This window comes from Mesomycoplasma ovipneumoniae (genome assembly GCF_030012565.1).
Lineage (GTDB): Bacteria > Bacillota_I > Bacilli_A > Mycoplasmatales > Metamycoplasmataceae > Mesomycoplasma > Mesomycoplasma ovipneumoniae_D.
Genome location: NZ_CP124621.1, coordinates 634,384 through 692,054, shown reverse-complemented (window position 1 = coordinate 692,054; position 57,671 = coordinate 634,384). Strand labels below are relative to the sequence as shown.

The window sequence follows — 57,671 nt, the reverse complement described above, 5'->3', positions numbered from 1 at the left end:
CCGGACACTTTTTTAAGATTATCTCATCAAACTGGGAAACTCGGGAAAATAAGAAACCTTCTCCCGAGTTTCCCAGTTTCATAAGGTAATTTTAAAAAAGCATCTGGTTTTAGGCAGTTTTTTAAATTTTTTGTTAAAAGTTAATTACAATTTTTTTTACCTATTTATTAAGATATTAAAGTAAAAATCGTACCTATTTCAAATATTCGGATCACTAGGGACACCATCGCGATTTTTAAATATCATTTGCTGATCTAAAGTGTTAAATTCAACCCTTTGTCTCAATTTTTGTAACATCGTTACTAAACCAACCTCAGTTAATTGATTGTTTTCAAATAACTTGTTATCGCTGATATGTTTGTTGATTTTAAAGATTATAGTTTTTAAAATAACTAGCGAGATAAAACACAAAAGTGTATGAGCTAGGATATGCTCGTCAATTCTTAAAAATACGGGCCGAATATTCAACAAACCTTTTAGACTTCTAAAATTAGCTTCAATATTCCACTGTTTTTGGTATTTTTCAACTATGTCTAAGACGTTCAAATTTAGCATATTTGTTTCATAAACATAGTAACCATCAAACTGTTTGTCTTTGTCAATTTTACTTTGATCTAATTCAAATTTCATGTTTGAAATTTCCTTAAAATATTTAGGTTTTTTACCAAACAATTTGTTTACCTCGATAAAACCGTCTTTATTTTGTTTTTTGATAAAACTTTGGATTTGCTCTTCGCGAGCTTTTCTGTCTTTTATCGCTCTTTTTGTACTGTAAGTAATAATTCTTCTTCTAATATTTTCGGTGTATCTTTTATTCTTATAAGATGAATAAAATTCTTCTTTTTTATACTTAAAATCCGCACTTACATTAACATAATCGCTAGGATCTAGTAAATAATTTTTAAATTTTTGAGTTCCTACCTTTGCACGATAAGAAATAATGAAATTATAGTTTCTTGATTCAAGAAATCGAATATTTGCAGCAGTTGACATGCCGCGATCAGCGATTATTGTCATATTTTTGATATTATATTTGGATTCAACATCTAATACAAAAGGGATTAATGTACTAGAATCGGCTGTATTTCCTTTAAAAACTTTAATATGAAAAGGAATACCATTTTTATCACACGCTAAGCCAATGACAATTTGGTCTTCTTTGAATTTAGCATCTTTAGAATAACCAGGAATTCTTAATCCATTTCTTTCAAATGTCTCAAAATAGACTGTTGATGAGTCAAAATAAAATTCATTGTCCCTTTTTCCAAGTTCACTTGTTACCATTTTGTTGACACTATTTAAAAGTTGATTTTGTGACTCAAAGACAAGATCTAAGAGTCTATAAAAGCTATTTTTGGAAGTATTTATTTGATTTGAGTAGTCATCTTTTTTATCAAAAGCATTAATAATGCTGCCAGGATCAGTGATCCGTTTTGAAATTAAGTAGTTAAAAATTTCTTTCATATTTTTATGTCTACTTTTAGGAAGTGATTCAAAAATATTGTGCTTTTCAATAAGTTTTTCAATTAATTCCCCACCAACAAAAACCGAACCTTCGATTATGGTGGAATTTTTAATAGAATCAAGCAAAGCAATCTTGACTTTATTCATGTCATCTAAATTTGAAAACAATTTCAACTTTTCTTTGATAATTTGAATAGCATTTGGATTAATTTTTTCCAAATTTTGCACATTTCCTAAACTAAATCACCGTTTTGGAGCTTTACCGTAACCTTGTGTTCAGCCAACATATTTATATAGTTTATCTTTCGAGTTTCCTCAAACATTAAATAAAACCAAATTTTGTTTTTTCATAATTTATAATTATACCATAAAAATTAATTTAAAAATGTAATTAAACGGAATTAATAAAAAATAAGGTTTTACGATAAAAAAATACCGATTTACCGGTATTTTTTTATATTTGTATTCACTAAAAAGTGAATTTTTGCCTTCAAACTGGGAAACTCAGGATAAGAAACCTTCTAAATTTGTCAAGAGCCAATCACAAGTTTAATAAAAAATAATTAAAATCTCTAATGATTTAGGAATTTTAAGTATTATAAATCTGAACTAAAAATAATAAAAAAAGGCTAATTTATCGCCTTGTTTTTAGAATCATTAACTCATACTTTTAAAAATGGCATCATAGCCCAAAGGTTTTATAGAATATACAATTATAAAAAAAGCAAGTTGAACAATATGGGGAAAAGCAGTAAACAATAAAAATCTATTGAATTGAAGATCAACTATTATAGTTGCTCTAAAAAATTCAACGGTTAATCAAAATATGAATAAAAGTAAACCATAATCAATAACAAAGTATATAAAATGGATAAAAAGGAAAACTTTTCAGTATTTTTCATCAATTTTTAATGTTTGATGTTGACTATTAAATAAAAAAACTTGCAAAACTATTTGGGCATAATATCTAGAAAAAATTCTACCAGGAATAAATATGTTAACTCTACTTTCAAATGTTGCGAGAATATTTTTTATAATTTTGTTAGGATCATTTTTATCAGTTTTACTTACCCCAGATCTAAAGTAAGTTACACGCCCTACAGCAAAATTATAATATTTATTATAATCAAAGTCAGTTAAAAAATCAAATTTATTATGCGGGCTTAGCCTGCCTAATTTTTGTTTTACTTTTTTTGCTAAATAAAAATGGAATACTTTTTGCAAAAATCCACAAAAATACGTGTATGGAATATAAAAAATTAAATAAGTACTTATTTCAAAAGCCAGTGTAATCAAATAATTATTAAAAGTTTTAAGATATGGCACCCTTAAAAAATCAATATTAGGACTTAAAATTAATGCTAAAACAACTACAAAAAAAGGTAGCGAAAAACTTATCAAGTAAAGTAATGCAAGTAAAAAATAATGCTTTTTTTGCTTATTAGGATTAAATTTAAAAACTAAAAAAGAAAAAAGTCTAAAATACAAAGCATTAGTCAAAAACGGAATTTTTGAAAATTTTTTTGGTATTTTAAGATTTAGAAATTTTTCAACTGTTGATCAAAAATGCATTTTAAATTTCCTTGAATAAAGTAGTGCTAATTTTTATAAAAAGTCTAAAACTATATTGATTTACTTATAATTTGCCTTTTTTAAGTTGCTTAAAACTCAATTAAAGTAATTTTTAACTTTCAAATAGTCAATATGTTACTCACGTCTTTGGATGATAAAAAAGTCTAGGAATAAAACTATAACCTATCGCAGGAAACATCAATGGTATAATAAAAATAGCATTACTTTCAAAAAGTCCTTTATAAAGATCCTCAGTATTTGACTTGCTTCAAAGAGCATGCCCAAAAAACGCTCATATAGAGGCTCATGAAAATATGAAATGTAGTGCTGTAAAAATAAAATAGATTATTAAAAAATATTTTCATTTTTTTTGATTGATTTTTAATTCTGAATTTTCAGAATTAAACAAAAAAATTTGCAAGATTATATGAGAATAATATCTGGCTACATAGCCTTGAAATCAATCATGAGTGTGTATTGACTTAATAATATTTTCAACATTTTGATCAGGTTTATATCAATTTATCTGTTCAAAATAAGGTGAATAAAGTTTTCTTTGACATGCAAATTTATAATATTTATCATAATCAAAGTTAGTTAAAAAATCAAATTTATTTTCCGGATTTAGTTGGCCTAATTTTTGTTTTACTTTTTTTATTAAATAAAAACGGAATATTTTTTGTAAAAAACTACAAACATATGAATATGGGAAATAAAAAATTAAGTAAGTAATTATTTCAAACAAATGCGCTAAAAAATACGTGTTGAAAATTTTCAAATAAAAAAATCTTAAAAAATCAACATTATGAGTTACACTCAGCGCTAAAACAAGCGCAAAAAATGGAAACGGGTAAGTTATTAGGCAAAGCAAAACAAGAAAAAAATAATGTCTTTTTTGCTTGTTAGGGTTCAACCGAAAAACTAAATAATAAAAAAGCCAAGAATACACAAGATTAGATAAAAACGGGATTATTGAAAATTTTTTTGGTATTTTAAGATTTAGAAATTTTTCAACTGTTGATCAAAAATGCATTTTAAATTCTCTTGAATAAAGTAGCGCTAATTTATATAAAAGTCTAAAAACTATATTGATTTACTTATAATTTGCCTTTTTTAAGTTGCTTAAAACTTAATTACAGTAATTTTTAGCTTTCAAATAGTCAATATGTTACTCACGTTTTTGGATAATAAAAAAGTCTAGGAATAAAAACATAACCCATCCCAAGAAACATTAATGGCATAACAAAAACAACAGTACTTTCAAAAAGTTCTTTATAAAAATCCTCAGTATTTGTCTCTCTTCAAGTAACATATCCAAAAAACAGTCATATAGAGTATCATGAAAATATGAAATGTAGTGTTGTAAAAATAAAATAGATTATTAAAAAATATTTTCAGTTTTTTTGATTGATTTTTAATTCTGAATTTTCAGAATTAAACAAAAAAATTTGCAAGATTATATGAGAATAATATCTGGCTACATAGCCTTCGCGGTATCATCTATAATTATTTATTGACTTAATAATATTTTCAACAATTTGATCATATTTATGTCAATTATTTGTTTCAAAATAACGTGAATAAAGCTCTCTTTTACATGCAAATTTATAATATTTATCATAATCAAAATTAGTTAAAAAATTGAATTTATTTTCTGGATTTAGTCGACCTAATTTTTGTTTCACTTTTTTTGTTAAATAAAAATGGAATATTTTTTGTAAAAAACTACAAACATATGAATATGGGAAATAAAAAATTAAGTAAGTAATTATTTCAAACAAATGTACTAAAAAATACTTGTTAAAAATTTTCAAATAAAAAAATCTTAAAAAATCACCATCATCAGTTACACTCAGTACTGAAACAAGCACAAAAAAAGGAAAGGGGTAGCTTATTAAGTAAAGTAAAATAAGAAAAAAATAATGCCTTTTTTGCTTGTTGGGGTTAAACTGAAAAACTAAATAATAAAAAAGTCAAAAATACACAAGATTAGATAAAAACGGAATTATTGAAAATTTTTTTGGTATTTTAAGATTTAGAAATTTTTCTGTTCTTGACCAAAAGTTCATTTTATTAATTAACCTAATGAAATAACTGTTTGTAAAAATCTATTGCAGATAAGGCATTTTTTTTACCATCAGGTTTGTTTTTCTTATTAAATTGTTAGTTAAAATTATTTTTTCAAGTCTAAAAAACTAATTTTTTATTAGAATTTTTCAAAATTCAAAAAAAACAACAGTGGTAAATTAATATGCTAATTAAAAAAATTAGGCAATAATTTTTTTAATTTTTTCAACAAGATCTTTGCTTCGAAATCCAATTTCATCAAGAATGTCTTCTGCTGGGGCTGACATTCCAAAGGTATCATGACCAAAATTATATTTTGCATGTGCTTTTCAACCAAAAGTAGAAGCTAATTCAAGTGAAATTGCAAAATTTGGATCTCAAATTGGTGTGTTTTGTCAATTTGATAAGGATATTAAATTTAGGTCTAATTCTTGAGCGACTTCTTTTGCCAGCCCTAACTCACTACCGGTAGCAATAATTGCTCATTTGGATTCACTTTTTTGTGCTAAGTAGGCTCCGAGTTTGAAATTATCTTTTGATTCAGCGAATGATTTGATATTTTGACGAGTTAAAATTATTGCACAAGGTTTATCTTTGTTTTCAAGAACAAGTTCATAAGCTCCTTTTAGCTCATTTTCATCACCAGGACGATAGACAGCAAAATTAGGAACTGATCTAAGCATTGCAAGTTGTTCAATTGGCTGGTGAGTTGGTCCATCTTCGCCAACCATTAGTGAGTCGTGAGTAAAAATGTAAGTTACTGGCAATTTCATTAATGAGGAGAGTCTTAAAGCGGGCTTTAAATAGTCAGCAAAGACAAAAAATGTTGAAACAAAAGGACGTAAAACTGAATGAAGTGCAATTCCGTTTGCAATTGCGCTCATTGCAAATTCGCGAACACCAAACATTAAGTTTCGACCTTGATAATTTTGGTCACTAAAATAACCATCTGAACCTTTTGCTTTTGTTGAAACTGATAAATCAGCCGATCCACCGATTCAATAAGGAACTTTTTTGGAAATATAGTCAAGAATTAAAGACGATGTTGCCCGGGTTGCCTGGTTTTTAGGAAGGTCTAAATCAATTTCTAAATTAATATTTTGACCTTTTTGTAAAAATTCTTCAAGTTCTGGCGAAATTTTAAAAGTTTCTTTTTTAGCACGGGTTCTTTTTACAAGTGTTTTTTGCCAATGTTTGCTAATTTCTGGGTCAAGATAAAAATCTTCTTCGTGTTCTCATTTAAGATTTTTCTTTAAATTAACAATGTCGCCTCCTAGAGGAGCGCCGTGAACTTCGGTAGTGTTTTGTTTAGTTGAACCTTGACCAATAACAGTTTTGATTTCAATAAAACTTGGTCTTCGGGAAGCTTTTGCCTTAGAAATTGCTTGTGAGATCAATTTTACATCATCTTTTGGCACCAATTGGTAAAATAAACCTTGAGATTCAATTCGTTGTTTCATATTTTCGCTAAAAACAACGCTTACTGGTGAGTCAAGTTGAATATCATTTGAGTCATACAAAACAATGAAATTTTTAAGTTTTAAATGTCCTGCTAGCGAAAGTGACTCATAGGAAATTCCCTCCTGAAGATCACCATCCCCGCAAATTACATAAGTGTAGTGGTTAATTTCTTTGAATTTTGCATTTAAATGTGACTGAGCAAGAGCCATTCCAACGGCCATTGCAATTCCTTGACCAAGTGGACCGGTTGTTGCTTCAATTCCAACAGTGTGACCGTATTCTGGATGTCCTGGTGTTTTTGAATTTTTTTGGCGAAAATTCTCAAGATCTTCTTTTTTTAATAAACCTAAACTATATAAAAGTGAATAATAAAGCGAAGATGCATGACCGGCAGATAAAACAAAACGGTCGCGATTAATTCAGTTTGGATCACTGAGGTCAAAATTTATATGATCACGAAAAAGTGCATAAATCATTTTTGAAGCACTAATTGCAACACCAGGGTGACCAGAATTTGCCTTATTTATTGCTTCGTTACTGTGAATTCTTAAGGAATTTACACTTAATTCTTCAAGATATTTAAACTTTTTTTTGAATTTATCAACTTTTTCTTTAGATTCCAATTCTGCTGCATTAGTTATTTTAGTGTCGTTATTCATTTTATTGTCCTCCTCTTGAAACGTATTTTCCTTCTTCAGTTGAGACTACTATAATTTCGTCTTCTTTAATAAATAAAGGAACATCAATTTCAAAACCAGTTTCTAATGTTGCTCTTTTTGTTGGATTTGTTGTTGTATTACCTTTTACGGCATCAAATGTTGAGGCAACTTTTAATTCAATTTTCGGCGGAAGTTCAATATCTAAAATTTCATCATTAAATTTACGCAATTTTACCTTAACACCTTCGGATAAAAAATTGAGTTCTCAGGCTATTTTTTCATTATCAATACTAATTTGCTCATAAGTTGAATCATCCATCAAAACACTATTTTGACCTTCATTATAAAGAAAAACCATTGTAATTTTGTCAATACGAGCTTTTTGAACTCTTTCACCACCTGAAAATGTTTTGATAGTGGTTGCTCCTGAGCGAAGATTTTTAACTTTTGCTTTTACGTTCGCTTGTCCGCGACCTTGTTTTGAATGTTGTGCTGAAATTACGACAAAAATTTCACCTTCAAATTCAAAGGTGATTCCAGGTCGAAATTCATTAACATTAATCATCTTACCGCCTCCTAAACTTGAAATAATAGCTATTATACCATAAAATTTCATTTTAAAAAGCGATTAAATTTAAAAATATAAAGTATATTAAATTTAAAACAGCAAAAAACACTATAAAAACAAGTTTAGTAATTTATATGCTTTTTAAGTGTGTTCCTGAGCTTTACAGTTTGATGGCAAAAATTCACTTTTTAGTCAATTAAATTCACAAAGATACCCGTAAATCCGTTTTTTTACACTAAAATATTAAGTTTTATTATTTTAAAATTAACATTTTGAAAAAAAAAAAAAAAATGTTTGGTCTAAAATAAAATTATGTTATAATGAACATCACTTAAGAATAATTAATAAATTTGGATATTGAATTAGGGGGGAATTAATTATGTTTTTTGTCTAAAAAAAATCAGAAAATGAGAATTTTCCGTCATATTTTTAAATATGATGCAATGCCTTAAATTTAACCGTTTAGAAATCTATAAATTTAGGGCTTTTGGTTATTGCTCTTTCAAAACTTCATATGTTTTTTTAGGCTCAATTTAAATAAAATGAGTTTTCTATTTGCATTGAGTTTAAATAGTAGTTGTATTTTTTTATGTTTTTGTCAGTGTTTTAACTAAAAAAGGTAGTTTAAATATTTCATATTTTGGTTTTTAAGTTAAAAACGCCGTAAAACCGGACACTTTTTTAAGATTATCTCATCAAACTGGGAAACTCGGTACAAACACTATAAAAACAAGTTTAGCAATTTATATGCTTTTTAGTTATTTTTTTTAAAAAATTTGGTTGAATATAAACCTAACTACAAAGTGAAAAAAAATTTGTCTGTTTAGTATTTTTAATTGATTTTTAATGATATTTTAACTTAAAAATCAATTAAAAAAGTTGAAAAATGTTATAAATTACAAGCTTTTTTAAAAATATTATGTTTTTAACTACTCCAAATACAAAGTAACGTAAATAAGACACAAAAGATAATACAAACTGTAAGTGTCAAGCAAAAAATCGTTGAAAATGTGATTAATAAAGTCATCAGGGGTTTTTATTGATGTTGGAAAATCAACATACATAAAATTTCAGTCGCATTTGTATGTAAAATAGATCGCATTTCCTGAAGACTCAATGGTAACATTCAAAACTTTAACGCCATCGCGGTCAGAATATCTTTTTAGTGAAAGTTCCATTGCAAGCGGTGTATACATTTTTCGGATTTTCAATCTGTCACTGGAGTGTGGATTAAAAACCTTGTTAAATTCTTCGTTTTCAAGTTTGATTTTGTCTTTTTGAGAAAGTCAGCCACTTGGTTTTAAAAGCTTAAAATCAAATGCCTTTTCACCTAAAATTGAAGTATCAATTTTTAAAATTCCAGTAAAACTTTGCTTTGTTATAGTTTCTTTTTTTCTTCTTTCTTCTCATTGTCAGTGGACATTTGTAAAACTAACATGGAATTTTTCATCAATCAATAATTCTTTCAGAGGTCTAACTTCACTAATTCAAGCCTTTGATGAACCAATGATTTGAACAGGAGTAAGATTGCTAATTTCATTTTTTGAAATTAGAATGTTGTTGCTAGGTTGGTCATTAAAACCTAAATAATCCATTCCTTTATCTAAAATTGAAAAGGCAGTTTTGTAAGCATCTTCTGGTCTAAAATTATCTATGACATCTTTTGAAACTTCATTGGTGATTTTCCTAATTTCCCTTTTTTTGATTCCTAAGTAAAAAGTAGAAGCAATTGCAATTATTCCGGAAATAACTGCAAAAATGATGCCACCAATCACTAGCTTGTATTTGATAGCAACATAAATACCAGCCGAAGTTAAAATGTATGAAATTAACGAGACAATATCAAGTTTTTTCGCCACTCTTTGTATTCCAGCAAGTTTTTCAAGAGTCTTTAAATGTTTTTTCTTGATAATTTCGTCTAATTTAGGTCGAAATTCCTCTTTTGCCTTGTTTTTATAGTCTTCAAATTTAAAATAATCATTTATTATTTTCATTTTTACTCCTTGATTCAATTTTAAAAGGAATTATTATAAAAATACTCTTTTTTTCCCACTTTTTAGTTATTTTTCAATAAAAAATAACTAAAAAGTGCTATAAATTACAGGGTTTTTTGAAAATATTATGTTTTTAACTAATCTAAATACAAAGTAGTGTAAATAAGAGATAAAAGATAATACAAACTGTAAGTGTCAGTCAAAAAATCGTTGAAAATTCGACTAATAAAATGATCAGCGCTTTTTATTGACCTAGGAAAATTAAAATACATAAAATTTCAGTTGCAGCTGTAAGTAAAATAGATTGCATTTTGAAATGATTGAATGGAAATATCGGAAACGTTAACGCCATTACGGTCAAAATATCTTTTTAGCGAAAGTTGCATTGCAAGCGGTGTATACATTTTTCTGATTTTCAATTTATCATTTGATACTGGTCTAAAAACTTTGTTAAATAATTGGTTTTCAAGTTTGATTTTGTTTCTTTGAAAAGGTCAACCGCTTGCTTTTAAAAGTTTAAAATTAAATGCTTTTTCGCCCAAAATTGAAGTATCAATTTTTAAAAATCCAGTATAACTATGCCTTATCACAGTTTTAACTTTTCCATCTTCGTCTTCTATTTTTTCTTCTCATTCTCAGTGGATATTTGTAAATGCAACATGGAATTTTTTATCAATTAATAATTGTTTGACAGGTCTAACTTCGCTAATTCAAGCATCTGCTGAGCCAATAGTTCCTGCAGGAGTAAAATTTCTAACTTCATTTCCTGAAATTAGAAAATTGTTGTTTAGTTGGTCATAAAAACCTAAATAATCCATTCCTTTGTCTAAAATTGAAAAGGCTGTTTTATAAGCATCTTCTGGTTTAAAATTAACTATGACGTCTTTTGAAATTTCATTTGTGATTGACCAAATTTCCTTCTTTTTCATTCAAAAGTAAAAAGCAGAGAAAAAAGCAATTATTCCCGGAATAATTGCAAAAATTAAGGTAATATATGCAACTTCGGCCAAGGAAATACTAAGAACAATAATAAAAGTTAAAAATAATGAAATTGAAAAAATAATGATAAGTTTTTTTGAATCTTTTTGTAATACAGCAATTTTTTGAAGTGAGCTTGAATTTTTTTTCTTGACAATTTCACCTAATTTGGGAAGAAATTCCTCTTTTGCCTTGTTTTTATAGTCTTCAAATTTAAAATAATCACTTATTATTTTCATTTTTACTCCTTGGGCGATTTTAAAAGGAATTATCATAAAAATACTCTTTTTTAGTCCGGTTTTTTAGTTATTTTTAAATAAAAACAGCTAAAAAATGCTATAAATTACAAGTAAATTAATATAAAAAAATAAGACAAATAATCTCAAAAAATCTGAAGAACTAATTTAAGCAAATATTTCTTAGATTTAAAAGGACATTATTTGTCTAAAAGTGTGTTTTTTAAATTTTATATTGTTTGAATTATAAATTTATTGAGAAATTATGTCTGTTTTTAGGATGCTTTTTTGCTGTGAGTATTTTTTAATAAGAAATTAAAAATCTTTGAATGATACATCTTGGCGATTTTGGTTGCTTGCGCTAAACATTGGGTAGGTTGTTAAATTCATCGAAGATGCAACAATTGAAGAAGGAAAGACAAAAATTTCGGTGTTAAAAGAATTAACATTGCTATTATAAAGTCGTCTTGCAGCCGCCAATTCTCTTTCTAAATAGGACGTTTGCTCAATTAATTCTTGATAAATTTTTGATGCTTGCAATTCTGGGTAATTTTCACTTACTGCAATAAGTCTACCAAATAATGAGTTGTTTAAATTCTCAATTTCTTGAGCATTTTCTATGTTTGATTTTAAACTTCGTAATCTTGTAATATCGCTTAAAATTGATTTTTCATATTCACGATATGAACGAACTTGGTCAGCTAATTTCAATAAAGTTGCACTACGTTGCTCAAGTTGAACCTCGATTGTACCTGCTGATTCATTGATTAAATTCTGTTGACGCATAAAATTATTTTTTTGCGAAATGTAATAAATTGGACCAATAAATAAAAATAAAGTCCCCAGAGTTCAAAATGCAACTTTAGCCGCTGTTGAAACAGTCGGTTTTTTGGAGTCATTATCAATTCGAGGTTCAAATCCTTCAATATTTCCAGCATTTTTAGGGTTGTATAAATTTGACATTTTTTTCCTTTAAATATTAATTAAATTACAAATTATACCATATTTTTTTCAAAAAGATCATATTTTTAACTAATCCAAATACAAAGTAACGTAAATAAGACACAAAAGATAATACAAACTGTAAGTGTCAAGTAAAAAATCGTTGAAAATGTGATTAATAAAATCATCAGCGGTTTTTATATGTGTTGGAAAATCAACATACATAAAATTTCAGTCACATCTGTAAGTAAAATAGATCGCATTTCCTGAAGATTCAATGGTAACATCCCTAACCTTAACACCTTCACGGTCAAAATATCTTTTTAGCGAAAGTTCCATTGCAAGCGGTGTATACATTTTTCTGATTTTAAATCTGTCATTTGATTCTAGATTAAAAACCTCGTTAAATTCCTCGTTTTCAAGTTTGATTTTGTCATTTTGAGAAAATCAGCCCCTTGGTTTTAAAAGTTTAAAATCAAATGCCTTTTCACCTAAAATTGAAGTATCAATTTTTAAAATTCCAGTAAAACTTTCCCTTATCACAGTTTCTTTGTTTCTTCATTCTTTTCATTGTCAGCGGACATTTGTAAAACTAACATGGAATTTTTCATCAATCAATAATTCTTTCAGAGGTCTAACTTCACTAATTCAAGCCTTTGATGAGCCAATTATTTCAACAGGAGTAAGTCTGCTAATTTCATTTTTTGAAATTAGAATGTTGCTAGCTTGGTGATTAAAACCTAAATAATCCATTCCTTTATCTAAAATTGAAAAGGCAGCTTTGTAAGCAACTTCTGGCTTAAAACTTTCTAGGACGTCTTTTGAAACTTCATCGGTGATTTTCCTAATTTCCCTTTTTTTGACTCCTAAGTAAAAAGTAGAAGCAATTGCAACTATTCCCGGAATAACTGCTAAAATGATACCACCAATCCCTAGCACGTAATTGACAGCAACAAACATAGCAATCACAGTTAAAACGAATGAAATTGACGAGACAATATTAAGTGTTTTTGCCACACTTTGTATTCCAGCAAGTTTTTCAAGAGTCTTTGAATGCTTTTTCTTGATAATGTCGTCTAATTTAGGCCGAAATTCCTCTTTTGCCTTGTTTTTATAGTCTTCAAATTTAAAATAATCATTTATTATTTTCATTTTTACTCCTTGGTTCAATTTTAAAAGGAATTATTGTAAAACATTCTTTTTTAATCCACTTTTTAGCTATTTTTCAATAAAAATAACTAAAAAGTGACTAATTTAGTGAAAAATTTCGGCAGCTAGTTTTTTTATATATGGTTTTGATTTTACCACTTTTATCAATTTTTTCTACTATTTTATTAGTAATTATTGCACTTTTTCCTTTAATTTTACAATAAAATATACCATGTAAATTTTTAAAATCCAAAATTTTAAAATTTTTTTGCACTTTTGCATTAATAATTTAAAAATTAATAGTATAATATTGTAATTTCAAATTTAAATTAAGGCGTCTGTAAAATCTTATTGCTTTATTTAAATTCTTTGTTTTTCAAAGCAAAAAAATAAAAAACAGACCAAGAAAGGAAAAAAATGTTCAAAAATATAAAAAAAATTGCAAAATTAAGGCTTCTTCCAATAGCTTCTGTACTGCCAGTTTTTATTGTCTTATCATGCCAACATACAAATCAAACAGCTCCTGAAACTAAAAAAGGTTCCCAATCTAGCCAAGAAGACAAAACTAAACCAGTAAAAATGGACACTCAAAAAGAAACAACAACAGCTAGAAAAACTAACCAAACAATCGATTTTCATTCTGCTCCATTTAATATTCCAAAAAAAGATAATGTCAAAACTCGAACCTTATTATTTCCAGCCGCAAGAAGTGAAAATAGGCTAAATAGTCAAGGTGTTTTCCGTTTCCAATTGCATCACTCACCGGTAAAAGGAGTTACAGGAAAATGAAGTGCCTATGCTAGCGAGGTAAAATCATTAAATGACAATACTTTAGTTGATCCTTTGAAAGTTAAGGTCGCTCGTACAACCGCAATTGAAGGTGATAATATTGAATTTCCGTTAGTTTTTAATTGAGATCAGCAAGATCAAAAACTAGAAAAAGGTAAATTTTACACATTTATTTTCTGAAAAGATGATGGTTCAGAAAAAATTGTTTTTAAACCAGAACATGTTGAAAATAGTAGAGATACTTTTCAAGCAATTGAGTAAAATTTCAAAGTTTTTAAAGATAAAAGCCGCATTTAGCGGTTTTTATTTTGCAAAAAACAAGGGAAATTAAATATTGAGTTTGACAGTTTGATGACAAAAATTCACTTTTTATTGAATACAAATATGCAAAAATACACGTAAAACCGTGTTTTTTGACGGTAAAACCTTAATTTTTATTATTTTAAAATTAATCTTTTGAAAAAAATGCTTGGCTAAAAATAAAATTATGTTATAATTATTCTCAATTAAGAATAAATTAATAAATTTGATATTGAATTAAGGGGGAATTAGTTATGTTTTTTGGCATGAAAAAAATTATATAGTGCGAATTTTCCGTTATGTTTTTAAATATAATGGAATGCCTTAAATTTGACCGTTTAGAAATCTACAAATTTATGGCTTTTAATTGTTGTTCTTTCAAAACTTCATATGTTTTTTTAGGCTCAATTTAAATAAAAATGAGTTTTCTATTTACATTGAGTTTAAATAGTAGTTGTATTTTTTATGGTTTTTGCTGTTTTATCATAAATTGATTTTTGCCAGTGTTTTAAAATTGTAATTAACTTTTGTCAAAAAAGTTAAAAAAGTGCCCAAAAACAGGACACTTTTTAAGATTATCTTATCAAACTGGGAAACTCGGGTAAAACAAGAAAAGTTAAATTATTTTGTTTATTAAAATTAGTGCATTTTCTGCTTGGAATTCAATTGGTTTTTCAATTTGTCCTGATATTAATATGGCATCAAATGGCTTAAAAGGAGCATCATTAATTTTTCCATGACCAGAAATTATAATAATTTCGTACCAAAAAACATCATTTTGGGGGAAAAGTAAAAATTTTTGGTTAATTTTTACTTTTTCAAGGTTAAAAAATTTATTTTTAACTAGTGATTGTTGACTTTTTTTGTTGTCATGAATAATTTTTGGGATTAATTTTGGATTTATCGCTACCTTTGCAAGTTCAAAATGAAGCTCTCTTTTTTGTCCGTTAGTGTCAAGTCGGTCAAAGTCAAAAATTCGAAAAGTTAAGTCTGAATTTTGCTGAATTTCATAAACAAGGGCACCTTGTGGAATAGAATGAATCAGTCCGGCGCTAATATATGCGAAATCATTTTTTTCAAGATCACAAAAATTACAGTGTTTGTCGATATTTTCGTTGTTAATTTCTGTAATTTTATCAGCAAAATCATTTGATTTTGCACCAATTATAAAAGGATCATCGCCTTTGTTTAGCACAAGTCAAGCCTCATCTTTGCCAAAAGAATTCAATTTTTTTGCTAATTTATTATCAGGATGAACTTGGAGACTCAGTTTTTGGCCAGCATCAATAATTTTATGAAGATTTGGGTAAGTTTTATGTGGATAAAAGCCAAAAAATTTGCGGTTTTGGGCAAAAAATTCGTCTAAATTTTGCCCACTAACACGCGAAAGCCCGTGTTTTTGTGCTGAAATTAGTCAGAGTTCACCAATTTTTTGGCTAGATTTTAGCTGATTTTGTAAATTTTGACCTGCTCATAAAGTATTTTTTTGGTATGGTTCAACAAAAACAAAATAATCTTTCATTTAGTTAGACTGACCTAATTTTTTGTTAAAAACATCATTTCCGATAAATGCTGATAAAATAAGTCCTAAAATTCCCATAACTAGTAAAAATACGCCATAAACAAAACCTTGACTCGGTACCGCTTCTTTTTTGGCAATTGTTGCGTTAATAAATTCTTGGTGTGCAGTAATATTTAAACTAATAAGGATAATTCCAAAAATAAGGACAGCTAAGGCCAAAAAAATCACAATATAAAAGAGTTTTTTATTATCTATTTTCTTAATTTTCATTATTTAGCTCCTTTTTTGTGATTTTTTCGTGCTAAATTGCTAAAAATATTAAAGTTACGATCCTTTCAAAGCCCATAAATTAGTGCAGTAGTAAAACTTCCGACAATAACTGACAAGAAGAAAAAGGCAATTCCAAGACCAATTCCGTGTTTTATTGAACCGACAGCACCAAGAATTGCAACAATTGGTCCGCCATGTCCGGCTTGATTTGTAACAGCAAGAAGTCCAGCAAGTCCACCAGCAACTGCTGAACCGATAACATTAGCACTAATTACCCGTTTTGGATCAGCGATTGCAAAAGGAATAGCACCTTCAGAAATTCCAATAAATCCCATTATTATCGCTGAAAGTCCGAGTGATTTTTCTTCTTTTGTAAATTTTCTACGTCAAATTAAGGTTGTAATTCCCATTCCAATTGGCGCAACCGGTATTGCAGCTGCCATCATTCCCATTGGTTCATAAACTTGAGTTGAAACAAGTGCTGTTGAAGTTAAAAAAGCAACCTTATTTACTGGACCACCCATGTCAAATCCGGCCATTCCGCCAAGTAAAAGACCTAGAAGAAATGCAACTCCAAGACCAATTCCGTCTTTGTTTTCAAAAACATGCTTTAATCCAGCGATTAATTTGTCAAGCACTCAACCAATAGGAGCGCCAATTAAGAAAATTACAACTAAAGATCAAAATAGACTGACTCCAATTGGAATTACAAAAATTGGTAAAATTGCACTTAAAGATTTTTGGATTTTTAGTGAATTAATGAATTTAACACTGTAACCAACAAGAATTCCAAAAATTACTGCGCCAATAAATCCCATCGGTGTTTGAACAGAAATTCCGCCAATTCCATAAAATAAATCGTTCGTATTACCGACAGTTGCAACAATAAATCCTGGTGCAAGTGCGGCCCGTCCGGCAATCGAGTAGGCAATGTAGCCACCTAAAACACCGATCATTAATTTAAAGGAAATTACCCCAATTTCGAGCATTCATCAGAGAAAATCACCTTTTGGCGCTGCTTCAGCATTTCCATAAATCGCTTTTCCAATTCCTAGCGAAAGGGCGATCATAATTCCCCCAAAGACAACATAAGGAATCATGTAGGAAATTCCGGTAATAATATGTTTAACAATGCTAGTGCGGCTTTCCTGATTTTGGGTTTGTTTTTTTTGTTTATTATGTAAAATTGGTGCTTTTTTTGCTTTTTGAATTACATCTTCAGTTTCGTGAATTGCGGCTTTAGTGCTTGTAAAATAGACCTTTTTTTGGTCAAAAATTGAGCTGTCAATTTCAAGATCGCTGGCAACTATGACAAATTCGGCTTCTTCAATATCTTCTTTTGTTAAAACATTTTTAGGTCCAACCGACCCTCGAGTTTCAATTTTAGGAATATAGCCATTTTGTTTTAGTCCCATTTCTAATTTTTCAGCTGCTAAATAAGTGTGAGCAATTCCAACAGTACAAGATGTGATTCCAACAACTTTTTTTGCATTTATGGGAATTTTTTGGGAATTTGTCTCGTGATTTTCCACTTGGTCTTTTTCAAAAATAAACTTTGAAATGTTATCAAAAATAACATCTTCATCTTTTGATAAAATTATTTCTTTAATTTCGGGATTAAGAATAATTCGTGCAACTTTTGCCAAAATTTCGACTTGATTTTGTTCAAAACCAGACTTTGGTAGCAAAATACAAAAAATAAATTTTGCCTTAGAGTCATCAAAATTTTGCCAATCAAGCCCAGATTTTAGACTTAAAAACAGCAGAGCTGGCTTTTCAATAGCGCTACTTTGAGCATGTGGGATTGCAAAATTTGACTCAAGTCCGGTAGAAATTTCATTTTCACGAGCCAAAAGATCGTCAAAGATTTTATTTTTTTCAGTTCCAATTCCAAGACTAACTGCTTTTTGAGCAATAAATTCAAAAACTTCTTCTTTTGAATTAAGATCTTGATCTAAAAAAATAAAATCTTTTGAAAAAATACTCATAAAAACCTTCCTTTCTTTTAATTTTATATACTTAAATAATCCATTATTTAGTTAAAAACAAAAGAAAAATAAAAATATTTTTACAAATTTGAAGTTTTTTATGAATGTTTTTCAATTACTCGTTTCATTCTTTAAGAATTTCAAGGTTTTTCTTGTAATTTTCTTCGTATTGCTCAGAAATTAAATTAGCAACACTAAAAAAAATAACATCAGAAATAAATTGTTGGTTAATTTTCGATGAGATCGAAATAAAACGGTTTTTTTGTTCGAGTGTTTGGTAAAAAATTAAATTTCTTTTAGGAATATCGATTTGTTTTTTTGCTGTTATTACAATAAAATTGTCGTTATTTTCAATAAACTTTTTAATAACAAAATTAATTTCTTTTGTTTTACATGATTTTGAAAACAAAATTTTTAGCGCTTGAGATTGAACGCTAACTAATAAAAAATTATGAAAATCACGAAAACTAACTGAATTTAGTCCTAATTTTTGCAAATTAATCGCTAGTTCGCTGGCCCCAATTGAAGAAGAACCAGCCCCATAAATAAAAATTTTTTTGCTCTCGATAATTTTTTGAGCAAAATCTTGGATTTTTTCAAGATCAACAAGCTCTAATGTTTGAACTAGTGAATTATGATAATATTTATAAAGTTGTTCGATAATTAGCTTGTTTTTATCGGTTTTTTGCTGATTTTTTACTTTATTTGAAATTTGTGCTGAATTAAGGAATAAATAATAAACATGAAACTGCATTTCTTTAAAGCTAGAAAAGCTTAACTTTTTTGCTAAATTTGAAATGAGCGTTATTGAAGATTGGGTTTTATTTGCTAATGATTTTAGATTAGACTGATAGAAAAATTGTGGATTTTCCTCCGCCAATTTAATAATAATTTTTTCAGTTTTAGTTAGGGATTCAACAATTTTTTCATCAAAGAAAACACTTTTCATAAAAATTAGTCTACTTTACTTATAAAATAAAAAATGAACAAGTCCTGCTTTTTTGACTTTAAAAAACAGGACTTGTTAAGTGAGAAAATTAAAAAAATGCTATAAATTCTTAGGCTTTTTCCTGAATTGGACCTAGACCGATTAGATCACCTTTTTCAATAAAACTAATTGAAGCACCACCACCAGTTGAAACATGACTAAAAGCATCGCCTAATTTTTCAGCTTCAATTGCGGCAACTGAATCACCACCACCAATTACGCTGTAGCAATTTTCAAGTTTTGAAATTACTTTTGCAATTTCACGAGTTCCGGTGGCAAAATTAGAAAACTCAGCAACACCAAGAGTCCCATTTCACAAAATAGTTTTTGCATCTTTTAAATGTGATTCAAATAATTTAATAGTCATTGGACCAATATCTAAACCTTCAAGGTGATCTGGAATTTCAAGTGGATTTTTTTCGTTATAAACTGGGGCTACATCTTCAAATTTTTCAGACAAAGCAGCATCAAGCGGTAAAATTAATTTATCATTGTACTTTTTAATCAAACTTAGTGCTAATTCAATTTTGTCTTCTTCAACAATTGATTTTCCAATTTTGTATCCAAGGGCTTTTTTGAATGTATAACCCATTCCTCCACCAATTAAAACTTTGTCAGCTTTTTCAAGTAGAGTTGAAATTATCCCGATTTTGTCAGAAATTTTTGCCCCACCAATAATTGCATAAAAAGGCTTTTGTGGTTCAAAAACAATTTTTGACAGCGCATCAAGTTCTTCTTTTACAAGATAACCAATTGCTGACTCTTTGATGTGAGTTGCAATTCCGACATTGGATGCATGAGCACGGTGAAGTGTTCCGAAGGCGTCATTTATAAAAACATCACCTAATGAAGCTCAGTATTTTCCAAGTTCTGGATTATTTTTTGATTCAGCTTTGTTTTCAAGATCTTGGAATCTTGTGTTTTCAAGCACTAAAATTTGTCCGTTTTCAAGTTGATCAATTGCTTCTTCAACTTCTTTGCCACGGTTTTGCCCAACAAATTTCACCTCTTTTTGTGAAATTTTAGCTAATTCTTCGGCAACAATTCGTAGTGACTTTTTTTTCAAATCTTCAGGGGTTTTAACCCTACCAAGGTGTGATAAAATTATAAGTTTACCACCTTCAGTAACAATTTTCTCAATGGTTTTTAAACTCGCGGTAATTCTTTTTGTTGAAGTAATTTTCCCTTCAAGAATTGGAACATTAAAATCAACACGTAAAAGAACTTTTTTATTAAAAAATTTAATTTCATCAATAAATTTTTTAGTTTTATAGGTTGGTATCATTCTTTATTATTTTCCTTTAAAAAAAATTAATGTTACGCTTAGAATTATAAACTAATAAATTAATATATCTAAAAAAACTGTAAATAAATTTTGTCTTATGAATTTATAGCTTATTGTCTTATAACGGTTTTATTTAATATCCCCGCAAAAAAAAAAAAAAAAAAATGCTTGGTTTAAGAAAAAATTCTGTTATAATTAGAAACACTTAAGAATAAATTAATAAATTTTGATATTGAATTAAAGGGGGATTAATTATGTTTTTTGTCTAAAAAATCAGAAAATGCGAATTATCCATTATGTTTTTAAATATGATGGAATGTCTTAAATTTGACCGTTTAGAAATCTTCAAATTTAGGGCTTTTAGTTATTGTTCTTTCAAAACTTCATATGTTTTTTTAGATTGGCTGCAAATAAAAACGAGTTTTCTATTTACATTGAGCTTAAATAGTAGTTGTATTTTTTTCTTTCATGAGTCTTAGATTTAAAATTCAGTGTTTTTGCTTTGATAGTTATTTTTCCTGAGTTTGCCAAAAAAGTTAAAAAAGATCCAAAACCGCACGCACTTATTTAAGATTATCTCATTAAACTGGGAAACTCGGGATAAACTAATAAATTAATATATCTAAAAAAACTGAAAATAAATTTTGTGCTATGAATTTATAGCTTTTTTGTCTTATAAGCCCTTTAATTTTTATTTTTGCAATTTTTTTTGTTAAATGAAAAAAAATGCAAAAAATAATATATAAAAAATTAAAATATGCTTTAAAATTATAGTATAATTTTCAAAAAAGGCAAAAAATCAAAACTAAAATGTAAAAACAGAAAAATTTGTGAAAATAACATTAAAATTTATTAGTTTTATGTTAAAATTGAAATAGATTTTGCGTTTGTTCAAAAGCAAAATTTATTTTTTATTAGTATAATTACAAATTTTACTCTATAATTTACATTACTTTAAATATAAAGATCAAAAAGAAGTCGCTAGAAAAATGAACAAAACCAAAACGTTAAGATTTTATCTCACAGAGATTTGTGACGAGTTTCACAATGAAAAAGACTGTTATTATAGGCTAAAATTCGCAAAGGAAACCGTTGGTCTTTTTAACTCTCTAGTTGATGTTTTTCTAAAAATTGAAAGTCTTAAAACACCAGTTCGACTTTGAGTTTTGCGTAATAAGAAATTTGGATCTGTAATTTCCTTTCCTTTAGCGATTAATTTTAGGTCACTTAGTCAAGAAAAAAAAGAACAATTTATAGCTAAAATTTTGGCTGATGACCCGAATTTCAATCTAAATGAATCAACTCAGCCAAATCAAAAAACTAGTCAACCTAAAAATTTAACTTTGGAGCAATCACAAGATTTTGATTTACAAAGTTTAAAATCTAAAATAAGCAAAGTAAAACCAAAAACCGAAATTTTAATTACTGAAAATGAGAAAACTATTGAAGAAATTCTTTATGCATTAAAGCAAAATAACACCGATCATCCAATTGAGTGTCCAGTTTGTGATGATGAAAATCATCTTGAAGAGCTTAATAGTGAATGTCCTTGTCATTTAGTTGAACTTGAAATTATTGAATCAGTAGATGATTTAGACCAAAAAGATGACAAAAATTCTTCTTTAGTTAATTTAGAAAACTCAGAAATTTCAGAACAAAAGACTCCCGAATCTAATTTAGAAGAAGATTCTGAAATTTTAGAAGAATTTGACCAAGACGAAGACCAAAAAGATGACCTTAATTCATCATCAGACGAAGATGAGCAAGATTTAGCTAAAATTTCGCCAAATTTAGTTTTTAATCAAGATATTTCTGATGAATTTGACAATGAATTGCTTGAAAAAGTTGACTCAGTAAGTCAAGCATTAGTTGAAAAAGTCAGTGACCATGAATTTGAAGATGAACTTTTAGAAAAAGATAAATACTCTGATCATGATCAGTCCGAAAATCAAATTTATTCGTCAAAAATAGCTGAAAATTTTGCTCAAGAAGAAAATCACCAAATTCATTCAGAATATTGCGATTTTTCTCCTGAAAATTCAGACTCATCTTATTCTTGTCAGACTTGTGGGCATAATAAAAGTTGTTCTTGATGTCAAAGATATCGTACTTATTTAATTGAAGCCAAAAATTGTCCAGCTTGCCTTGATAGATTTAAGCAAAAAAATTTTGACTATCTTGAAAAAATTTCCCAACTAAGACTTCCTGCCCAAAAAATTGTTAACTTTTCCAAAAAAGAGCCAAAAATTTGCAAAACTTGTGTTCATAATGCCCTTTGTTCTTGGTGTCAAAGATATCGTACTTATTTAAATGAGGCGCAAAATTGCCCTAAATGTAAGGCACTTTTTGAAGTTAAAAATATTAGTATTAGCCAAAAAATTCGTGAACTTTCACATCCTAGCTATCCCTCTTATTTATTAAAAAACTCTTATTTTAGTAACTGTGTTGCTTGCAACCATAATGCAACTTGCCCTTGGTGTCAAAAATATCGCACCTATTTACTTGAGGCAAAAAATTGTCCAGCCTGCCTTGATAAATTTAAGCAACAAAATTTTGACATTGACGCTAAACTAAATTTACTTCGTGATAATTCATATTTTAGTCATTTAGCTTCATTAAAATCAACTGTAAATTGTAAAGCCTGCAACCATAATGCAACTTGTCCTTGGTGTCAAAAATATCGTACCTATTTACTTGAGGCCAAAAATTGTCCAGCCTGCCTTGCTAAATTTAAGGAACAAAATTTTGACCTTGATGCTAAACTAAATTTACTCCGAAGCAATTCATATTATAATGATTTAGCAAATAATATTAAATGTAAAGCTTGTTTCCATAATGCATCTTGTCAGTGATGTCAAAAATATGCAACTTATTTACTTGAGGCCAAAAATTGTCCAGCCTGCCTTGCTAAATTTAAGCAGCAAAACTTTGACCTTGAGAAAAAATTAAAAGAACTAAGAACAAATGATCTCCAAAAATTAACTTCTCTAATTTGACAGCAAACTTATAATTCACCTTGTCCGGCTTGCAATCATAATTTCTTCTGTCCAAAGTGCCGCAAACTCGCTGCTTATTATCGTGAAGCCCGAAAATGTCAAGCATGCCAGGTAATTCTTAAAAAGAAAAATATTGACATTGAACAAAAAATTGCTGAACTTTCATTTTATCCTTATTATGAATCTCGAGCACTTTTAAGATATAATTTATTTGAGTCAGATGCACTTTTTAACCAAAATTGCGCCTCTTGTTTACATGTTTATTCTTGCCGTTTTTGTCAAAAGTATCGCACTTTCTTACTTGAGGCCAAAAATTGTCCAGCATGTAAATACCTTTTTGCCAAAAAAGGCATTTCAATTGACTATTTATTAAAAGTAATTAATTTTTGAAACCACCCTGATAGTTTCAATCACGTCGATCCACTTTCAGTTTTAAAACACGGACGCCCAATTGTTCATGAAAAAATTGTTGAAATAGTTGATATTCCTAAAATTGAAATAGTCGAACCTCCCCGGATTGAAATAGTTGAGATTCCGCAAATAGTTGAACCTCCTAAAATAGTTGAGCCAGTTCTTGATTATTCTTGAGTCAAAATTCACCCTTATTATCCACAAATTGGGACTTTAGAACTAAATAAATTTCCAGCAATTATCCCATTATTCCAGGGAATTGTCTATCAAGCTTTCCTAGATCTGAGCCGTAGTGATCACAGTTCAATCGTTGATGATGAATTATTCAACACAAAACGTGGTTTTGGTGGCTATAATGTCCAATCATCTGGCGGACTTTCAGTTGGACTTGGGGATCTAAGCGTTGATGAGGCTACCCGCGTAATTGCCGCTTCAACTTCAAGCGTGGATGAAGATGAAGAAATTATTATCGTTGCAACCGAAAAATCAACAATTTGAGGCCTTCCTTCTTATGTTTTATGATTTATCGTTTTTGCCTTGATTGCTGTAATTCTTGTTGTTGTCATTATGTTTATTTTATACGGCGCTGGTATTATTTAAAAAATTTATTTTGTATTCCAACTTTTTATATAAACTCCTTTTTCTTAAAAATTTTAGGAAAAAGGAGTTTATATTTTTTTAAAAAGTGAAAAGCTAAAAAAAAATAATTAAAAATAATTGTTCATGAGTTTGGCGGATTGATGGCGAAAATTCAATTTTTAGTGAGTATAAATATGCAAAAATACCGCAAAATCCGGGTTTTTTGACCTAAAGTTTTAATTTTTATTATTGTAAAATTAACCTTTTGCAAAAAAAAAAAAAAATGCTTGGTTCAAGAAAAAATTATGTTATAATAAATCTCACTTAAGAACGAATTAATAAATGAATATTAGAATTAAGGAGGAATTAGTTATGTTTTTGCCATAAAAAAATTAGAAAATGCGAATTATCCATTATATTTTTAAATATGATGGTATGCCTTAAATTTGACCGTTTAGAAATCTATAAATTTATGGCTTTTGATTATTGTTCTTTCAAAACTTCATATGTTTTTTTAGGCTCGCTGCAAATAAAAACGAGTTTTCTATTTGCATTGAGTTTAAATAGTAGTTTTATTTTTTATGGTTTTTGTCAGTATTTTAAACTAAAAAAGCAGTTTAAAAATTTCATAATTTTGCTTTTTAAGTCAAAATTTTAACTTTTTTAGTTTGCTTTATTTGGATTACCAAGTAGATTTTTCTTTCGTGAGTCTTAAAAAGTCACCAAAACCAGACAATTTTTTAGATTATCTGATCAAGCTGGGAAACTCGGAGTAAAAAGCTGTAAAAAATAATTAAAATTAATTGTTTGTCAAAAACAAAAAATTAATATATAATATTTTAAATAAAGTAAAAAAGGGGCTATTATGGATTTAGATATTGTTGTTTTGATAATTTCAGCATTAACCCTAGTTTTAGGTCTTTTTTTTGCAGTCTTTTTTGTTTACAATCATATAAAAACACTGCATAAAAACAAGGTTAGTCGTAGTTTTGTTGATTTAGGCATATCTACACAAAGAAAAATAGTTTATGAACTTTATTTTGCAGTTAAATATTTATCCAAAAATAAAGTTGGTGCAATTATCACTTTGCAACGTAACATTCTTCTTGATAGTCTCCGTACTGACGGGGTAAAAATTGATTCTTTAATAAATTCCTCGCTTTTAATCGCTATTTTCCAAAAAAGTTCGCCATTGCATGATGGGGCAGTTATTATTGTTGATGACCGAATTTTGTATGCCTCAACATATTTTTCGGTTTCTGAATCAACGCTTGAAGACCGATATGGCGCCCGACACCGGGCTGCTTTAGGTATTTCTGAGGTTTCTGATTCAATAACAGTTGTTGTTTCAGAACAAAGTGGTGAGGTTGTGATTGTTCGTGATGCAAATTTTTTTAAGGTTACAAATCTTGAAACTTTTACTGAAGTTTTAACAAAAGAACTAAATTCAAGTCAAACAAATACTGCTAAAAAATAACATTTAATGCAAAATTTTGAACCAAAAAGTTCTTTGTTAATTGATTTAGTAAACAATAAAAAAATTAATCAAGTCCGTGAATACACAAACCAAAAACCACTTTCAGAAGTAGCTGAAGAAGTATCTAGATTTAGTCAATTTCAGCGTCTTTTATTTTTTAGAATGTTAGACACCGTTACAGCCGGCGAAATTTTTACCTTTTTTTCACCTGAAATTCAATCAGAATTAGTCATCAGTTTGCCAAATGAGATGATGGACCAACTTCTTGATGAACTTTATGCTGATGAAATTGTTGAGCTTTTAGATGAAGTTCCTGACAATGTTGCCAAACGAATTTTGCGCAATATTGATCCAGATACAAGAAAAAGAGTTAACCAACTTTTACAATATAATTCAAACCAAATCGGCTCTTTCATGTCGGTTGATATTGTTTATCTTTCAAACGAATTAACTTGTGCCCAAGCGCTTGAAAAAATCCGTAAATATAAAGATATTTCTGAACTTGTGCATTATTATTATGTTGTTGATTCGCAAAAAAAAATGATTGGCGCTGCCACACTTGAAGATATAGTTTTTTCTGATCCTAATTTAAATATTGAAAAAATAGTTTTTCAAGTTCCTTTTTTAGTAACAACTGACAAAAAAGAGGACGCCGCTGAAGTTTTTGCTAAAAATGATTTTTCGGTTTTACCGGTTGTAAATACCGCCCAAAGATTAATCGGGATGGTTACAAGTGATGATATTATTGATATTGTTAAACAAGAAGCAACAAGCGATATTTATAAATTAGCCGGAATTTTACCACAAGAAGTTGAAGATTCCTATCTTAAAACCACAATAATCCAAATTGTTAAATCACGTGTTTTTTGACTAATAATTTTAATGTTTGGCTCAACTCTGTCACAATTTATTATTCAAAAATTCACTGATGCAATTAGCGAAAATGATTCAATTAAATCAATCGGACTTTCATCTTTTATTACCACAATTGTCTCAATGATTCCGGTAATTTCTGGATCAGCCGGTAATGCTGGTTCTCAATCAGCAACAACAATTGTCCGCTCGATTTCACTAAAAGAAATTAATCGTTCTAACTTTTTTTCAAAAGTCCTTTTAAAAGAAATTGGCGTTGGAGCTATTGTTGGCACAGTTTTGATGGTTCTGAATTTTATACGGTTAGTAATTTATTTTACTCTCTCAGGCGAAATTAAAAACTCGCAAATTCCCGAAAATTCAATCTCAAATTTAACGATTCGCGATTATGTTTTAATTATTTCTTTTGCCTCATCATTTTCACTTTTAACTGTAATAATTTTTTCTAAAATTCTTGGTGCAATAATTCCAATGATTGCAAAAGCAACAAAAAGAGATCCTGCTGTTATGTCAGCACCAATTTTAGCAACTGTAACAGATTCAATTTCTACTTTAATATTTTTTGGAGTAACAATTATTATTTTTCTATTATTGTAGTATAATGTTCATTTTTTAGGCAGGAGATATGACATATATAACAATAATTGGTTGAATTGCAGCATCTTTAACTTCGATAATCGGTTTACCTTTAGTAATAAATACTTTCTTAGCAAAAAAACCACCAAAAGTTTCATTACTAAGTTGATGAATTTACTATTTAGGAATTTTTGGATTTGCACTTTTAGGTTTTGCAATCCGTGATTTACAACTTTTTATTCCACAAGTATTTAGTGGACTTTTAACTTTCATTTTTTTAACTCAGGTTTATACTTTTAAAGCAAAAACAACAAGAAAACAATTAATAAATTTCACTTTTTTGTCATGGGCATTATTAGTTTTTCTACTGATTTTACTACTTGGAATTTTCTTTTGGGCCAAAATTTCTTTAGGCAATCTTGCTTCTTATGCTCTTTATCTTGGAATTTTTGCCGGATTTTGCGTAAATATTGCCTTTTTACCACAAACTTTGTTAGGTATTAAAAACAAAACAACTAAATTTATTCCACTTACTTTTTTGCTAAATTTATTTCTTTTAAACTTTGCTTGATTAATCTACTTTTTCTTGCTACTTGTTATTGAAAAAAATGACGCTTATCTTTCGTCATTCATTTTTCAAATTATCGGTTTCTTGGTTTCAGCAGTCCAACTTGTTGTTTATTTTTATCAAATCAAACAACAGAAAAAACCATTTAAAATTAATTGAATTTAAACTTTTTAATTATTTTAATTACAAAAAAATTGACAAAAATTTGACTAAAAGACTTTTTTAGTCAAATTTTTTTAATCAAATTTTGTTCGATATAAAAAGTCTTTAATTGCATAAACTAACCCTTGTTGATCACAAGCGCTTGTATTGAGTTTTGCTGTTTTTTTAACAATTTCATATCCATTTGCCATTGCATAAGAAAAATTAGTTTTTTCAAGCATTGAAATATCATTAGGACTATCACCAATTGTCATTGTTTTTTGGACGTCAATTCCGAAACTTTTTGCCACAAATTCAACAGCACTTCCTTTATTTGTCCCTTTTTTACCAATTTCAATACTTATATTATTAATTAAAACGCCTTCAAGATCGCCATCTTCTTCTAATAATTTATAAGCCTTTTCTAAAGTTTGGCTTGGGCCAATTAATTCTAATTTTATTACATCTTTTTGTGGGCTATCAGTAAAAAATACCTCATTTTCAGGATCCAAAAGCGGGTAATTAAAATAGGAATAATTTTGCTCTTTAAAATTAAAGCTAAAATATTTTTGGCTTGTTCAAAAATTTAGTTGCATATCTAAATCTCTGGCAATTTTAAAAACAAACTCTTGTGATTTTTGTGAAATTGGTCCGTGAATTAAAGTATGTTTGTCCTCTTTTAAATCACTAAACAAAGCACCATTAGATGTCAAAACATAACGAATGTCCAAGAGTTTTGCTGTTTGTAAAATTCTTGAGCCCAAAGGATTACCTGTATTTAAAATTAAGGTAAAGTTATCTTTATTATTTTTTAGAAAATCAATTGTTTCCTTATCAACGGAAAAATCACCGCAATAAAGAGTTCCGTCAATATCACTAAATATTAATTTTTTAACCATTTCTAAAATTATAAAGTAAAACACTAAAAACAAAAATTATTTTAAATTAGATATTTTTTTAGGCAATTTTTTTGGAATTTTGTCAACAAAAAAAAAAAAAAAAAGGTTATAATGTTAGCATTTCAACACGAAAAAGGAGGTCAAAATGAATGCGGTTAGTGCTGAGGCTTATGGCTTAAATGCAAAACCAGCTAAAAAAGACAAGAAGAATTTAGTGCGTATTTTTCTTCGCGTCCTTTTTATTCTATTTTTACTTGGGCTAAGCACGGCAATTTTCTTTGACGCCCGTCGATCATTCCTGAACATAGTAGATATTGACCAAAACGCCCCGATTTCAAGGGTTTCAAGTATTTCGCTAATTTTTAATCCTATTGATGATGAAATTCGCGAATTTATTGCTCCAAGAGTTGCAAGATCGGTTTTTTTGTTATTTTTTAGTATTATCTTTTTATTTAAAGGCTTAAAATTTTTCGGCCTGAAAAATAAGATGCATAAATACATAATTTTATCAGTATATTTTTTCCTTTCATTAGTCAATCTCGTTGTTTATTTTGCTTGACTAACGACAGAATGGAGCCATATTCTTGGCATTTCTGCCCAAATTTTTATTTATATTTTACTTGATTATTCCCTTTGACTTTGACTTGGAAGAACAGATGACAAAATTAACTATGATTATAAAAAGCTTTTTACTTTTAAGCATATAAGTTTGGCGTCAGCAATTGTTACATCAGGTACTTTATTTGGAATTTTTGCTTCAATGGTGTTTTCGACCCCTGAAAACTCATCAGTTTCGACCGTTACTTATGACAATCCAGTTGCAAATTGAATTTATACTTTCATCACAGAAGTAGCAAAACTAACTAATTCGTTAATTTTAATTGCAATTTTAATGGGAGTTTTAGTATTAACTTTATTATATTATAGTCCGCAAATTTATTTTTACCGTCAAAGTTTTATTCGACTTAAAAAATATACGCCAGCGCTTTCTGTTTTAATTTTTATTGCTATTGGAATTTTTATCTATAGTGTTTATATAACTGTTTATTCGATAAGTAATTTTGTTCAGTTTCTTCCTTTTGGAAATAATATTGTGCCCAATTATTTGCCTACAATAATTGGTATTTCGATTCATGTTGTTTTATTAATTCTTTATTTTGTTTTAAATCTTACCCGACTAAAAAATAAAATTAAAGATTATCAATTAAACACTCTCCCATTCATTTTTATTCTGCTATCTTTTATTGTAAGTTTTGTTGTCTCATATTTAAGTTATTCAGTTCATGAGACAATTTGGATAAACTCAACTCAGTTAGTATTTTTCCTTACCATTTATTTTGCTCTTGTTAGAATTAAACCCGAATTTCCACTTTGGATGAAATTAATGGTAAGTTTTTTTATTATTTTATACACAATTTTTAATTTCATTTATTTATTAAATATTGATATTTATACATCAACCGTTTCGCAAGTTAAGCCAGAAGACTACCAAAAAGATTTAGTGTCAGTTTTTTATATTGACTATAGTTTCTATTTTCTTGGGATTTTAACTCTTTTACTAGCAATTTTTGTTTTAACAAATTTATTTATTGCAATTGGTAAAAATACTTTAATTCTAACAACAAAAAACAAATCATCTCAAGATCAAAATCAAAAAGTTGAAAATGAAAAAATAGAATCATCTTAGATCTAAGACTCCAAATCTAAAAGTTAAAAAATAAGGAACAAATCATGAAAATTTTAGGAAAGAAAAAGCAAGCAAATCCAACCCAAATTGATACAAAAACAGAATTTCGCGACTATTATGATTTAATTAATCATCCCAATTTTATTAGTTTTGATGCACTAATGAATTTAACTCTGCTTGTATCTTCGCAAAAAGCAAAATCCTCAATGAAGGAAAAATACCAAAAAAAAGTTGTTGACTCTTATAAGTCAACCACAGAATTAGTATTTAAAAATTTCGTTATTTCTTGACAGCGCTCAAGCCGTTTTGGTTCAAAAGGGCTTGTTCCGATAATTGCTCAGGTTGAGTCTTCAAATGTTAGAGCAAGTAATTTTTATTCAGATAGTTCTGATTCAAGATTTTCAGCACTTCTTGGGAATCTAAATACGCTTGCTTGAGATTTTATTGCTAACAAAAGCCGTTTTGTTGAAGTTGTCGAAGGATGCATTGTTTTTTTAGATCCGCAAACAAAAACGCTTAAAGTTATTTTCAGCGAAGTTTCTTTGGCATCAAGTTTAGAAGATCAAAAGGAACCAAATAAAAAAGGATAAATACTTTAATTTGGGAGTTTTAGATTATGAACATAAATGAAAAAAAGGAAAAAAGAGATAATTTTATCAAAATTTATGATTTAGTTTCCTTAAATCGTAATATTTCTCTAATCCAAATCAACCTTCTTTTAAGAACTATAAGAAATGTTTATGAATTTTTCTTGATTGGCCAGTTTTTACTTGCCCAATTTAGTCCACAAAGATCATTTAGCGCAAAATTGTCACTACTAACAAAAAAAGCTTTTGCCCGTCAAAATATTAATCTTTGAATTTATCCTTCATCAAATGAAAAATATACGCAAAACTTTTTTGATCAAATTGAAGCTAAAATTTTAGAAAACTATACTGAAAAAGATTTTATTGTTCCTCTTGGTGTTCGGGCAATTAATTTTGCAAAGAAAAACAATATGAAAATCATAACTAGTTTTGAAAATTTAGACAATTCCTTTGAAAATTCAGTAAAAATTGGTCAAGTTATTGAATATGGGCTCAAAACTCGTCAGTTTTCATCAGTAAAAATGGCCGTTTATTCAAATAAAATCCCTAATTTTATTGCAACAATTTTCCCTTTGAACCAATTTGAATTTAAAATGGAAACAACGCAAGAAACAATTGACAAATTCAAAGCTAACCTTGATAAAGTCCGTTTTTTCCCTAATTTTGAAGAATTTTACCAAACCCAGATTCAAACATATTTTGCAACATCAGTGCAGGTTTTGCTACTTGAGTCGCAATTTATCGTCTATAAAAATAAACTTATTCACGAAAATACCCTTTTAAAAGAAATCGAGGAGAAAATTTTACGTCTTAAGACAACAATTTTAAAAATTGAACGTGAGCTAGAAATTGAGGAGCTAAACTTGATTAAGAGCAAACCGAAAGGAATTTTTTAAATGGAATCACAACTTTGAAATTTCCGAATTTTGACCCCTGAAAATAAAACTATAAATTTTAAAGATTGCAAAATATATATTAACATCGAACAGGAAAAATATTTTGCACCACTTGAACCATTTATTGTCTCAAATCTTGATTTTTCGCTCATAAAAATCGAAATTTCTTTCGGGGTTTTTTATTTTTTTGCCCACAAATCATTACTTTTTTCCTTAGAAAACAGCGCTTCTATTCGACTTTATGATGATTTGATTTTTTATAAAACTGATAAAAAAGAATATTATATTCAGAAAAAATCAAATCAAAAAAGCAAAAACACACTTTTGCACAAATTGCAAATGCAAGCAAATTTAGAGCTTAGCTCAAATTTAGAATTGTATAATAATTATATGCTTGCCAAACAAGAAAATGAACAAAACCGTTTGATGCAACTGTTTTTTTTAGTTCAAACCGAGGTGAATCATGTCTAAAAAATTAAAAAATAAACTAGTTTTTGCGCCTATTTTATCAGTCTTTTCAATTTCATCTTTATTTTTCCTTTCATCAGCTTCAACTTTTAGTCCTGCTGTTGTTGAATTTCAACAAACTGCCCCAGATCCTGCAAATCCACCAGCAAATCCTGGACAAAATTCTGGCGGACAATCCTCAGCAGGCACAAGTGAAAAAAAGGCTGAGCCAATTACTGAAGAAGATCTAAGGCAAAACAAAGCATACTGAGAAGCCCAAAAAGAATCATTAATTGACCAATTTATTGATAAAGTTGATGAAGATATTAAAATTAAACTTGCTGATATTGCTTCAAAAACTCGTGATAATCTTGAAGAAAAACTACAGCAAAGTTTTTTCTGAATTCAACTTCGTGATTATTTTAAGCGAAACCGTGAAGGTCTAAAAAAGAATCCAAGTCAATTTGGTCTTAATATTATTAGCCCTTTTGCTTTTGCCAATAATCTAAAACTAAAACGTGGTGATGTTAGTTTTGACAAAGAAAACTACCAAGGTCTTGAATGAGGAACTAACAACGATGATAATTATGAAAAAATAAATAATGTTAAAACGTCAAAAGTAACAGAAGTTCCAAACACGCTCAAAGGTAAAGATTTTGAAAACCGAATTAAGACTTATTTTCAAGGACTTACATCCCAATATAAACAATATCTTTTTAAAGAAGAAGAGTTTCCTGTTTATAAAAAGAATTTTAACCTTGACAAATTTGCCGACAAATCTGATACTGAAGAAAACCTTTTGTTAGCAAGTAAACCAATTGGCAAAGAAGGAATAACTTCTTGAAATGACTGAATTAAAAACTACTTTGAAAAACAGTCACTTTTACTTGATTTTACTTTAAATCAACTGCCAAATCCAAGTTCATCTCAATCAGCCCAAGAACAAATTAATTTTGCAATTAAAAAAATTACTAACCAAAATCCGCCTGATGTGGCCGAAAAACCTGAATTTGAAGTGCGAATTGCTCCCGATTTGCCGCCAATTATTGCTCCTCAGTATGCAGGTAGGCCGCTTAATGAAGTAGTTCAACTTTATAATAATCCAGCAACATCACAAGAAGAAAAAAATAACATTTTTTTCTTCTTAAATCCGTTAAATTCACGTTTTAAATACTTTATTGAATCAGTTTCGCTTGATGGGAACAAAATTAACGCAAAAGTAAAAATTGTTGACTTTGTTAATCAAGTTCGTGATCCGGCTGACAAGTCAAAAGCCGAAAAAGTCTATGATACTCCCCATTACACTGATTTTCCTGAAGGGGCAACTCCGGCACAAATACAAGCAATAACAACAAATTTATACAATTCAAATTTAGGTGTAACTGCTGTAATTGACCAGTTTTTTTCAACATTGAATATTCAAGACCAGTTTAGTTTTGACCAAATTCGCTATTATTCTCCAGGTTCACAGACAACAATTTATAATTTCTTTTATCTATTAACTAAAGTTTTTTATAACCAAGATTTTCTTGATGCTCAGAAAAAATTGGCCCAAGATTATATAAATTCTTCTAATGCAACGGTTTTTTCGGCTTCACAATTTCAGTTTTTGTCATACTTAAAAAAATCAGAAATTGACAATAATAAAGCTTGGTCTCATTATTATTTAATTTATTTTTTAAATCTAATTGTTCTTCAAGATAAATTTTTCCAATATTTGGCAAAACCAAATGCAGTTGACAAAGCAGCTGCCGAGCAAAAAGAAAAACAATTTGACGAAAATCTCAAAAAATTAAACTTAACTCGCGAAGATATTAACCGTTATTTTGCTCAGGCACACGAAAAAGTTGCCCTTTTTCATAATGAGTCTAACAAAATAAGTTCTAATTTAGTTAATCAATTTGTGGCAATGACTAAACTTGGGCGCCAAATCAATCTTTTAAACCAAATATTAGGTCATGTTGCTTATTTTGACGAAAAACCTCAGGCAAATCAAGGATCTTCTTCAATAAATAACTCTCAACAAAACTCTGATCCAATTCAGAATTTTTCAGCACTTATTGAACAATTCAACAGCGAACAGCAAAGTCAATGATTAGCAAATAATCTTGCTTATTTAATAGTCGGGACACTTTCAGTAATTTTAGTCTCAATTGCTGTAATTTCAAGATTGCTAGTTTATAAAAAAAATCAATTAAAAAAAGTTGAAAATAATTCTGAAAATCAAGAACAAGGAGAAAAATAATGTCATTACGTGTCGCCTCAGTTTTAGACTATGTTATTTTAGTTAAAGGACAATACAACTGAAAAGAACAGCAATTTTTTCAAATTAAAAATAAACCCGAAATTAAAGCGGTAGTAATTCAAGCCTCATACATGCAAGCTTATTTACTTTTTAACAACCAAAAAGGTAAAGTTGAAATTAATGACGAACTAGTTGAATTACCTGATTTTGACCGTGTTGCCACTTCAATGGAATTTTTTGGGAAAATTATCGATCTTTCTGGTAATATAATTGAACCAAAATCAGTCAGACCACAAACTTTCTTAACTTATCGTCATTCAGCTTTTGCAACTGCCGCCGGTGTTTTACAACGTCAATTGCTTGATCGTCAAGTTTATACCGGAATTTTGTCAATCGATCTTTTTAACCCAATTGGATTTGGACAGCGTGAACTTATTGTTGGCGATCGTCAAACTGGAAAAACACATATTGGAATTAATACAATTATTAACCAGAAAAACTCGCCAACAACAAAATGTATTTATGTCTCAATTGGTCAAAAACGGCAAAATTTAGTCTCTTTATACCATGATCTCTTAAAAAATGGGGCAATGAATAACACAATCGTTCTTCATGCAGCTTCAACAAGTCCGTTTGACCAATATTTAGCCCCTTATTTTGCAATGGCGCATGCTGAAAATCTTAGTTATAATTACGATGTTGTTATTGTTTTTGATGATCTTTCTAAACATGCAAGTGTTTGGCGTGAGGTTGCCCTTTTAACTAATCAGCCAATTGGAAAAGAAGCTTTTCCGGCTGATATTTTCTTTGCCCACTCAAAACTTTTAGAGCGTTCCGGTCGTTTTATTGGGCGAAAATCAATTACAGCCTTGCCAATTCTTCAAACTGTCGACAATGATATTACCGCACTTGTTTCTTCAAATGTAATTTCAATTACTGACGGTCAAATTATTACTTCTTCAGCACTTTTTGCCGAAGGTAAAATTCCTGCAGTAAATATTGGGCTTAGTGTTTCGCGGACAGGTTCATCAGTTCAAGCAAAAAATATTCGTGCAATTTCAAAAGAAATTTCATCATTATACTATAACTACCAAAAGCAAATTAAATTGGCAAAATTAGACTATGACCTTAATAAAGAAACTTCAGATTTACTTTTTAAAGGATCACAAGTTGAGCAGTTTTTAGTTCAAAAAGGTTATTCTTATTATTCACCAACAAGTGTTTTAATGGGAATAAAAATAATTTCTTGAGGTCTTTTAAAAGATGTTGCTGATCCTACAAAAGTGGTGAATTTTGTTCAGGCCTTAATTGAAACTGATCCGTTTGCCAAACAAATTTTTGCCAAATACACAAATAATGAATTTATTGACGATCAGCTCGCTGGTTCATATTTTGCAACAGTAGTTAACCAATTTTTGGAAAAAACAACAAATACTCAACTCGAAGTTCCGCTTGCATTTCCAAAAATGGAGCAGTCATTACTTGATTCAATAATGCAAAAAGCCCAAAATATCGGAGGTAGATAAAAATGATTGGCTTTGTTTCCCAAATTTGAACTAATGTTGCTGAAATTAAATTTCAGACTGATCTTGATAAAATTCAACTTGAACAAGCTCTAACAATGCACCAAAATACGACAGTTTTGGTTATTAAAAAAATTTTAGATGCAAATACAGTTCGGGCAATTGTGATTGCTAAATCTCAGCCAATTGCCGTTGGTCACCAAGTTGTCAATACACTAACTTTTTTACAAGTTCCAGTTGGTTCTACTGCTAAAAATCAAGTTTTTAACATTTTAGCCCAATCACAAAATAATGCCCAATTTAAGCCAAAAACAATTCCAATTAATTCAACAGTTAATGTTACCAAAGAAAATTTTAATGTTCGTCACAAATTGCTTGAAACTGGAATTAAAGCGCTTGATTTTTTTGTACCTATTTTTGAAGGTTATAAAATTGGAATTTTTGGTGGTGCTGGAGTTGGTAAAACTGTTTTGATGAAGGAAATAATTTTTAACGTTTCAAAACAAAGACAAAAAGTTTCGTCAATTTTTGTTGGTTCGGGTGAGCGTTCCCGTGAAGGTCTTGAGTTATTCTTAGAACTTCAAGAGTCAAATTTAATGTCAAAATCAACAATGTTTGTTGCCCAAATGAACGAAACTCCTGGCGCACGTTCAATGATTGTGCCAATGGGAGTTACAGCTGCTGAATATGCTCGTGACTACGAAAAAGAAGATGTGCTTTTGTTTATTGACAACATTTACCGTTTTATCCAGGCTACTAATGAAGTCTCAAGTGCCCTTGAAAAAAATGTCTCAATCGGTGGTTACCATGCAACAATGGACTCTGATGTTTCTTTTATTGAAGATCGCCTTTATAAAAATGAAAATGGTTCAATTACTTCGTTCCAAACTGTTTTCTTGCCAATGGACGATCTTTCTGATCCAGCGGCTATTTCGCTCTTTACTCACCTTGATTCTTCATTTGTACTCTCACGTGATAAAATGTCAAGAAATATTTTCCCAGCTTTCGATCCTTTGGTTTCAACCTCAAACTCAGTTTCGGTAAACGTTATTGGTGAAAGACATTTTAATGCAATTATTGCCGCTAAGTCAATTATGAAAAAATACAAAGACTTAGAAGATGTTATTTTGATTCTTGGATTTGATGAACTTGATGCTGAAAGTAAAATAATTGTTCGTAAAGCGCTTCAACTTGAAAACTTTTTCACCCAGAATTTCTTTATGGCCGCTGCCTTTACTAAAGAACCTGGAGTTTATGTTCCACTTGAAAAAACAATTGACTCAGTAATTCGAATTATTGATGGTGAATTTTTAGATATTTCCCCATCAGAATTCGCCTTTATCGGCTCAGTTGATGATCTTGCTAAAAAGGAAGTCTAAAAACTTCAAATCACAAAGTAAAATTTCACCTTAAGTTTAGGGGAAATTTTTTTATTCCTAGTTTCCCAGTTTGATGAAATAATCTTTAAAAAGTGTCCTGGTTTAGTTTTGGGCACTTTTTTAACTTTTTTTGGCAAAAGTTAATTACCTATTTCAAATATTTGGTTCACTAGGAACACTATCGGATTTTTAAACATGATTTGTTGATTTGAAGTGTTAAATTCAACCCTTTGTCTTAATTTTTGCCATCAAACTGGCAAACCCAGGAAAATAACAATCAAAGCAAAAACACTGAATTCTAAATCTAACCATAATGAAAGAAAAAATACAACTACTATTTAAACTCAATGCAAATAGAAAACTCGTTTTTATTTGCAGCGAGCCTAAAAAAATATGTGAAGTTTTGAAAGAGCCATAATTAAAAGCCTTAAATTTATAGATTTCTAAACGGTTAAATTTAAGGCATTGTATCATATTTAAAAATATGACGGAAAAGTCGCATTTTCTGATTTTTTAGACAAAAAACATAATTAGTTCCCCCTTAATTCAATATCAAAATTTATTAATTCATTCTTAGTGACTTTATTATAACAGAAAATTTTTTTTAGATCAAGCATTTTTTTTTTTTTTTGCAAACGGTCAAATTTAAGTCATTGCACTATCTTTAAAACACAGTCCAAAATTTGCTTTTTCTGATTTTTTTAGCCAAAAAAACATAATTAATCCCCACTTAATTCAATATCCAAAAAATTTATTAATTCATTCTTAGCAAGATTAATTATAACTAAATTTTTTTATTTTAAAAATTGAAAATAAAAAAATAAGACTCGCACTTTTAAAGTAGCGAGTCTTACAAAACAATTTACAAATAATAAAACGAAAATAATAACTTTATTTTGTCGCGTCAATGAAAATTTTCATTGCTTTATTGTCAGATGCATTTAAGAAGGTATCATAAGCTTTCATGATATCAGAAAGGTTAAAGCGGTGGGTAATTAGTCCATCAACTGGTAGTTTTCCGGTTGAAACAGCGTTAATTAGCATTGGTAGTGTGTTTGTATTTACTAGTCCGGTTGTTACGGTGAGGTTTTTAATTCAGAGATTTTGGAGATTGAAGTCGACTTTTTTACCGTGAACACCAACTACAGAAATATTTCCGCCTGGTTTAACAATTTTTTGGCAAGTGTCTCATGACTGTGGAAGTCCAACAGCTTCAATTGCCACATCAACACCATCAGGACCAACAATTTCGTGTAATTTGTCTAATAATGTCTCATCAGGAACTAGTGTGTGAGTTGCTCCTAATTCTTTGGCTTTTTCTAAACGGTTTTTGTCAAAATCAATCACGATTAATTTAGCTGGTGAGTATAGTTGTGCAGTTAAGAGTGCTCCCATTCCCACTGGGCCAGCACCAATAATTGCTACTGATTTACCAGGTGAAACTTGACCATATTGAACACCAATTTCGTGTCCAGTTGGAAGCGCGTCTGATAACATAACAGCTACTTCGTCAGAAATTGTATCAGGATATTTATATAAACTATTATCGGCAAAAGGAACTCTTACATATTCGGCTTGGGTTCCGTTGATCATGTAACCGAATTTTCAACCACCTTCTGCTTCACGGCAGTGAGAATATAACTGTACACGGCAGTTGTCACACTTACCACATGGAGTTATGCAGCCAATTAAAACTTTGTCACCTACTTTAACATTAGAAACACTTGAACCTATTTCTTCAACAATACCAATACCTTCGTGACCTAAAATTCTACCTGAGGCAACTTCGGGATTTTTACCTTTAAAAATTCCTAAATCTGTACCGCAAATAGTTGTTTTGGTAACTCTAACAATTGCATCTGTTGGTTTTTGTATAACTGGTTTGTCAACATCTTCGAGGGCGATACTGTGATCACCACGATAAACTAATGCTTTCATTTTTATATAATGACCTCGTATATAATTATTTGCATAAATAATTATATAACTTTTTTTATAATAAATAAGTATTTTTATCGAAAATTTTTTTAGTCAACGTAGCGTAAAATTTCCGCCTTATTTATCCAATGTTTTGACATTAATTTTGTACTTAGTCACAAAAACCAATTTTTTCCGAGTTTCCCAGTTTGATGAGATAATCTTAAAAAAGTTTCCAGTTTTACGGCATTTTTAACTTAAAGAGCAAAATATGAAATATTTAAACTACCTCTTTTAGTTAAAACACTGACAAAAATCATAAAAAAATACAACTACTATTTAAACTCAATGCAAATAGAAAACTCGTTTTAATTTGCATTGAGTTTAAAAAAACATATGAAGTTTTGAAAGAACAATAACCAAAAGCCATAAATTTGTAGATTTCTAAACGGTCAAATTTAAGGCATTCCATTATATTTAAAAACATAACGGAAAATTCGCACTATCTTATTTTATTACGACAAAAAACATAATTAATCCCCCCCTTAATTCGATATCAAAATTTATTAATTATTCTTAAGTGATGCTAATTATAACATAACTTTATTTTAGACCAAGCATTTTTTTTTTTTTTTTTGCAAAAGGCAAAGTTTAAAATAATAAAGATTAAGATTTTAGCATCAAAAAACACCGATTTACCGGTGTTTTTCGCTTATTTATATTCAATAAAAAGTGAATTTTTGCCATCAAACTGACAAACTCAGCTATTTAAAAATTTTTTAGTCAACGTGGTGTAATAAAATTTCTGTCATATTTTTCCAAGATTTTTTCATTAATTTTGTACTTAGTCACAAAAACCAATTTTTTTCTAATAGCTTGCCAAGAATTTTTGGACTAACAAAAAAATAAATAGAATTTATTAATGTTTGTAAAAACAAAGGGACAACCAAAATGCAAAGGGGAATAAAAATATAAATATATGGAGGAACCGGAAGGTCATAAAGATTCCAAAATAAAATTCCGGCGGCCATTAGTCCCACAACTATTGCTAAAATAAATCAACGAAAAATGATTTATGCAAAGGTACTTGTTGATTTATAATATAAGGAAATTTTTTGATAATTATTTTTCATTTTCTTCTAGTTCCTTAAATTTCTTAGCAATAAAAATTGCAAAAATATGTCTAATATCAATGCTACGATCATTTTTATATGAAAATACTAAATTTGGACTTAAATAATTTAGTGATAAATTGCTTATTCCGAGTTTTTCTTTGAAAATATTAAACTCGTCTTTTGAGCTAAATTCGAGCAATGGCGAGTCAGATTTATAGTGAGGATCGGGTAAAATTATATCGTTAAAAAATTTATAAAAATCATTATCAAACGCAAGACGTAAATTTTTAATTTTAGTGTCATTCTCAAGCTCTTTTATTAATTCCAAAACTGAAATTTTCAAAGGTTTTCCATAGTTTGAAAACGGATTTTCCAAGGTTAACTCGATGTTTTCAGTGAAATTTTCAATGAGTAAATTTAAATCAACTTTTTGAATATTATTCAGTATTTTGTCCTGGTTTAAAACAAAAATATATTGGCTTTTTTGCAAAATTGCATCAAAATAGCATTGAAAAAGTTTAGTTTTTGTAAAAGGTAAATTAAATTTGGAAATTTCTTTTAAATCATTTATAGTATTTTTGAATTCAATTTCATAATTTTGACTTAAATTCTTTATATTTGAAAGCAATACAAATTTGTTAATTTTATTTGCAATTTGGTAAACTGGTGAGGTTATTGTTAAATTTTCAACAGTTGTTTGATATTTTTTTGGTACAAAAATAAAACTAAATTCTTCACTTTTAATTGATATATCATAAGGATCAGTGATTTGTTTATTATCAAGAACTTTTGTTTTTTTAATCCCTAAATCATAACGTAAATTAGAAGTTGTACAAAAATCTATATTACTAATTTGGCCTGATTTTAAAAAAGTCATACTTTCGGCAAAAGGTCCGCAAAAAACAATTAAAGGGTTAATTTTTGCTAATTCATTGGCTTTTTTATAATATTTGTCAAAATTTTCATCTTTTAATTTATGCAAAAGTCCAAAACTTAGCCTGCTTATTAAAAATAATTTTAAAAATTTTATAGATTTAGCAATGGAATTATTATCAAAATAATCAACAAATTTTTTTCTAAGAAAAAGACCTAAAACAAAATAAACTCAAACAAAGGGTAAGGGTCAAAATGCTGCAGGGCCTACTCATCATATATTTTTGTCTCAAAGTAAGCCAGCCCCAATTGCAAAAATGATAAGAAAAACCACTGAAATTATAGAAAGTGCAAGAATTTGCAGTCCTTTTTCTCCCTTTCTAATAAAATAGGAGTTTGAAAATTTAATATAATTGTTCAAAATGACACAATGTCTTGCTATTTTCATGAAAGTCCAACTTTATAAAAAAATAATAATATCATACCTAATTATAGTGAAAAATTTTAGTTTAGAAACTTAGTTGCCCTCTTCAATTTTTGATACAACCCGTGAATATGTGCGTTTTTGAATTTCTTCTGGCAAATTAACAACATTAGACTTTGAGGCAAAAACGTCTTTTCGTGTTGATTCGCTAAAGCCATCTGGAAATAAGTTAGTTTTTAATTTTTTGTCAGAATTATTGCCATAAAGTTGTAACATTGCATCAAAATAGGACTTAAATTGGTTTTTTGACCCATAAATTATATCATAAGCAGGTAAATTATATTTTCCATAATAACCTTTATAGTCATATCCATAAGAACGTAAAGCCAGAACAAAAGCCGCTGAGGCAGCATTATCAGAAGCAAATTGGAGTCCGTAAACTTTTTCATTGCTGTCGCGAATTGAAGTTCCACTAACTCCACCACCAGAGGCAAAATTATCAATTAAAAAGCCTTGCCCTGAAATCAAATAAGGACTTGAAACATCACCTTTTTCATTAGGTGCGTGTTGAATTTCAAAATACGAACTTGTTAGCGTTGGATTTGTAATAAAATAGTCGGTAATTCCGGGTAAATTTACAAAAGAACGGTATGAGCGAGTTCAAGCAAATTCGCCACCTTTTTCTCAACGTTTGTCTTGAGGGTTGTTATTAAAATAAAGATTTTCAGATTTATTAAATCAAGGTGAAACTTGGAAGCGTCTGGTGGCAAAATCAGCTGCATTTTCATAACGATCAAGCGTTCTTTGACTTTCATTTTGTGTTGAAGGCCAACCAAAACCGTAGAAATCAGTTGGCGGAATTTTTTCATAAACTTTAGGGTCAAGGAAGTTTTCTTCACGGCCTTGATAATGATTTTGTTGCTGAGCTGCATCAAAATAGTCTTGAGTCATTTTTCTTGCTTGAGTTTCGTTGTCAAAATTAACTTCAACAACGGCAAAATCAAGAACTTCTTCAATATTTTGGTACACTTTTTGTGAAGAAAAGTCTTTTGGTGAAGACTTTAGCGCGTTTGTTCCAATTACAATTGTACGCACATTTAAAGGTTTTTTTGGCGTTTCGTTGACAAGTAGGGAGTCACGTTCATATTGGCCATCCCGACCGTTATTATATAAATTACCTTCTAATTCCTTAACGCGAACTTCTTCGCTATCATAATAAGTCTCGAATCCTTCGCCAATTGATGTTGGCAATTTTGAATGAACTGGAGTTGTATTTTTTAGTTTTCTCAGAGTAATTGTTCAAGTGTTATATTGGCGAAACTGTTCACTATAATTTGACTCATCACGGCCTCAGACTTGAAATTTGTCAGTCGGCACGTCATTTGCAAGTCGCAAACTTCCGGCAACGTGAGCATTTGTTATGAAAAATCATTTTAGTGGATAAGATCCATTTTCTGTTTTTTCAAAGTCAAGAATTGCCGCTGTTCCAAAAGACATATCCGAACGAACTACCCGTTTTGTTGCATCAGGATTTTCAATATTGTCATTAGGATCGCGTTGTTTACCATTTCTTATTCCAAAAGAAAACGAATTTTTAGCTATTTTTCGATAAGTATCATTTGGTAAAACTCGCGGTAAACCGTTGCGATTTGATCCGCCGGTTCGCTTTTCCTGGCCTCAATAAGCCGGAACTGCTGGAGGTTGTACAAAATTATTGATTAAAATACCTTTGATTTGACCATCACTTCCAATTTCAGGTAAAGAAAAACCACGTAACTGAGCATTTTGATAGTAAGGCTGGTTAGCATTTTTTGCCTGTTGGTTTAATTTTTCAAGGACAGATGAACTTGGAAGATTGAAACTTTCAGGACGAGGTTGTAAAACACTTGCGGTAGTAAATCCACCTTGACTAGAAATATTGTTTAAACTTCGATGGTATTCTAGTTCTTTTTTAGGGTCATCATATTTATATTGGTCTTCAACAATACGTTTGTTATCTCTTCAGATCGAAAAAGTTTGACCTTGTGGGGTTAAAGATGAAATTTTTTCAGGCGAAACTGTCTCAGGGCGAGGATGATTTGGATTTGGGTTAGGATTTTGACCTGGATTTTGACCTGGATCTGGATTCGGATCAGGGATTGGGCTTGGACTTGGGTTAGGACTTGGACTTGGATTTTGCGGTTTTGGAGTTTCTTTTTGATTTTGAACTAAACTAACAAGTTCGGAAAAAGTCTTTTGAAATTCCGCATTTTTTTCTTGATTTTGTAAGTCATTATCAGAAAAAGTGCTTAGTTTTGATAGGATTTTTTCTGATTCTTGGTTGAATTTGCCTAATTTATCAGAATTTAAAATTTTTTTTAAATTCTGAATTTCTTCGTTAATTTTTGTAAGTAAATTATTTAGGTTTTCTGAACTATTATTTTGCGAAGAGTCGAATTTATTTTTTAGATCAGTTAAAGATTTTTCAACATCACTAATACTTTTTAAATTAGAGTCAACATTAGCACATGAAATAGCAATAATTGGTAAAATGCTAGGTAACAAAAATAAAATTTTAGACCTCAACTTCATAGCTGTCTCCTTCTTCTTCACTATTTTGGTTAGCAATTTTAGTCTGGATTAAAACATTTCCAATTTGACCGCCAAGTTGAGATTTTAACCCATCATTTTCGACATAAATTTGGGTAATTCGTCTTTGTCCATTAGCATTTGCTGCCCTAATGAAAGATTCAAGTTGGTTTTTTGCATCTCCAGTTAAATTTTGACCTTTTAAATAAAGAGGAATTCCGTAAATTTCTTGACCATTTCGCTTAAATTGAATTTCAGTTGGTGGTGGAGGTGGATCGCCAAAAGCTAACCGCTGACTAAATTGGGCGCCGTCAAAATCAGAAATATCAACAACATAAGCATCTGCCCCGCCAACAATGTCGGGCTGAAAAATCATTCGTTTGAATTTTAAAGTTCGATTGCCTTTAAAATTTTCTTTTGCAAAAGGTTCAGGTCAATTTTCAACATTTATATTATAAACACGGTTAAGTTCGTCAAACCAAATTCCTTTTAGAGTTTTGATATTTGTATCAGAAAAATCTAAAAAAGTCGGTCAACCACCTTTGCCACCAAAATTACCTTGAAAAACACGTTGGTTAATTTTGGAATTAAAAACAATTTCAAGACCTTCGTTGATTTTAGCAACATCATCACCCTTGTCAAACCGAAGTGTGTTAAAAATTATTGATGAAGGCAGTTTTTCGCCTGAATTTTTAGTAACATTAAACTGATTTTGATAGTCAAAACTAATAAAATCAACGTTTTTCAATGCATTTGGATTAATTGATCAATGTTGTGAAACCGCATTTGAATCTGAATAGAGTTCTAATTCTTTTAATTTGACATTTTCAAGTCCTCTTAGTCCGCGAGTTGCCGCTGGATTATTTAAAAATAAAGTCAATTTAATAACTGAAGGAGGAATTGCTTTTAGAATTGGATCAATATTTTGCAATGAATTAAGGGAACCAACATTTTGAAGGACAACAGCTTGGATTTTATTGTCTTGCTTGATTGCCTGGTTCATTATTTTTTGAAATTTATCAAAAGCATTAGCATCATCGGCATTTAGAACAATTGCTTTTATTGGACTTCGATTAGCGCGGTCTTCGTTTTGTTCATTTGGGGTGTATTGGTAAATTTTGATTGAATTACCTGAGACACCGTTTTCTATAAAAATGTTTGAAAATTCATTTGAAACGTCAGATTTTGTCCAACCAGTGTATTCAAGGCTTGAAATTGAACTAGAAACTCGAGAATAATAACTTGGAGTGTTAAAAACTCGGCTAAGATTTTCAGCTTTTAGCCGATTTAGCGTTGGATTTTTAGCCTCATCATCATAACCTCAAGCATAAGGATTGTCAGCATCAGGTAACAAACCTTGTTTTACAAGTTCAATTTCCTCGGCAGTTAAGGGTTTTGGGTTAGCTGCTTCGCGTCTTAGACGCTCTAATTCGGCTTTATTTTGATCAAGCCGAATTGCTGGACAATCAATTGCAGGCTCACAGGAATACAAACTAAGTCTGCGTCCTTCTTCTCAACTTCTTCGTGAACCAGGGGCATCATCACCATTATTTCTATTATATTCTTCGTCATAATAGCGATTTATTTCTTTTACTTGTGCATCGATATTAGCAATACGAGATTCGAGTTTTTTAATTTCTGCACTAAATCCTGATGCTTTTCGTTGTAAGGCGAGTTGGGTGAGGCGATTTAATTCAGTACCAACTATTAAATTTGGACCTGAAGTTGCACTTTGAGGTGCAAATTTTGGTTTTAAAGTTGGCGCTTGTTGTGGAGCGGCGATTTCTGGCTTTTTTTGTTCAACTTTTTCAGGGTTTTTTATTATAATTGGCTGTTTTGTATCTTCAATTTTTCGAGTTTGATTAGGTTTAGTCTCTTCTTTTTGCTTAAAAATTGCATTTGTAACTGGAGAATTGAATTTTAGATCTTTATCGATTTCGTTTTTGGCAATTGTTGATGGACTTGAGTTTGAATATGTGTTTTCAAAAGCCGGAAAATTTAGCGATGTTAAATATTGATTAAGAGCGCTAGCAACCGGAATAATAATTATAGGCGTGGCAGCCAAGAGAACAATTTTGCCTCTTTTTGTCAAAAAAATCATTGTCACCCTCCAAGTGTTTCTTTTAGTTAATTATAACATTTTTTTATTTTTTAGGATTTGAATTTTGAAAAAATAAGGTACAATTATATTCTAAAATTAATTTTTCCTTAAATTAAATTATATGTATGTAATATTTGAAGTTAAGGGCGAAATTTTACAAAAGCAAAGGAGAAGAAATGCAATTTAAAAAATACTCAGAAATTCCTGAAAAGCATCGTTTTGACCTAGAAGTTTTACTTGAAGGTAAAACAGTTGAGGAGAATTTTGCCGAAATAGTCCAAATTTCGCAAAAATTAATTGAAATGAAGGATCAACAATTTGATAATGTTGAAAATTTTCTTCATTTTAAAAAACTTGAAGAAGACTTTGGAATTAAATATAACAAAATTTATAATTACATTTCAAACAACATAAGCACAAATGTTGTTAGCCCTGTTTTTAGCCAACTTAATGAAAAATTTTCTTTCTTAATGTCAGAATTTGAGGCTAAATTAGGTTCACTTGATGTTATTTTTTACAAAAATGAAGAAAAAATTCGCAACTGAATAAATGATGAACGCGTAAAACCTTATTTAAAAGATTTAAATTATCGACTTGATAATAAAAAACACAAACTTGATGATCAAGTTGAAGAATATCTTACAAAAACATCTTTTGGTGAAGTTTCAGTTTATAAAATTTTCTCAATTCTTTCAAATTCAGAAACTAAATTTGCCGATATTATCGATGAAAAAGGTGATAAATTACCACTTAATTCGACAAATTACTTTAATTATTTAAAAACCGGAAGTCCTCATGTTCGTCAATTAGCCTATCAAAATTATTATTCAGCTTATTTGGAACATAAAAATACTTTTGCAAATTTATTTTATCAACATATTAAATCTGCCTCAGTTGATGCAAAGACAAGAAATTACCCTTCATTAATTCAAGCTTGCTTGTCTTCTGATCGGTTTTTAGAAGATAATTTGCAAAACTTATTTAGTAATGTCGCTGCTGCTTTTCCAATTTTTGATAAATTTTTTCATGCTCAAAAACAATTTTATAAAGCAAAATTTGGAACAAAAATGAATCATTGAGACCGTTTAGTTCCACTTGTTGAGATTAAAGATAATTATTCTGTTGAAGATGCCCAAGAAATTGTCCTTAAATCTATAGAACCAATGGGCGAAGAATATGTAGAGATTGTTAAAAAATCCTTTTCAGATCGTTGAATTGACTATCACTACGTGCCTTCTAAACGTTCTGGAGCATATTCAATTGGTGGATCTTACGGTCTTGAAAAAAAATATATTCTTATGAACTTTGATTTTACAATTAATTCAGTTCATACTTTAGCTCACGAATTAGGACATTCACTTCATTCTTATTATTCTGATTTACACCAAGATTATCACAACAGTTCATACCCAATTTTTCTTGCCGAAATAGCTTCAATCTTTAACGAATTAATGGTTGATGATTATCTTTTGAAAAATCAAGATGATGATAAGCTCAAATTCGATATTGTTTTCCAAAAAATTTCAACCTTTATTTCAACAGTTCAACGCCAAGTTATTTGGGCTGATTATGAGGCTACTTTATATAATAAAATGGACAGTGGTGAGCTAACTGGTTCATATGATGATTTTGTTAAGGTTTACGAACAAATAATTAAAAAATATAAACCAAATGATGATGAAATTGACGAAAAATCCTTTATTTATAGTGTAATTGTTCCTCATTATTATTATGGATATTATGTTTATAAATATGCAATTGGTTATCTTGCTGCTAATGTTTTCTTCCAGAAATACAAAAAAGAAGGAAAAACAGCAATAGAAAATTACATCGAAAATTTCCTTTCAAAAGGTGGCTCTGATTGACCAAGTGAAATTCTCAAACAAGCTGGCGTTGATCTTAGCGATCCAAAAATGTACCGTCAAGCGTTTACACTTCTTGAAAGTCAAATTGATGAGTATATTCGTCTAGGTAAAAAAATATTTAATATCGATTTTTAGTCAAATTTTAAATATTTTATCCAAAATTAAAAAGCATGTGATTATTTTTCGCATGCTTTTTTTGCTTTTTTGAACAAAAAAACAATTAATTATTTTCATTTAGTCAGTCAAAGCCGTTTTTCCGTGATATTCCCGAGTTTCCCAGTTGGGTGAGATAATCTTAAAAAAGTGTCCGGTTTTTCGGCTTTTTACTTAAAAAGCAAAATTATAAAATATCTAAACTGCTTTTTTAGTTTAAAACACTGGCAAAAATCAATTTATGGGTAAAAAAACAAAAATCATAAAAAATACAACTACTATTTAAACTCAATGTAAATAGAAAACTCGTTTTTATTTGCAGCGAGCCTAAAAAAACATATGAAGTTTTGAAAGAGCAATAACCAAAAGCCCTAAATTTGAAGATTTCTAAACGGGTAAATTTAAGGCATACCATCATATTTAAAAATATAATGGAAAAATTCGCATTTTCTGATTTTTTTATGGCAAAAACATAACTAATTCCTCCCTAATTCAATATCAAAATTTATTAATTTATTCTTAGTGAGTGTTATTATAACATAATTTTATTTTTGACCAAGCATTTTTTTTTTTTTTTTTGCAAAAGGTTAATTTTAAAATAATAAAGATTAAGACTTGAGGTCAAAAAACCCGGATTTACGGGTATTTTTGCGTATTTATATTCAATAAAAACTGAATTTTTGCCATCAAACTGGTAAACACAAGGTAAAAAAATATTTAATATCGATTTTTAGTCAAATTTTAAATATTTTATCCAAAATTTAAAAAACAACTAATTATTCTCATTTAGTCAGTCAAAGCCATTTATGCCGTGATATTTAATAAGGTTAGCAATTTTTTGATTACCACTTTTGTTATAAAAATCAGAATCAAAACTTAAAATTGTAAGTTTATTTGTGATTATTCTTTCGGCAATAACTTTTTCTAATTCAGCCAAAAATCAAGTTGTAAAATTACTAATTATATCTAATTCAACAATTAGAACATCAACATTTTTTAATTTTTTCGTTAATTTTGTCTTGTTTTCGGTAATAAATTGGCAAATTTCAGACAAGTTAAAGTAGCCGACATTAATTTTTCGAAGTGCAAAAAAAACTGTAAAAGATTTCAAAAGTAAGGTTTGTGAAACACTATCTCAATTAGTTCAGTAAACCAAAGTTTCGCTGACCTTGTTTTTATTTAAATAAAGCTTAAACTTTTCTAATAAAGGTAAAATTTGGCCAAATTTTCCAACATTGAGTTGCTTCATAATTTTGACAAAATCTTTAAATTTAGGAAAACTTATTTCTGGCAAAAGTAAAAATTCAGCTCATTTTTTATTGTCTTCTGATCAGAGAAAAACACATTTTTCTTCAAGTTTTCTTGTTTCAGGTGCTCTTATTATTTCAAATTTGTAATTAGGAAACTTTTCTCACTCAGTTGCGCGCCAAAAAAGGTCTAAATTTTCGTAATACTCATTTTTATCAATTTTGAGTTGTTTAATTCAACTGGCAAATTTTGGATTTTTAAGCGCTGATTCATAAGTTAAGTCTAAAAATTTTTCATCTAAATTTGCTAATATTTGACTATTTTTAAGCTCATTTTTATCATTTTTAACAACTTGATTATTTTTAGAGCTATCATGATCATCATTAGTTAAAATTTTTTCTAAAACGTTAATAAGTGATTTTGCTATCTCTTTGTTGTTGGAATTACTGCTAGTTGTTTTTTTAGTTTTTGGGTGAATTTCTGTCATATTTTACTTAGTTTTTAATTAATTTCATTTTCATCAATAAATCAGGAAATTGCATTTATCATTTCAGGTGCTTCAACTTTTGATTTTTTAGGACTTTTTGTCTTAGCGATTTTTTTAGGACTTGATTCTGGGTCAATTATTTTTTTAGTTTTTGCACTTTCAGATTTATTTTTATTTTTAATTTTTGTTCTAAAAATCTCTTCAAGTTCAAGCTCAACATCTGCGCCACTAATAATTTGATCATCTCACAAACTATCAAGAATCTTTTTAATATAATTAAATTTTACTTGATTACCAACTTTAAAACAATATTCAATAACATTATTAATTGCTCAATTAGAAAAACTTCTTTCTTCGACATATTTTAACAGTGAATTCCGAAGTCGCGGTTTCATTGAATATCCAGTTAAAAACAAGTGGTATTTTTCAAAGTTTAGTTCTTTTTTTGCTTCATTGTTGTCAGTATTTTTAACACAGTTAAAAATAGTTGAAATGTTTTGGTTATTCTGTCCAAAAATTTCATAAAATTTTTTTGAAAGATTATGGAAATTGTCAGTCTCAATTTGTCTAGAGTCAAATTTTTCAAAATTATTTTTGAATTTTGATATCAAACTCAAGTATCTTTTATCAGTAATTTTTTCAGTGATTAGCGGTTTTAAATAAGGATTTTTGTCAATTTGCTCAGAATTTAAAGGTTTTTTTATTTCAATAAAATATTTTTCTTTTTGGGAATCATAAAAGGTTTGAATTAAATTTAGACATTCCAAAATTTCACGAGTTTTATTAAAATTATCAAGACTAATACTGTAAATTTTGTCCAAAAAATCAAAGTTAATTGGCTCGTTTGTGTTTTTGATAGTTAAAAAATATTGGAACAAAAGATAACCTTGAAATTTAACAACGGGAAAATAAAAATATAACAAATTATTTAAATCATTTTGATCAATATCAGAATTTGAAATTACATAACAGGAATGCATAGCAAAGTGAAATTGTAGCCCTATTTAAAAATTTTGGTGAAAAATTTTGGGAAAAATGATGGCCTTTTTCACCTTGAATTTGAGATTTTGACATTATAAAATTTTATTTTATTGCCATTTAATGCCTGGTTTTTTTGTCAAACTTCTTTTTTGACCTTTTTGGATTTAATGTTTAAAAGTAGTTGTTTCTTCGAAGTGCTAATTCAGACAGTTTTTCAAAAAAAGGCGTGAAAATCTGCATTTTTTGTCCATAAATTAGGTATTTCGACAAAATGATAATAATTGCTTTTTAAATGTTCTTCTAAAATTGGATAGATTTTCTGTTCAATAAAGTCACGATTTTGCTGACTTTCAACCATAAAATCACGAAGTTTATTTTTATCAAGGATGTTGTCATGAATAAAATCAGGTTTAAACTTTTTAATTATTTCAAAACATGGCTTATTTTCTAAAAAACAATTAAAATAAAATTCGTCTGTATATAAAACAGAATATCCAAATTTTTCAACCGCTTTTAAAAAAGTTGTTTTTCCGCTTGCATAAAACCCAACTATAGCAATAGATTTTGGCTTGAAAATGAAATTTTCAAGCGCTTTTGCCACCCCGAATTTCCTTTTATAGCCGACAATATGAGCGTGTTTTTTTAGTTTTCTGGGCGAATTTTTCATCAAAATTAACGTGTTGACAACATTTTTTGCTGAAATATCGTTTTCAGAATCGCCAATATGAAATGAATAATTTAGTGACATATTAGCAACTTTTGAGATAAAAACGGCGGCTTGACCTTTTGAGGCGTTAAAATCGGTAATTTCAATAACAAATCCCTTTTCAATAGTATAAACTTGGATTTTTTCAGAAAAAAATTCTTCAAGTAATTTTCTAAATTTACTTATTTTAAAAAAATTAGGTGAAAAAATCAAAATTTTTTTGACACTTTTTGGTAAGTCAACTTTGTTAATGTTTTTTACTTCAAAATTTGAAAAAAATTTTGAAAAAAGTTTCAAAAAACTTTTTGAATGTGAAAAAATAACTTTTGAATCAAATGAAATTGAAACATTTCACTTTTTTGCAAAAGCGAGAATTTGTTCTACAATTTTTTGATTAATGGAGGATTCAAAGATTAAATTTAAATTTTGGTCATAAATTTCGGCGCCATTTTGACAGACATAAAAATTTGCTGAAATTTTTTCGCCAATATTAACAATATCAGGTGAAAATTTTCTTCCTGTTGAAATTACAATTTTACATTCTTTAGATAATTTTCTTACTGAATGCAAATTTGTATCTGAAATTTGGGCATTTTTGCCCTTGCCAATGTCTAAAAGGGTACCATCAAGATCGATAAAAGCAATTTTATAGAACATATTTAAACCAAATTTGCAATATTTTCAGCAAAATTATATAAAAAATGCTAAAATTATATAATATTTTAATAAGTGTTTTTTCTAGTTGAAAAAATGTTTTTTAATGTTACTAAATTATAATATAATTTTGAGTTTTAGTACAAATTAAGGATTTATTTATGAAAAAGCAAAATATATTTCAAAAGATTGCCAATTTGAATTCAGATTCAAGAAAAAAACAACAAGAAAAAGCGCCGGCCAAAGCCAAAAAAGTTTGAATTCCAATAACTTTGACTGCCGGTTTTCTAACTGTAATTGGCCTTGGGGTTGGAATTCCTTTGTCTTATTCAAGTGGTTCTAAAACTAATCTAGAAATTCGCGACCCTAAATCCAATATAGTAATTCTTAAGTCCCCTATTGCAGACAAAAATATCAAAGTTGAAGAATTATTGAGTGTTTTTAAATCTGACAATTCAAAACAGCGCGATGATCTCCGTGAAGCTCAAAAATATTTAATTGAATTTTTATATAATCAAGAATATGAAGCATCCAAAGTTTTTCAAGCAGCCTGGGAAAACACAAACACTGACAAAACTCAAGGAAATTCCCGCCGCTTTACATTGCAATCCTTTGAAGAAATACGCCAATCCCAACGAAATTTTCTTAATGATGAGCGTAGTAGATACCAAACCACTTTTGGCTTTAATAATTGAGAAACTGAATTCAATAAGTATTTAAATTCAGATCCACGTTTTAATAATGCTGTTAATATTGATCAAGCAGTTGAAGCCCTTTCAATTAATGCAGCACAAAATGTAGCTTTTGCCCGTTTTAAATTGGGAATTAATAAAAATTTTACTAAAAGTGATATCGAAGATCGAATTTTGAAAGATGATATTAAGGACGAAAAAGGACAAGTAGTTTATAAAAAAGGCGAAAAATTATTTGCTAACTTAATTGAGATTGGCAAAAACGGCTTTGGGCCAAATATTGTTAGTCCAAATCCGACCTCAGCATCAAATGATCCTAAAATTTCTGCTTTTATTACTAACTCTTTTATTAAAGAATATGTAAATCCGACTAAAATAATTAACGAAATTTATTTTGATCCAAAAGCACCTTTGGCCGGAAATTTCAACTTTTTTGAAATTTCACAAATTTCAATTAATGCAAAACCAAATGCAAAAGATGCAAAATCTCCATGAACTGTTGATAAAAAAACTCTCCAAGAACTTTTAACTTATAAAGTTTTAAAAACAAGTTCTGAATCATCACTTGCTGAACAAGTTAGCAATAATTTGGAATTAATTGAAAATTTTAAAGGTGGAAATTCTACTGATCCAACTCAAAATAATCAAGATAAAATTCTACTTTCTACTCTGGATTATGAAAATAACAAAAAAAGTGCTGAAATTTTAGGACAACTTCCGATTGCTTCACTTAGTCAAACTCTAACAAATAATGAAGCTGGTTATATTTTTGCTTTTTTAGATAATTCAACCTCAGGTGGAACAAAACAAAAGTTATTTAGCAAAACTTTAATGGAAAAACTTAAAGATTTGCTCTTTAAAAATGCCCAAAGTTTACTTGTTGATCCTTCTGAGTTAAATTCTAAGCCAATTAGTGAAATTAGAAGTTTAAATCAACGACTTCATTCATACATTCAAGGGCTTTCTGATAATGAACTTGCTCAGGCAGGAAGGGCATTTTTAGAAACTTTTGGTGCCGATGAAAATGATAATCGTACTCATTTAGTTTATAATTTAGGTGGTAATTTGAAATTAGTGCTTGACTCAAAAGGGATGAAAGTTTTGAGTTTAAATAAAATTAGTAGTCTTGAAGACTTTAACAAAATAATTTCGCACCAATTGCAATTAAGCGCTAATAATCAAGTTGACTCAAAACAAAATTCAACAATAAATATGAGTCAACTTTTTGCCGATATTTCGAATAATAATTTTATTCAGTCGCTTTTAGTTCGTGATGCAAATTATCAAAAACAACTTTTAGATTCAAAAAAAACAACAGTTGAGCAAGAAAAAACCAACTTTTTAAATTCAGTTTTACAATCATCAGAAAATTTTTTGAATTTTTACGTTCTTTCTCAAGTTTTAAATATTAACCAAAAGTTACAGGATTATATTTCCAATGCAACTTTAAATGATTTAAGCGCAGATTTTTGATATAATAATCAAAAAGAACGTTGAGAATTGAAAGCCGATCCATCAAAAGAGTTGCGCCAGGCGATAATTGACAAACTTGAAAGTCTTTTTCGATTTAGTCGCTAGTTGAAAGGAACATTTGTGAAAAATCACCCCAAAAAAAACAAATTTTTAAAAAAATTACCGCTTTTCTTAGTTTTAGGTACATCTTTTAGTGCTTTAGTTTCTTGCACCGTTGATGTTAATTCAGGACAAAGATTTGATGAAGATCGAAAACTAAGTTCAAATGATGTTAAGGATTTTGTTGAAAATGCCTATGTTGAAAATATTTTAGCCCAAAATATTTTCAAAACCGGTTCAAATTCACTTGCTAGCGAATTTACAAATACAAATTCGCAATTTTTTACCCAAGCAAAAGCGGCTTTTGATTTTTACCAAAACTACCAAATTAGTTTGGATCCAACTTATAGTTTAAAATTAATTGCCCAATTACAAAGCACTAATGCAATTTCAGCAAGTGATTTTGCACTTTTATCACCTCAAGCTGGTTATAATAAGACTTTTAATGATCAGGCTTTTATTGTTTTATACAATAATTTTTCAACCGGAATTGCCCGTGAAGTAAATAAAATGTTGCTAGTTAAGGCTTATTTAACTCAACTTGATCAGCCAAATTTAATTAAAGATTCTCAAATTTACAAAGATGGTATTTCGACAAGAACATCCTTTACATCACGGCAAATTTTTCAAAATATTGATCCAAATTCACCAGATTTTTTTCTAATTCATTTAATGTTAACAAAAAATCCGGTTCAAGTTTGGCAATTTGAATCAAGCGACCCAAATAGTATAAGTACTTTTTCACAACTAAAAATTAAAGATACTAATACTTTTAACACACTTTTACGTAGTGAAAATATTAATTCTAGATTAACTCGTAAAGAGCAACAATTTGAAAAACTTGGTAAAAATGACGAGATTGATACAACATTATTGCTTGGATATGTCGGAATTTTATACCGTCAAAATGCTTCTTTAGGTGATCTATCCTTCCAATTTAATGATCTTAGAATTCAAGGTCAAACTAAATCTGGTTTTTTAGATCCAGCTTCAAATCTTCTTTGGTCAGCTAAAGATTTCCAAAACTTTAACTTAATCAATCAAGCAAAAATGTATCCTGTTGAGCTAAGTCCAAATTTTGACCGTAAAAAAACTAAAGATCAAGTCCAAATTTCTGACTTTGAGCTCAAAATTCCTGCTCAGATCCCAGGAGTATCATATAAAATTAAGAACGTAATTCCGACAAAAGATAATGATGCTAATAAATTTGCTGTTGGTGTTCTTGTCGAAATTAGCATAAATTCATCAAAATTTTATTACAATGTTGATGTTAGCTGGGATGAAAATAAAGTCTTTTACAATCCTCAAATAAATGCTGAAGGTCAAAATTTACCAAAAATTGATAATGGAATTGCGGCAGTTAGTTCTGATTTGTCAAAAATATCGGTCAAATATTATAACAAATTAGCTCCTCTATATGATAAAATAGTTGAAGAAAATAACACAAAACAAGTCTACTTTTCGCTTGAAAATACACCTTGAAATACCCAAGAACAAAAAACAAAACTAGCTTATTCATTATATCTTGCTGATCAAGGTGGAATTTTCCGTGATGCTAAAAACTTTTTTGAATCAATTGGATATAAAATCGAATCTAAGGACCCAATTGTAAAAATTAGTTAATTCTTAGAAAATTTTAGGGGAAAAATGGAAAATACAACATTATTTTTAGATATTATTGCAAAAAAATCACCAGCAAAAATTATTTTTGAAGATGATCAAGTTATCGCTTTTTTTGACAAGTTTCCGGTTTCACCTGGACATTTTTTAGTTGTGCCTAAAAAATATTCACGAAACTTATTCCACATTTCCGATGAAGATCTTACTTATTTAGTAAAAATTGCAAGAAAATTAGCGTTAGAACAAGTTAAGCAGCTTGGGGCAACTGGTTTTAGACTTCAAGTTAATAACGAAAAAGATGCAAAACAAACAATTTTTCACACACACATTCACATTATTCCGTTTTATAAAAAAGAAGAATAGTAATAACTAATTCCCCTTTTTTGAATTAAATCTCAAAAAAGGGGAATTTTATTTTACATAAACTTTCAAAATTCTTTCAACTAAATTATAATTTTTTGCTCTTCCCGAGTTTCCCAGTTTGATGAGATAATCTTAAAACAGTTCCGGTTTTGGGCACTTTTTTAACTTTTTTGGCAAAAGTTAATTACCTATTTTAAAACACTGGAAAAATCAATTTATGGACTAAACAACAAAAATCATAAAAAAATACAACTACTATTTAAACTCAATGCAAATAGAAAACTCGTTTTTATTTGCAGCGAGCCTAAAAAAACATATGAAGTTTTGAAAGAACAATAACCAAAAACCCTAATTTCTAGATTTCTAAACAGTGAAATTTAAGGCATACCATCATATTTAAAAATATAATGGATAATTCGCGCTGTCTGATTTTTTTATGACAGAAACATAACTAATTCCCCCTTAATTCTAAAATCCAAATTTATTAATTATTCTTAAGTGAGAGTTATTATAACACAATTTTATTTTTGACCAAGCATTTTTTTTTTTTTTTTTGCAAAAGGTTGATTTTAATAGGTAAAAAACCCGGATTTACGGGTATTTTTGCCTACTTATATTCACTAAAAAGTGAATTTTTGCCATCAAACTGTCAAATTCAAGTTTGAATCAAACCTCAAAAAAGAGGAATTTTATTTCACGTAAAGTTTCAAAATTCTTTCAACTAAATTATAATTTCTTGCTCTTAGGGCAATTCCGGAAGTTAAGTGGGATGTAAGCCCGAATTGATCATAAAAAAGTGAATGAACATTACCATTT

40 protein-coding genes (1 of these 40 running past the window's edge) are annotated in these 57,671 nt (G+C 29.0%); 16 read left to right on the top strand and 24 right to left on the bottom strand.

Features of this window, described 5'->3' with window-relative positions:
• Window positions 1–156: 156 nt before the first annotated feature.
• From QJQ40_RS02335 to QJQ40_RS02290, 10 genes are all read right to left on the bottom strand, one after another.
• Window positions 157–1,815 carry an IS1634 family transposase gene (locus QJQ40_RS02335; RefSeq protein ID WP_282860989.1) on the bottom strand — a complete coding sequence of 553 codons (1,659 nt, stop codon included), beginning with the start codon at window positions 1,813–1,815 and terminating at the stop codon, window positions 157–159.
• A 306-nt stretch (window positions 1,816–2,121) separates the two neighbouring features.
• Window positions 2,122–3,036: a hypothetical protein gene (locus tag QJQ40_RS02330; RefSeq protein WP_282861032.1), complete on the bottom strand. Its 915-nt coding sequence runs from the start codon at window positions 3,034–3,036 to the stop codon at window positions 2,122–2,124.
• A 112-nt stretch (window positions 3,037–3,148) separates the two neighbouring features.
• Window positions 3,149–3,949 (bottom strand): hypothetical protein, encoded by an 801-nt coding sequence (locus QJQ40_RS02325; RefSeq protein ID WP_282861031.1) that lies wholly within the window; start codon window positions 3,947–3,949, stop codon window positions 3,149–3,151.
• Window positions 3,950–4,181: 232 nt separating this feature from the next.
• On the bottom strand, window positions 4,182–4,721 hold the full coding sequence (locus QJQ40_RS02320) for a hypothetical protein (protein WP_282861030.1): 540 nt from the start codon (window positions 4,719–4,721) through the stop codon (window positions 4,182–4,184).
• A gap of 582 nt (window positions 4,722–5,303) precedes the next feature.
• Window positions 5,304–7,223, bottom strand: coding sequence for a transketolase (locus QJQ40_RS02315; RefSeq protein ID WP_282861029.1), 1,920 nt, complete (start codon window positions 7,221–7,223; stop codon window positions 5,304–5,306).
• 1 nt (window position 7,224) lies between these two features.
• On the bottom strand, window positions 7,225–7,788 hold the full coding sequence (gene efp / locus QJQ40_RS02310) for an elongation factor P (RefSeq protein ID WP_044283931.1): 564 nt from the start codon (window positions 7,786–7,788) through the stop codon (window positions 7,225–7,227).
• Between the two features lie 932 nt (window positions 7,789–8,720).
• Window positions 8,721–9,785 (bottom strand): DUF3137 domain-containing protein, encoded by a 1,065-nt coding sequence (locus QJQ40_RS02305; RefSeq protein WP_282861028.1) that lies wholly within the window; start codon window positions 9,783–9,785, stop codon window positions 8,721–8,723.
• 137 nt (window positions 9,786–9,922) lie between these two features.
• A complete protein-coding gene (locus tag QJQ40_RS02300) occupies window positions 9,923–11,002 on the bottom strand; it encodes a DUF3137 domain-containing protein (RefSeq protein ID WP_282861027.1) in 1,080 nt (359 codons plus the stop codon).
• 312 nt (window positions 11,003–11,314) lie between these two features.
• On the bottom strand, window positions 11,315–11,962 hold the full coding sequence (locus tag QJQ40_RS02295; RefSeq protein WP_069099522.1) for a LemA family protein: 648 nt from the start codon (window positions 11,960–11,962) through the stop codon (window positions 11,315–11,317).
• 69 nt (window positions 11,963–12,031) lie between these two features.
• Window positions 12,032–13,093, bottom strand: coding sequence for a DUF3137 domain-containing protein (locus tag QJQ40_RS02290; RefSeq protein WP_282861026.1), 1,062 nt, complete (start codon window positions 13,091–13,093; stop codon window positions 12,032–12,034).
• 414 nt (window positions 13,094–13,507) lie between these two features.
• Between QJQ40_RS02290 and QJQ40_RS02285 the strand changes: the two genes are divergently transcribed.
• Window positions 13,508–14,140 carry a hypothetical protein gene (locus QJQ40_RS02285; RefSeq protein WP_282861025.1) on the top strand — a complete coding sequence of 211 codons (633 nt, stop codon included), beginning with the start codon at window positions 13,508–13,510 and terminating at the stop codon, window positions 14,138–14,140.
• Window positions 14,141–14,795: 655 nt separating this feature from the next.
• Here QJQ40_RS02285 and QJQ40_RS02280 read toward each other — a convergent pair.
• The 5 genes from QJQ40_RS02280 to QJQ40_RS02260 all read right to left on the bottom strand — a co-directional run bounded on the left by QJQ40_RS02280 (window position 14,796) and on the right by QJQ40_RS02260 (window position 20,232).
• Window positions 14,796–15,701: a type I phosphomannose isomerase catalytic subunit gene (locus tag QJQ40_RS02280; protein ID WP_282861024.1), complete on the bottom strand. Its 906-nt coding sequence runs from the start codon at window positions 15,699–15,701 to the stop codon at window positions 14,796–14,798.
• Complete coding sequence (locus QJQ40_RS02275; protein ID WP_282861023.1) at window positions 15,702–15,971, bottom strand: hypothetical protein; 270 nt, start codon at window positions 15,969–15,971, stop codon at window positions 15,702–15,704.
• The gene (locus QJQ40_RS02270; protein ID WP_282861022.1) at window positions 15,971–17,959 is read right to left on the bottom strand and encodes a PTS fructose transporter subunit IIABC; all 1,989 of its coding nucleotides are present in this window, start codon (window positions 17,957–17,959) and stop codon (window positions 15,971–15,973) included. The genes QJQ40_RS02275 and QJQ40_RS02270 overlap by 1 nt, the downstream gene beginning before the upstream one ends.
• A 115-nt stretch (window positions 17,960–18,074) precedes the next feature.
• Window positions 18,075–18,908 carry a MurR/RpiR family transcriptional regulator gene (locus QJQ40_RS02265; protein ID WP_282861021.1) on the bottom strand — a complete coding sequence of 278 codons (834 nt, stop codon included), beginning with the start codon at window positions 18,906–18,908 and terminating at the stop codon, window positions 18,075–18,077.
• Window positions 18,909–19,017: 109 nt separating this feature from the next.
• Window positions 19,018–20,232, bottom strand: a complete 1,215-nt coding sequence (locus QJQ40_RS02260) for a phosphoglycerate kinase (RefSeq protein ID WP_282861020.1) — start codon at window positions 20,230–20,232, stop codon at window positions 19,018–19,020.
• Between the two features lie 989 nt (window positions 20,233–21,221).
• Here QJQ40_RS02260 and QJQ40_RS02255 point away from each other — a divergent pair.
• The 4 genes from QJQ40_RS02255 to QJQ40_RS02240 all read left to right on the top strand — a co-directional run bounded on the left by QJQ40_RS02255 (window position 21,222) and on the right by QJQ40_RS02240 (window position 27,877).
• Entirely contained in the window at window positions 21,222–24,239 is a 3,018-nt protein-coding gene (locus QJQ40_RS02255) for an IMCp domain-containing protein (RefSeq protein ID WP_282861018.1), read from the top strand.
• An 844-nt stretch (window positions 24,240–25,083) separates the two neighbouring features.
• Window positions 25,084–25,695: a diadenylate cyclase gene (locus tag QJQ40_RS02250; RefSeq protein ID WP_044286159.1), complete on the top strand. Its 612-nt coding sequence runs from the start codon at window positions 25,084–25,086 to the stop codon at window positions 25,693–25,695.
• A gap of 6 nt (window positions 25,696–25,701) precedes the next feature.
• Window positions 25,702–27,165, top strand: coding sequence for a magnesium transporter (gene mgtE / locus QJQ40_RS02245; protein WP_282861017.1), 1,464 nt, complete (start codon window positions 25,702–25,704; stop codon window positions 27,163–27,165).
• A 28-nt stretch (window positions 27,166–27,193) separates the two neighbouring features.
• Window positions 27,194–27,877 (top strand): hypothetical protein, encoded by a 684-nt coding sequence (locus QJQ40_RS02240; RefSeq protein WP_282861016.1) that lies wholly within the window; start codon window positions 27,194–27,196, stop codon window positions 27,875–27,877.
• Window positions 27,878–27,948: 71 nt separating this feature from the next.
• Here the strand turns inward: QJQ40_RS02240 and QJQ40_RS02235 are convergent, their stop codons facing one another.
• The gene (locus tag QJQ40_RS02235; protein WP_282861015.1) at window positions 27,949–28,752 is read right to left on the bottom strand and encodes a Cof-type HAD-IIB family hydrolase; all 804 of its coding nucleotides are present in this window, start codon (window positions 28,750–28,752) and stop codon (window positions 27,949–27,951) included.
• Window positions 28,753–28,897: 145 nt separating this feature from the next.
• On the opposite strand from QJQ40_RS02235, the gene QJQ40_RS02230 reads away from it, so the two are divergent.
• Genes QJQ40_RS02230 through QJQ40_RS02200 form a run of 7 tightly spaced genes read left to right on the top strand, consistent with a single transcriptional unit; the run spans window position 28,898 to window position 37,516 of the window.
• Window positions 28,898–30,439 carry an MSC_0624 family F1-like ATPase-associated membrane protein gene (locus tag QJQ40_RS02230; RefSeq protein ID WP_282861014.1) on the top strand — a complete coding sequence of 514 codons (1,542 nt, stop codon included), beginning with the start codon at window positions 28,898–28,900 and terminating at the stop codon, window positions 30,437–30,439.
• A gap of 44 nt (window positions 30,440–30,483) precedes the next feature.
• Window positions 30,484–31,029 carry a DUF2714 domain-containing protein gene (locus QJQ40_RS02225; protein ID WP_282861013.1) on the top strand — a complete coding sequence of 182 codons (546 nt, stop codon included), beginning with the start codon at window positions 30,484–30,486 and terminating at the stop codon, window positions 31,027–31,029.
• A 26-nt stretch (window positions 31,030–31,055) separates the two neighbouring features.
• On the top strand, window positions 31,056–31,922 hold the full coding sequence (locus QJQ40_RS02220; RefSeq protein WP_196242493.1) for an MSC_0622 family F1-like ATPase gamma subunit: 867 nt from the start codon (window positions 31,056–31,058) through the stop codon (window positions 31,920–31,922).
• The gene (locus tag QJQ40_RS02215) at window positions 31,923–32,393 is read left to right on the top strand and encodes an MSC_0621 family F1-like ATPase epsilon subunit (RefSeq protein ID WP_282861012.1); all 471 of its coding nucleotides are present in this window, start codon (window positions 31,923–31,925) and stop codon (window positions 32,391–32,393) included.
• Complete coding sequence (locus QJQ40_RS02210; RefSeq protein ID WP_282861011.1) at window positions 32,386–34,614, top strand: MSC_0620 family F1-like ATPase-associated subunit; 2,229 nt, start codon at window positions 32,386–32,388, stop codon at window positions 34,612–34,614. The genes QJQ40_RS02215 and QJQ40_RS02210 overlap by 8 nt, the downstream gene beginning before the upstream one ends.
• Entirely contained in the window at window positions 34,614–36,140 is a 1,527-nt protein-coding gene (locus QJQ40_RS02205) for an MSC_0619 family F1-like ATPase alpha subunit (RefSeq protein WP_044283904.1), read from the top strand. Before QJQ40_RS02210 ends, QJQ40_RS02205 begins: the two co-directional genes overlap by 1 nt.
• A gap of 2 nt (window positions 36,141–36,142) precedes the next feature.
• A complete protein-coding gene (locus tag QJQ40_RS02200) occupies window positions 36,143–37,516 on the top strand; it encodes an MSC_0618 family F1-like ATPase beta subunit (RefSeq protein ID WP_282861010.1) in 1,374 nt (457 codons plus the stop codon).
• 891 nt (window positions 37,517–38,407) lie between these two features.
• Here QJQ40_RS02200 and QJQ40_RS02195 read toward each other — a convergent pair.
• From QJQ40_RS02195 to QJQ40_RS02180, 4 genes are all read right to left on the bottom strand, one after another.
• Window positions 38,408–39,454, bottom strand: coding sequence for a zinc-dependent alcohol dehydrogenase family protein (locus tag QJQ40_RS02195; protein ID WP_044286150.1), 1,047 nt, complete (start codon window positions 39,452–39,454; stop codon window positions 38,408–38,410).
• Window positions 39,455–40,555: 1,101 nt separating this feature from the next.
• The gene (locus QJQ40_RS02190; RefSeq protein WP_282861008.1) at window positions 40,556–41,869 is read right to left on the bottom strand and encodes a hypothetical protein; all 1,314 of its coding nucleotides are present in this window, start codon (window positions 41,867–41,869) and stop codon (window positions 40,556–40,558) included.
• A 69-nt stretch (window positions 41,870–41,938) separates the two neighbouring features.
• Window positions 41,939–44,416 (bottom strand): Ig-specific serine endopeptidase MIP, encoded by a 2,478-nt coding sequence (gene mip / locus QJQ40_RS02185; protein ID WP_282861007.1) that lies wholly within the window; start codon window positions 44,414–44,416, stop codon window positions 41,939–41,941.
• A complete protein-coding gene (locus QJQ40_RS02180; RefSeq protein ID WP_282861006.1) occupies window positions 44,400–46,514 on the bottom strand; it encodes a putative immunoglobulin-blocking virulence protein in 2,115 nt (704 codons plus the stop codon). Before QJQ40_RS02180 ends, mip begins: the two co-directional genes overlap by 17 nt.
• Before the next feature lie 176 nt (window positions 46,515–46,690).
• Here QJQ40_RS02180 and pepF point away from each other — a divergent pair, with 176 nt between their 5' ends.
• Entirely contained in the window at window positions 46,691–48,514 is a 1,824-nt protein-coding gene (gene pepF, locus QJQ40_RS02175; RefSeq protein WP_282861005.1) for an oligoendopeptidase F, read from the top strand.
• Between the two features lie 790 nt (window positions 48,515–49,304).
• Here pepF and QJQ40_RS02170 read toward each other — a convergent pair.
• Genes QJQ40_RS02170 through QJQ40_RS02160 form a run of 3 tightly spaced genes read right to left on the bottom strand, consistent with a single transcriptional unit; the run spans window position 49,305 to window position 52,611 of the window.
• Entirely contained in the window at window positions 49,305–50,267 is a 963-nt protein-coding gene (locus tag QJQ40_RS02170) for a hypothetical protein (protein ID WP_282861004.1), read from the bottom strand.
• A 14-nt stretch (window positions 50,268–50,281) separates the two neighbouring features.
• Window positions 50,282–51,247 (bottom strand): DnaD domain protein, encoded by a 966-nt coding sequence (locus tag QJQ40_RS02165; protein WP_282861003.1) that lies wholly within the window; start codon window positions 51,245–51,247, stop codon window positions 50,282–50,284.
• A gap of 20 nt (window positions 51,248–51,267) precedes the next feature.
• The gene (locus QJQ40_RS02160; RefSeq protein WP_282861001.1) at window positions 51,268–52,611 is read right to left on the bottom strand and encodes an HAD-IIB family hydrolase; all 1,344 of its coding nucleotides are present in this window, start codon (window positions 52,609–52,611) and stop codon (window positions 51,268–51,270) included.
• 158 nt (window positions 52,612–52,769) lie between these two features.
• Here QJQ40_RS02160 and QJQ40_RS02155 point away from each other — a divergent pair, with 158 nt between their 5' ends.
• The 3 genes from QJQ40_RS02155 to hinT are packed head-to-tail and all read left to right on the top strand — an operon-like array spanning window position 52,770 to window position 56,855.
• Entirely contained in the window at window positions 52,770–54,878 is a 2,109-nt protein-coding gene (locus tag QJQ40_RS02155; RefSeq protein ID WP_282861000.1) for a HinT-interacting membrane complex protein P80, read from the top strand.
• A gap of 15 nt (window positions 54,879–54,893) precedes the next feature.
• The gene (locus QJQ40_RS02150) at window positions 54,894–56,495 is read left to right on the top strand and encodes a HinT-interacting membrane complex lipoprotein P60 (protein WP_282860999.1); all 1,602 of its coding nucleotides are present in this window, start codon (window positions 54,894–54,896) and stop codon (window positions 56,493–56,495) included.
• Between the two features lie 24 nt (window positions 56,496–56,519).
• A complete protein-coding gene (hinT, locus tag QJQ40_RS02145) occupies window positions 56,520–56,855 on the top strand; it encodes a histidine triad protein HinT (RefSeq protein ID WP_282860998.1) in 336 nt (111 codons plus the stop codon).
• A gap of 689 nt (window positions 56,856–57,544) precedes the next feature.
• On the opposite strand, the gene QJQ40_RS02140 is transcribed toward hinT, so the two are convergent.
• A protein-coding gene (locus QJQ40_RS02140) for an Mhp366/Mhp367 family surface (lipo)protein (RefSeq protein WP_282860997.1) crosses the window boundary here: on the bottom strand, window positions 57,545–57,671 show its final stretch. Its footprint extends 1,610 nt past the window's final position; only the last 127 of its 1,737 coding nucleotides appear in the window; its start codon lies beyond the right edge, outside the window; the stop codon is at window positions 57,545–57,547.